Annotated in this window: 40 protein-coding genes and 1 tRNA gene (1 of these 41 running past the window's edge); 14 read left to right on the forward strand and 27 right to left on the reverse strand. The window is 64.8% G+C overall.

Annotation, left to right across the window (positions count from 1 at the left end; translation table 11 throughout):
• Nucleotides 1-103 precede the first annotated feature (103 nt).
• Nucleotides 104-1,375, forward strand: a complete 1,272-nt coding sequence (gene purD / locus BBIA_RS02445; RefSeq protein WP_033492372.1) for a phosphoribosylamine--glycine ligase — start codon at nt 104-106, stop codon at nt 1,373-1,375.
• A gap of 354 nt (nt 1,376-1,729) precedes the next feature.
• Here the strand turns inward: purD and BBIA_RS02450 are convergent, their stop codons facing one another.
• Nucleotides 1,730-3,925, reverse strand: coding sequence for an LTA synthase family protein (locus BBIA_RS02450; protein WP_081891871.1), 2,196 nt, complete (start codon nt 3,923-3,925; stop codon nt 1,730-1,732).
• Nucleotides 3,926-4,158: 233 nt separating this feature from the next.
• On the opposite strand from BBIA_RS02450, the gene BBIA_RS02455 reads away from it, so the two are divergent.
• From BBIA_RS02455 to BBIA_RS02465, 3 genes are all read left to right on the forward strand, one after another.
• Entirely contained in the window at nt 4,159-5,553 is a 1,395-nt protein-coding gene (locus tag BBIA_RS02455; protein ID WP_193786490.1) for an alpha/beta hydrolase, read from the forward strand.
• The gene (locus BBIA_RS02460; RefSeq protein ID WP_081891873.1) at nt 5,550-8,330 is read left to right on the forward strand and encodes a bifunctional lysylphosphatidylglycerol flippase/synthetase MprF; all 2,781 of its coding nucleotides are present in this window, start codon (nt 5,550-5,552) and stop codon (nt 8,328-8,330) included. The genes BBIA_RS02455 and BBIA_RS02460 overlap by 4 nt, the downstream gene beginning before the upstream one ends.
• A gap of 491 nt (nt 8,331-8,821) precedes the next feature.
• Entirely contained in the window at nt 8,822-10,867 is a 2,046-nt protein-coding gene (locus tag BBIA_RS02465) for a 1-deoxy-D-xylulose-5-phosphate synthase (RefSeq protein ID WP_033492371.1), read from the forward strand.
• A gap of 14 nt (nt 10,868-10,881) precedes the next feature.
• Here the strand turns inward: BBIA_RS02465 and BBIA_RS02470 are convergent, their stop codons facing one another.
• The 3 genes from BBIA_RS02470 to BBIA_RS02480 form a co-directional block, all read right to left on the reverse strand.
• The gene (locus tag BBIA_RS02470) at nt 10,882-12,429 is read right to left on the reverse strand and encodes an ABC transporter permease (RefSeq protein ID WP_033492370.1); all 1,548 of its coding nucleotides are present in this window, start codon (nt 12,427-12,429) and stop codon (nt 10,882-10,884) included.
• A gap of 94 nt (nt 12,430-12,523) precedes the next feature.
• Entirely contained in the window at nt 12,524-13,969 is a 1,446-nt protein-coding gene (locus tag BBIA_RS02475; RefSeq protein ID WP_051923675.1) for a COG1361 family protein, read from the reverse strand.
• Between the two features lie 203 nt (nt 13,970-14,172).
• On the reverse strand, nt 14,173-14,853 hold the full coding sequence (locus BBIA_RS02480; protein WP_152600481.1) for an ABC transporter ATP-binding protein: 681 nt from the start codon (nt 14,851-14,853) through the stop codon (nt 14,173-14,175).
• Between the two features lie 355 nt (nt 14,854-15,208).
• On the opposite strand from BBIA_RS02480, the gene BBIA_RS13655 reads away from it, so the two are divergent.
• Nucleotides 15,209-15,889, forward strand: a complete 681-nt coding sequence (locus tag BBIA_RS13655; RefSeq protein WP_081891875.1) for a virulence RhuM family protein — start codon at nt 15,209-15,211, stop codon at nt 15,887-15,889.
• Here BBIA_RS13655 and BBIA_RS02490 read toward each other — a convergent pair.
• Nucleotides 15,884-15,960: transfer RNA gene (locus BBIA_RS02490), tRNA-Arg, on the reverse strand. The two genes, BBIA_RS13655 and BBIA_RS02490, sit on opposite strands and share 6 nt — an antisense overlap.
• Before the next feature lie 128 nt (nt 15,961-16,088).
• Nucleotides 16,089-17,057 carry a ketopantoate reductase family protein gene (locus BBIA_RS02495; protein ID WP_033492367.1) on the reverse strand — a complete coding sequence of 323 codons (969 nt, stop codon included), beginning with the start codon at nt 17,055-17,057 and terminating at the stop codon, nt 16,089-16,091.
• Nucleotides 17,058-17,189: 132 nt separating this feature from the next.
• Between BBIA_RS02495 and BBIA_RS02500 the strand changes: the two genes are divergently transcribed.
• Nucleotides 17,190-18,632, forward strand: a complete 1,443-nt coding sequence (locus tag BBIA_RS02500; RefSeq protein WP_033492366.1) for an aldehyde dehydrogenase family protein — start codon at nt 17,190-17,192, stop codon at nt 18,630-18,632.
• Here the strand turns inward: BBIA_RS02500 and BBIA_RS02505 are convergent.
• Together BBIA_RS02505 and BBIA_RS02510 are read right to left on the reverse strand one after the other, a co-directional pair.
• Entirely contained in the window at nt 18,619-19,815 is a 1,197-nt protein-coding gene (locus BBIA_RS02505) for an SLC13 family permease (protein ID WP_033492364.1), read from the reverse strand. The genes BBIA_RS02500 and BBIA_RS02505 overlap by 14 nt on opposite strands.
• A gap of 163 nt (nt 19,816-19,978) precedes the next feature.
• Nucleotides 19,979-22,225, reverse strand: coding sequence for an alpha-L-arabinofuranosidase C-terminal domain-containing protein (locus BBIA_RS02510; protein ID WP_081891877.1), 2,247 nt, complete (start codon nt 22,223-22,225; stop codon nt 19,979-19,981).
• 334 nt (nt 22,226-22,559) lie between these two features.
• Here BBIA_RS02510 and BBIA_RS02515 point away from each other — a divergent pair, with 334 nt between their 5' ends.
• A complete protein-coding gene (locus BBIA_RS02515; protein ID WP_033492362.1) occupies nt 22,560-23,429 on the forward strand; it encodes a MurR/RpiR family transcriptional regulator in 870 nt (289 codons plus the stop codon).
• Between the two features lie 295 nt (nt 23,430-23,724).
• Here the strand turns inward: BBIA_RS02515 and BBIA_RS02520 are convergent, their stop codons facing one another.
• From BBIA_RS02520 to BBIA_RS02540, 5 genes are all read right to left on the reverse strand, one after another.
• Nucleotides 23,725-24,672: a glutamate cyclase domain-containing protein gene (locus tag BBIA_RS02520; RefSeq protein ID WP_051923676.1), complete on the reverse strand. Its 948-nt coding sequence runs from the start codon at nt 24,670-24,672 to the stop codon at nt 23,725-23,727.
• Between the two features lie 166 nt (nt 24,673-24,838).
• Nucleotides 24,839-26,746, reverse strand: coding sequence for an acetyl/propionyl/methylcrotonyl-CoA carboxylase subunit alpha (locus tag BBIA_RS02525; protein WP_193786491.1), 1,908 nt, complete (start codon nt 26,744-26,746; stop codon nt 24,839-24,841).
• Nucleotides 26,743-28,701, reverse strand: coding sequence for a carboxyltransferase domain-containing protein (locus BBIA_RS02530; protein ID WP_051923677.1), 1,959 nt, complete (start codon nt 28,699-28,701; stop codon nt 26,743-26,745). Before BBIA_RS02530 ends, BBIA_RS02525 begins: the two co-directional genes overlap by 4 nt.
• A gap of 42 nt (nt 28,702-28,743) precedes the next feature.
• Nucleotides 28,744-29,502 (reverse strand): LamB/YcsF family protein, encoded by a 759-nt coding sequence (locus BBIA_RS02535; protein WP_033492358.1) that lies wholly within the window; start codon nt 29,500-29,502, stop codon nt 28,744-28,746.
• A 274-nt stretch (nt 29,503-29,776) separates the two neighbouring features.
• On the reverse strand, nt 29,777-30,589 hold the full coding sequence (locus BBIA_RS02540; protein WP_033492356.1) for a putative hydro-lyase: 813 nt from the start codon (nt 30,587-30,589) through the stop codon (nt 29,777-29,779).
• A 290-nt stretch (nt 30,590-30,879) separates the two neighbouring features.
• On the opposite strand from BBIA_RS02540, the gene BBIA_RS02545 reads away from it, so the two are divergent.
• The 3 genes from BBIA_RS02545 to BBIA_RS02555 all read left to right on the forward strand — a co-directional run bounded on the left by BBIA_RS02545 (nt 30,880) and on the right by BBIA_RS02555 (nt 34,519).
• Nucleotides 30,880-31,839, forward strand: a complete 960-nt coding sequence (locus BBIA_RS02545) for an aminodeoxychorismate lyase (RefSeq protein WP_033492355.1) — start codon at nt 30,880-30,882, stop codon at nt 31,837-31,839.
• 159 nt (nt 31,840-31,998) lie between these two features.
• A complete protein-coding gene (locus tag BBIA_RS02550; RefSeq protein WP_160268202.1) occupies nt 31,999-33,738 on the forward strand; it encodes a serine hydrolase domain-containing protein in 1,740 nt (579 codons plus the stop codon).
• 73 nt (nt 33,739-33,811) lie between these two features.
• Nucleotides 33,812-34,519 carry a type 1 glutamine amidotransferase gene (locus BBIA_RS02555; protein ID WP_033492353.1) on the forward strand — a complete coding sequence of 236 codons (708 nt, stop codon included), beginning with the start codon at nt 33,812-33,814 and terminating at the stop codon, nt 34,517-34,519.
• Between the two features lie 50 nt (nt 34,520-34,569).
• Here the strand turns inward: BBIA_RS02555 and BBIA_RS02560 are convergent, their stop codons facing one another.
• The 12 genes from BBIA_RS02560 to BBIA_RS02615 all read right to left on the reverse strand — a co-directional run bounded on the left by BBIA_RS02560 (nt 34,570) and on the right by BBIA_RS02615 (nt 48,631).
• Nucleotides 34,570-35,436: a serine hydrolase gene (locus tag BBIA_RS02560; RefSeq protein ID WP_052119614.1), complete on the reverse strand. Its 867-nt coding sequence runs from the start codon at nt 35,434-35,436 to the stop codon at nt 34,570-34,572.
• Between the two features lie 56 nt (nt 35,437-35,492).
• Nucleotides 35,493-36,953, reverse strand: coding sequence for a serine hydrolase domain-containing protein (locus tag BBIA_RS02565; protein ID WP_051923679.1), 1,461 nt, complete (start codon nt 36,951-36,953; stop codon nt 35,493-35,495).
• A 199-nt stretch (nt 36,954-37,152) separates the two neighbouring features.
• Nucleotides 37,153-38,013 (reverse strand): ABC transporter ATP-binding protein, encoded by an 861-nt coding sequence (locus BBIA_RS02570; protein ID WP_051923680.1) that lies wholly within the window; start codon nt 38,011-38,013, stop codon nt 37,153-37,155.
• Entirely contained in the window at nt 38,013-38,891 is an 879-nt protein-coding gene (locus BBIA_RS02575) for an ABC transporter ATP-binding protein (protein WP_202962020.1), read from the reverse strand. The genes BBIA_RS02570 and BBIA_RS02575 overlap by 1 nt, the downstream gene beginning before the upstream one ends.
• Before the next feature lies 1 nt (nt 38,892).
• Nucleotides 38,893-39,837: an ABC transporter permease gene (locus BBIA_RS02580; RefSeq protein ID WP_202962021.1), complete on the reverse strand. Its 945-nt coding sequence runs from the start codon at nt 39,835-39,837 to the stop codon at nt 38,893-38,895.
• Nucleotides 39,834-40,943 (reverse strand): ABC transporter permease, encoded by a 1,110-nt coding sequence (locus tag BBIA_RS02585; protein ID WP_051923681.1) that lies wholly within the window; start codon nt 40,941-40,943, stop codon nt 39,834-39,836. The genes BBIA_RS02580 and BBIA_RS02585 overlap by 4 nt, the downstream gene beginning before the upstream one ends.
• 415 nt (nt 40,944-41,358) lie before the next feature.
• A complete protein-coding gene (locus BBIA_RS02590) occupies nt 41,359-42,990 on the reverse strand; it encodes an ABC transporter substrate-binding protein (RefSeq protein WP_051923682.1) in 1,632 nt (543 codons plus the stop codon).
• 182 nt (nt 42,991-43,172) lie between these two features.
• Nucleotides 43,173-44,804 carry an ABC transporter substrate-binding protein gene (locus BBIA_RS02595; protein ID WP_051923683.1) on the reverse strand — a complete coding sequence of 544 codons (1,632 nt, stop codon included), beginning with the start codon at nt 44,802-44,804 and terminating at the stop codon, nt 43,173-43,175.
• A gap of 186 nt (nt 44,805-44,990) precedes the next feature.
• Nucleotides 44,991-45,731: a serine hydrolase gene (locus tag BBIA_RS02600; RefSeq protein ID WP_206538630.1), complete on the reverse strand. Its 741-nt coding sequence runs from the start codon at nt 45,729-45,731 to the stop codon at nt 44,991-44,993.
• A gap of 223 nt (nt 45,732-45,954) precedes the next feature.
• Entirely contained in the window at nt 45,955-46,143 is a 189-nt protein-coding gene (locus BBIA_RS02605; RefSeq protein ID WP_033492351.1) for a hypothetical protein, read from the reverse strand.
• 176 nt (nt 46,144-46,319) lie between these two features.
• On the reverse strand, nt 46,320-47,363 hold the full coding sequence (locus BBIA_RS02610) for a dipeptidase (protein ID WP_033492349.1): 1,044 nt from the start codon (nt 47,361-47,363) through the stop codon (nt 46,320-46,322).
• 143 nt (nt 47,364-47,506) lie between these two features.
• Nucleotides 47,507-48,631, reverse strand: coding sequence for a DmpA family aminopeptidase (locus BBIA_RS02615; protein ID WP_033492347.1), 1,125 nt, complete (start codon nt 48,629-48,631; stop codon nt 47,507-47,509).
• Between the two features lie 367 nt (nt 48,632-48,998).
• On the opposite strand from BBIA_RS02615, the gene BBIA_RS02620 reads away from it, so the two are divergent.
• From BBIA_RS02620 to phnX, 4 genes are all read left to right on the forward strand, one after another.
• Nucleotides 48,999-49,808, forward strand: coding sequence for an ABC transporter ATP-binding protein (locus BBIA_RS02620; protein WP_033492345.1), 810 nt, complete (start codon nt 48,999-49,001; stop codon nt 49,806-49,808).
• A 1-nt stretch (nt 49,809) separates the two neighbouring features.
• The gene (locus BBIA_RS14635) at nt 49,810-52,692 is read left to right on the forward strand and encodes an extracellular solute-binding protein (RefSeq protein WP_202962022.1); all 2,883 of its coding nucleotides are present in this window, start codon (nt 49,810-49,812) and stop codon (nt 52,690-52,692) included.
• 462 nt (nt 52,693-53,154) lie between these two features.
• A complete protein-coding gene (gene phnW / locus BBIA_RS02630) occupies nt 53,155-54,363 on the forward strand; it encodes a 2-aminoethylphosphonate--pyruvate transaminase (RefSeq protein ID WP_081891881.1) in 1,209 nt (402 codons plus the stop codon).
• 238 nt (nt 54,364-54,601) lie between these two features.
• A complete protein-coding gene (phnX, locus tag BBIA_RS02635; RefSeq protein ID WP_033492343.1) occupies nt 54,602-55,384 on the forward strand; it encodes a phosphonoacetaldehyde hydrolase in 783 nt (260 codons plus the stop codon).
• 325 nt (nt 55,385-55,709) lie between these two features.
• Here phnX and BBIA_RS02640 read toward each other — a convergent pair whose 3' ends face one another.
• Nucleotides 55,710-56,780 carry an isoaspartyl peptidase/L-asparaginase family protein gene (locus BBIA_RS02640; protein ID WP_033492341.1) on the reverse strand — a complete coding sequence of 357 codons (1,071 nt, stop codon included), beginning with the start codon at nt 56,778-56,780 and terminating at the stop codon, nt 55,710-55,712.
• 208 nt (nt 56,781-56,988) lie between these two features.
• Nucleotides 56,989-57,671, reverse strand: the 3' portion of a protein-coding gene (locus tag BBIA_RS02645; protein WP_051923693.1) for an aminotransferase-like domain-containing protein. The gene runs 1,090 nt beyond the window's last position; only the last 683 of its 1,773 coding nucleotides appear in the window; its start codon lies off the right edge, out of view; it ends in the stop codon at nt 56,989-56,991.

The following is a 57,671-nucleotide window of genomic DNA, read 5'->3' on the forward strand; positions in this document are numbered from 1 at the left end:
CCCCTCAGTCAGCCTACGGCTGACAGCTCCCCTGACAAGGGGAGCTTGGATATATGGAGATACGGGGAGCCCAGTATGTGTGAAGTTTGAAAGGACAGTAACAATGGGACAGAAGGTTCTGGTCATCGGTTCCGGCGCCCGCGAGCATGCGATCGCGTCCGCGCTGCTGCGCGGCGGTTCCGTTAGCGAAGTCGCCGTGGCCCCCGGCAATCCGGGCATGGCGCTCGACGAGGGCATCCGCGTCGTCTCGCTCGGCTCCTCCAATCAGGCCGCGCTCATCGACTTCGTGAAGGACAACGGCTACGACTGGGTGTTCGTCGGCCCGGAGGTCCCGCTTATCGAGGGCATCGTCGACGCGTTCGCCAAGGCCGGCATCAAGGCGTTCGGCCCGTCCAAGGCCGCCGCGCAGATCGAAGGCTCCAAGGACTTCGCCAAGCGGCTCATGGCCCGCCACAACATCCCGACCGCCAAGTACGAGACGTTCGACGAGCTCGAACCGGCCGTCGCGTACGTGCGCGAGCACGGCGCGCCGATCGTCGTCAAGGCCGACGGTCTGGCCGCCGGCAAGGGCGTGACCGTCGCGATGGACGTCGAGACCGCAATCAAGGCTCTCGACGACATCTTCGTCGACCACCGTTTCGGCAACGCGGGCGCGAAGGTCGTCATCGAGGACTTCCTCGAGGGTCAGGAGTTCTCGCTCATGAGCTTCGTGAACGGCACCGAGTTCTGGCCGATGCCGATCTCGCAGGATCACAAGCGCGCGTACGACAACGACGAGGGCCCGAACACGGGCGGCATGGGCGCGTACAGCCCGGTCCCGCAGATCCCGCAGTCCGTGGTCGACACCGCGATCGAGACGATCGTGCGTCCGACCGTCGAGGCGATGGCCGCCGAAGGCACGCCGTTCACCGGCATCCTGTATGCGGGCCTGATCGCCACCGCCGACGGTCCGAAGGTCATCGAGTTCAACGCGCGCTTCGGCGACCCGGAAACCGAGGTCGTGCTGCCGCGCCTCACGTCCGATCTGGGCGCGGGCATCAACGCGATTCTCAACGGCGAAACCCCGACGTTCGAGTGGAAGCAGGACGGTGCGACGCTCGGCGTGGTGCTCGCCTCCAAGGGCTATCCGACGCACGTGATCAAGGGCGCCCCGATTCCCGAGATCACCGTCGACGCCGACTCGCACGTCTACTATGCGGGCGTTGCCTCCGACGCGACCCACGGCCTCGTCGCCAACTCCGGCCGCGTGCTGTTCGTCGAAACCTCCGCCGAGTCCATCAAGGCCGCGCAGGACAAGGTCTACGCGATCCTCGACAACCTCGACACCACGGGCATGTTCTACCGCCACGACATCGGCGCCAAAGCGCTGCAGTAATGGCGTCTGACGATGTATGAAGAGAGGCTCCCCACTTTGGGGAGCCTCTCTTCATATCGCCTTAGTATCGGAATCACGCTGTGCGCGATGCTGTGCCAGTTGGCGGCGCTAACGCGCCACGACGCTCCCCCAGTCAGCCTGCGGCTGACAGCCCCCTCAGCCGAGGGGGCCGAGGCTGCCGCCAGCTACAAAGGATTTCCGAATTATAAACCTCAGTAATCAGAATCGCTTTGGAGGCCTTGCAGGCCCCCCTCGGCTGAGGGGGGCTCCCGGCGTAGCCGGGTGGGGGAGCGTCTGCGGCCGAAGGCCGCTAAACAACACGGCATCGCGCGCAGCACGATTCCGTTACGCCCGCTATGGCAGATCCATGAAGCCGGAGTCCTTGAGGTAGTTCTTGCCGGCGGTGATGTCGTACTGGATGAGCTTGTAGTCGGCGAGCAGCTGCTTCGTTTCGTCGTCGAAGTCGCTTTCCGCCATCGGGTTGCCGTCGGAGTCCAGATAGATGTTCTGGCCTTCCGGAATGCGGTCCCAGCCCTGGATCGTGTTCACCACGGGCGGCTCCATCGCGGAGATCTTCTCGTGCATTTCGGTCAGGAACGCAAGGTACGGCGACACCTTCGCGTCCATGTGCTCGGCCGCCTGCGCAACGAAGAAGTTCGGCGACGAATACGCCGAATTGTCGATCTTCTCCCCCTGCGACGAGCCGGACGCCTTGTTCGACCAGATGAAGTAGTCGGTCAGGTGCAGCGCGAGCGAATTGTTCGTGTCCGCGCTGGCCGTCTCGTAGATGCCGGGCAGGTGATCGCCGTAGAAGACGACCGTGACCGGCTTGTCGAGCTTGTCGAGTTCCTCAAGGAACGCCGCAGTCGCCTCATCGGTCAGGCTTGCACCCTTCTGGTACGTTTCGATCGACTTCGTCTCGTCCTTTTCGAGCGGCTGCGACGGGTCGGTCGATTCGGCGGTGAAGTCGTTGTCCTTGTACCAGTCGTTGTACGGCATGTGGTTCTGCATCGTGATGATCTGGATGAACTGGTTGTCGTCCGTCTTCGCGATCTCCTCGAGCGCGCTCTTGTACGTCGCCTCGTCGGACACGTACGGCGATTCGTCGATCTTGTCCTGGTATTTGATGATGTCGTTGCCTTCGCCGTCGCCGGTGAGCGTGTAGAAGTGCGAGAAGCCGAACTTCACGTAGTTCGTGGCGCGCGAGTACATGGACGACTCGTACGGGTGGAACGCCTCGGAGAACTTGGCCGCACCCCACATCTGGTTGATGGTCGGCACCCAGTGTTCGCTCGGCACGAGCTGCTGGTACGGGCTGGACAGCGACGAGTCGAAGTTGGCCATGCTCATGCCGGTCAGGCCCATGTATTCAAGGTTCGCGGTGCCGCCGCCGTAGCCGGACGAGAGCATCAGGCCGGACGTGGTGCCACTCTTGATCTTGCGGATGTTCGGCATGGAGTCCTTGTTGACCTTGAGTCCGGGCACGCGCGACGGGTCGGAGAACGATTCGCTGAGCACGTAGATGACGGTCGAGTCGGTCATGTTCGCGGAGCGCGACTCGTTGATCGTCGTCGCTTCCTTCGCGTACTTGGCGGCGAGTTTCTTCATCGTCGCTTCGCTGTAGTCCGAGGGCTTTTCCATAATGCGCGGGTTGAGCTGGCGCGTGAACGAGACAAGCGGGCCGTTGCGCTGCGCGTCGTATACGGAATCCCACATGCTCGGCTTGTCGCCCATCACCGTGGCGAACGTTTTCGCCCACGATCCGACGGTGCTCACCTGCATCGAATACAGCGTGAAGAACATGCCAGGCAACAGGATCAGCAGCAGTCGCACGGTCACGTTCATACCGACGTTGTCGAAGCGCAGCAGACGGCCGGAGCGTCCGTCCATGCGGTACAGCAGGAAGCAGACGATCAGCACGCCGACGAACACGGCGCACGCGCCGATGATCGTCCAGTGCGCCCCCGGCGGCATGAAGCTCAGCAGGTTGCTTTTGTCGGCCTTGAGGAAGTTCAGGTCGCTCGGCAGCACGGCCTCGTAGCGGATCTGCACCTTGAAATGCTCGATCACGGCCACGATGATCGCGGCCGCCAGGAACACCGGCGTGGCGATCCAGAACCGGTTGGTGAGCATGAGCAGGATCAGGTAGATCAGGCCGAGCAGAAGCACGTTGAGGACGAGCACGAAGTTGCCGTCCGTCCACATTTTCGTCACGAATCCCCAGCCGACGGTTGGGCTGGACAGTTTGACGCGCGTGCTTTTCAGTGACACGCCCCACTGCAGCGTGGCCACGGCCGCGAGGTCGAACAGGATAAAGAGGAACGCGTACAGCCAGCCGGGGAACGGCCTGCCGCTGAATCGTTTGAACCAGCGCCGGCCGCGGCGTTCGTCCGTGTCCTCCTTGCGCGCGATGTCAAGGATCTCGATGTCGTCGTCGGCCGCCGTCGCGTTCGCTGACGTCGCGCCGACAGTACCGGCCACCGACGCAGCGTGCGGAGCCTGCGCGGCCTGCGACGCGGACTGTGATCGGGCCGTGTCCCGAGTCGTCATATCATGTGTTGTCTCTTCGCTCATAACCTGCACTTCACGTTTGGTTCACTGGGCATAATGGTCACCATTGTCCGCGTCGTTCCTGACAACGGCCGCACCTCGCCCCATATATTCACGATTGCTTCTCGCTTGCCACCATACCGGATTGAGCTGGGAGGGAAATCATTCCCGCGGCGGATGCACCCCGCCGAATACGGCTCCTATGATGCCGCGTTTGGTAGCGATAAGGGAGGATGCTCATGCAAGTGTGGTCGTCGTGGCTGCAGTCGCTGATGCGCGTGCGCATCGTGTCCGGACCATTTCATGACGGCGTGCTGCTGGTCGCCGCGGCTGGATTGCTGATATTGGCGGCGTGGCAGCTGGCGTGCTTCGATCGCGTGCGTCTGCTGTGGCAGCTGTTGGCCGGCGTTGCGACCGGAGCGGCCGGATTGCTGGCCGCGTGGCTGATTTCCGACGTGATCATGGTGTTCGGCGTATCGCTCGGCTGGGCGGTGATCGGCTGGGCCGCGGCAGGATTCGCCGCATTGGGGTTCGTGATCGCGACGGCCGTGCAGGCTCGCGCGTTGCGCCGCGTCATCGCGATCGTCATGATTCCGGTCATGCTGGTCGCCGCGGCCGTGCAGGTCGACACGGTGTTCGGCGAATATCAGACGATCGGATCGCTGGTCGGCTGGTCGCCGTACCAATCCGTCAGTCAGGCCGGCATCGCCCGTCCGACGATGACGGTCGATCAGTGGAAGCGGCGTGCGGCCGACGGCGACTTGCCGAACATGCCGTCGACGGGCCGTCTGTTCTCCGAACGCATCGCCAACACGGCGTCCAGGTTCCGTGCGCGTCCGGCCATGGTCTGGCTGCCGCCGGCGGCGCTGAGCGACACGCCGCCGAAACTGCCGGTGCTCATCCTGCTCGCCGGGCAGCCGGGCAGCCCGGGCCGCGCCATGCAGGCCAGCGGCATCACCGCGCTGCTCAACGACTATGCCGCGGCGCACGACGGCCTCGCGCCGATCGTCGTCTCGCCCGACCAGAACGGCGGCGACACGATCAACAGCCTGTGCGCGGACACGGCAAAGTTCGGCAAGGCGGAAACCTACCTGACCAAAGACGTGCCGAACTGGATCGCCGCGCATCTGCCGGCCGACGACGCGGGCGCAAAGTGGGCCATCTCAGGCTTCTCGCAGGGCGGCACCTGCTCGACGCAGCTTGCGCCGCGCCACGCCGACCTGTTCGGCACGATGATCGCGGTGGACGGCGAGATCGCGCCCACGTCCGGCAGCGTGGACAACATGGTCGCCTCGTATTTCGGCGGCGACCGGAAAGCCTACGAGGCGCAGGTGCCGGTGAACGCGCTCGCCGCACACGCACCGTCTGACCAGGCGGCCGTATTGGCGGCCGGTGAGAACGACACCGTGTCCGTAGACAACGTGAAGACGATCGGCGCCGCCGCGCGCAAGGCCGGCTGGGATGTGACCGAACTGGAGGCGCCTGGCACCGGGCACGACTGGCATGCGGTGCACGCCGTGCTGGAGGCCGCGCTGCCTTGGTGGTGCGCGCGCGTCGGCCTGGGCAGCTCCAGCACAACGACGAATAAGACGTGGAAGGATTACGACAAATTGGAGGTGCTGCAATGAGCGTTGCGAACAACGCCGCAGAGGGTAAGACAAACAACGCCGCAGAAAGTGCCACGACAGCAGACTCGCCAAGTGCCGCAACGCACGGCAACGGCGACGGCCACGGCACACGCAACACCACAGTCGTACGGTCCGCTGCGGCCGGCCATCAAGGCGGCAACGGACACAAACCCGCACGTCGCAACGCGTCATCGCCCGCCGCCCAGGCATGGGCGCCGCTGGCAAACGACGTGCGCGGCTGGATCGGCGCACATCCGTTCGCGGTGGGATTCGTCGCCGCATTCGTCGTGCTGAACGTCGCGGCGTGGATCGGCGCGGCGCTCGCCGGGCAATCGTTCCCGCTGCGCGGCTTGGGCACGTCGCTGGACGAGTTCAGCCTGCCGAAGCTGATCGTCTCCCTGTTCCTCGCCCGCGGCGTGCTGCAGCTGGTCATGGACGCGGTGCTGCTGCTGGTCATGGTCTCGACCGCCGAACCGCTGCTTGGCCGCGGCCGTCTGTCCGTGATCGGCGTCGCGTCGACGCTGATCGGCACGGTCGTCGGCCTGTTCCTGTGTGCGGGGCTCGCCGCGCTGCTACAGGGCACCGCGATCGTCGGCCGCGTCCGGTTCACGCTCAGCCCGCTCACGCTGGGCGTCGGCGCGCTCATTGCGGCGAGCGCGTTCAGCCGTCCGTTGTGGCGGCGTCGCATCCGGCTGATCGGCTATGCGGCGATCGCGGCCGGACTGCTGTTCCGCGGCAATCCGGGCGACTACTGCCTGCTCGTCGCCGCGCTCACCGGACATGTACTCGGCGACCTGCTGGCCCGCCGTGCGGCCAGGACCACGGTCGGAAGCGCGTCCGCCCGCGCCGCGCAGCATCATGCCGATCCGCTGCACTGGCAGATGGGCACGTCGTTCGAAGCGCGGCGCATGTTCGCCGCGGCCGCGCTGATTCTGGCGCTCGGCCCGATGCTGACGATCACGTCGCCCACGCATGTCGGCCCGCTGAGTTCGCTCGGCCTGATGCTCAGCCCGGTCGATCCGGACGACGCGAAGCTGGCCGCCTGCCTGTCGGGTGCGTCGCACGCCGACTGCTTCTTCCAGTTTGATCTGCTGCGCACGTCGATGCCGGGCGCGATCGCGCGTTCGCTGCTGCCGACCGCGGTGATGGCGATCATGGCGTGGGGCCTGTATCGTGGCCGTCGTCTGGCCGCGTGGGCGACGGCGGCGTATTCCGCGTTCGTCGCACTGCTGGCCGTGGCCTATTACTTTGTGGTGCCGCTCGCGTTCGCCGGGGACGGATTCCGTACTTTGGTGTGGCATGGCGCGGTGGTCGCGTGCGCGGCGAACGCGCTGCTGCCCGCGCTGTTCGCCGTGGCGACGGTCGTGTCGCTCGGCCATTTTCCTATCCGCACCGACGTTCGGCTGATGCGTCGCGGCTGCGCGGCGATCGTTGCGTCGTTCGTGGCGTGCGCGGCCATATATCTCGGGTTTGGCCTGCTGCGTCCGCATGATTTCCGTCCGGCCGCCACGATCGGCGATCTGATGGCCGAGCTGCCGGGCCGGTTCATTCCGATCGGCTTCCTGAGCCGCACGAAACTGCGGTTCATGCCGTTGACGCCGGTCGCGTCGGCCGTCTATCAGGGCGTGGGACTCGTGTTCTGGCTGGTGGTATTGGTCGTGTGCGTACGGTGGATGCGCGACATTCTCGTGACGGACGATCATGCGCGCGCCGACGCCGGCCGTCTGGTCGAACGCGACGGCGAGTCGATGAGCTTCATGACCACGTGGGAGGGCAACCGGTACTGGACGTCGCCGACCGGCCGTTCGGCGGTGGCGTATCGGGTGATCGGCGGCATCGCGCTCACCTGCACCGGACCGTTCGGCGATCGCGGCGAATGGATGACCGACCTGCGCGAGTTCGCGCGGTTCTGCGCCGCGCACTCGTGGTCGCCCGCGTTCTACGCGGTGCATCGTGCGCAACGCGACGCGCTTGTGGCGAGCGGCTGGTATGCGCTGGAGGTCGGCGGCGAAATGGTCGTCGATCCGCGCACGTGGAAGACCACCGGCAAGAAATGGCAGGACATCCGCACGGCGATCAACAAGGCGAAGCGCGACGGCATCACCGACGTGCTCACCACGTTCGCCAACGCGGACGCGGACGTGCGCGAACAGATTGAGGAGATTTCCGAACAGTGGGCCGGCGAGAAGGCCCTGCCGGAAATGAAGTTCACGCTCGGCGGCGTGGAGGAGCTGCGCGACCCGCGTGTGCGCATCCTGTACGCGGTCGACGCGGACGGGCTCGTGCTCGGCGTGACCAGCTGGCTGCCGACGTGGCGCGACGCGCGTATCGTCGGCTGGACGCTTGATTTCATGCGGCATCGCACCGACTCGCCGAACGGCATCATGGAGTTCCTGATCGCGCGCATGGCCGAACGGCTGCGCGACGAGGGGCTTGCCGACCCGGCCTCGGCGGCCGAGTTCATGAGCCTGTCGGCCGCGCCGCTGGCCGGCATGAACCCCGACCGGGACAACGTCGACGCCGACGGGCGCGCCGACACCGGCACGGCGATGCTCCAGCATGCGCTGCAGATCGTGGCCGACTGGATGGAGCCGGCGTATGGCTTCCACTCGCTGTTCAACTTCAAGCGCAAGTTCCAGCCGAGCGAGGAGCCCGTGTACGTGTGTTATCCGGATCCGGCCGTTCTGCCGCAGCTGGGTCTCGCGGTCATGCGCGCCTACGTGCCGTCCGTCAGCGCCAAGCAGGCCCTCGCCATGCTGCGCACGCTCCAGCGGTAGTCAGTCGGCACATTCGTGGGCATATCCGGTACGGCAACCGTGGTCGTGGGCATAGACGGTACAGTAAGAGCGGAATTTCAGCTCTTGGTGTACCGTCTATGCCCACATGCAGCCAAATGAACGGTCTATGCCCACAGTTTGACTGCCGAAATGACCCGCCTATGCCCACACACGGGTTGTCGCAGTTTGTCCAACACTCAAAACACCAGTTCATCCCATATCAAATGACCCGCCTATGCCCACACCGCCTCCCGACGACGCTTCGCAACGGACCAGATACGTCCGGACATGATGGTTGTCACCACGTCATGACCTGCGCCGACACCGAGCACGGTACCGCGTATTACGGAGATGTTGGGCGTATTCGGCGGGGTCGGCGATCGTGCGGGCGTGGCATACGTTAGGATGGCGCTTTTGGGACGGCGTTCGGCGCGCGTGACATGCGTGATGTGCGCAGCTGCGGGCGCCGAAGAGGGAAAGGACGTAACGGTATGGGCGAAGGCATGTTGAGCGCGATTCATGGTCCGGCCGACGTCCACGACCTGCCCGCCGATCAACTGCCCGAACTGTGCGCGGAAATCCGCCGCACGCTCGTCGACTACGGTCACGTGCACGGCGGCCACATCGGTTCGAATCTCGGCATGGTGGAGGCCACGGTGGCCCTGCACCGCGTGTTCGACTCGCCGCGTGACCGAATCGTCTTCGACGTGTCGCACCAAAGCTACGTGCACAAGATGCTCACCGGACGCGCCGCCGCGTACCTCGACCCCGAACATCACGACGTGACCGGGTTCACCAATCCTGACGAATCGGAGCACGACCAGTTCGTGCTCGGTCACACCGGCACGTCGATCTCGCTGGCGTGCGGACTGGCGAAAACGCGCGACATGCGCGGCGGGCACGAAAACGTGATCGCGGTGATCGGCGACGGTTCGCTCAGCTCGGCCATCGCGTTCGAGGGGCTCAACAACGCGTCCGAACAGGGCGGCAATCTCATCATCGTCTTCAACGACAACGAAATGTCGATCGCCGAGGATCACGGCGGCATGTACGGCCCGCTCGCCCGCCTGCGCGCGTCCGGTGGCACGGCCGAACCCAACATTTTCCACGCGTTCGGACTCGACTATCGCTATGTCGAGGACGGCAACGACGTGCTCGCGCTGGTGAGCGCGTTCGAATCCGTGCGCGGCATCGACCATCCGATCGTCGTGCACATCCACACGCGCAAGGGTCTCGGTCTGCCGGTCGAGGACGCGGCGGCGAATATCGCGACGGCGGAGATCGCCGCGGGCGCGACCGACGGCGGCGATACCGGCACGATCATGTCCGCGTCTTCCTGCGCGGCATCCGAAGAAACCATTGCCGCAATCAGCACGACCGGCGCCGACACAACCGGCGCGACTTGCGCAACCGACCCGGGTACCGCCGACGACGGCGACGCGACGGTGATCGCGGAAGACCTGGCGATCACCGAGGGCCGCTGCGAGGCGAACCACTGGCAGAATCCGGACAGCGCGGCCGGTAAGCCGCTCGGCGCGCGCAAGCATTACGGGCAGCTGGCGATGGCCGCGCTCGAACGGCGCTTCGCCAGCGAACCTGGACTCGTGGTCATCTCCCCCGCCACCCCCGGCTCGAACGGCATCACGCGCGCGTTCCGCGAGCGGGCCGGCAGGCATTACGTCGACACCGGCATCACCGAGGAGCATGCGGTCGCGTTCGCGTCCGGCATTGCGCGCGCGGGCGGGCGACCAGTACTGGCCACGTCGGCCACGTTCTTCCAGCGCACGTTCGACCAGCTGCAGCAGGAGCTTGCGCTCAACCACACGCCGGCCACGCTGCTCGACTTCGGCGGCGGCCTGTCCGGCGCGGACAACACGCATTCCGGCGCGTTCGACATCGTCATGTTCGGCAACATTCCGGGACTGACCTGCCTTGCGCCCACGTCCGGACGCGCGTTTCTCGACATGCTCGCATGGTCGACGAGCGTGGCAAACGACGGTCCGGTCGTGATCCGCGTGCCCGGCGACGCGATTCTAGGCGCGGAGCGTGCCGGCGAGATCGTCGACATGACCGATCATTCCACGGCATCCGACATCACCGACACGCAAGATTGCCCGTGGAACCGCTACCGCATTACGCACGCCGGCTCGCAGGTGGCGATTCTCGCGCTCGGCAACGAGTATCCGTTGGGATTGCGCGTTATCGAGACGCTTGCGGGACGCAACGACGGCGATCATGCCGGCATCGACGCGACGCTCGTCGATCCGCAGCAGTTCTCCGCGATCGATGCGGACACGCTCCGCGCGCTGGCCGAAGATCACCGGATCGTCGTCACGCTCGAGGACGGCCAGCTTGAGGGCGGCTGGGGTGAAAAGATCACCGCATGGTATGCGAATGCGGGTCTCCCCCACCCCGTGCGCGTACTCAACTTTGGCGGCACGAAGGAATTCACCGACCGAGTCCCCCTCGCTGATCTCAACGAACGCTACGGCTTGACCGTCGAGCAAGTCACGGCCGCAATCCGTAGCCTGCTCTAGCTGCCGGTCACCGCCTACTGCTGGTTTTTGATGGCGTCGAGGGCGGGGATCTTGACGGCCTTGTTGGCGGGCTGGAAGCCGGAGACGAGGCCGATCGCGGTGGAGAAAAGGATCGCGAAGACGAACAGCCACCACGGGATCACCGACAGGCGCGTCACGTTCTCGCCGCCCACAATCGCATGCCATATGTTCTCGCCGCTGACGCCTCCCATATATACCAGATTGATGCCGATCGATATGACCGCGCTCAACAGGCAGCCGATCACGCCGCCGAGCAGACCGATGAAACCCGCCTCGCCGAGGAACATGATGCGGATGTCACGCACGTAGCAGCCGAGCGCCTTCATGATGCCGATTTCGCGCGTGCGCTCGGTCACAGACATGACCATCGTGTTGGTGATGCCGATGGCCGCGACCAGGAGCGACACCGCGCCGATGCCGCCGAGCGCCATCTGGATGCCACGCGACTGCTCCTCCATCTGCTTGCGGATCTCCTCGTACGACGACGTGGAGAAGCCCATGTCCTTGATCTGCTGTTCGACGTCGCTCACCTGCGTGATGTCGGAAACCTTGACGAGCGCCTGCTCGTACGTGGTGGTTTTCGCCGCGGACTTGTCGGCTTTGGCGATCATGTCCTTGAGCTGGCTGATGTCCATGAGCACGCCCGACGAGGTGGCGGAGCCCTTGTTGTAGTCCTCCTTGAGCACGCCGGTGGCGCGCAGCTTGAACGTGTTGCCGGAGCCGTTCGCGCCGGTCGAACCCGTGCCGGAACCCGAGGAACCGGTACCGGTGCCACTCACATCGGTTGCCCCCGACATGCCGCCCATGCCCATCGTCATCCCGCCGCCGGAGCCGCTGCCGGACGAGTCGTCGCTCGTTTGGATGGTCAGCTTGATCTCCGTGTTCATCGGGTTGAAGAACGGCTTGGATTCCTCGCCGAGCTGGTCGGCGGGCACCTGCGAGCAGTTGCCGGTCGAGTCGCACGTCCAGTACGTGCCGTCGCCCGCGTCCTGCGGCTGGTAGCGCATGTTGGAGCCTTCGGGCCGGAACTTGTCGTAGAACTGGTAGGCGAGGTACTGTCCGGCGAGGATTTCCCCGCTTTTGGTCGGGGCCGCGCCGTCGGTGAGCTTGTAGCCCATGTTCTCGAGCTGCGACATGTCGATGGCCTGCACGTCGCCGTACGTGGCGACGTACCGCCCGTTGTCGGCGGTCATGGTGACCGTGTAGTTGAGCGACATCTGCGCGGTTGCACCCTCGACGCCGGGGATCTGCTTGAACGATTCGATGGCCTTGTCGTCGAGCTTGTTATCCGTCTGGCCGCCGCCGGTCGAATCCGACGCGCCGAAGCCGTCGTAGTTGCCCTGTTTGTACACGTTGATGATGGTCAGGTCGCCCATCTGCTTGAGCGACTGTTCGTTCATCTCGTTGATGCCGGAGCCGATCGACACCATGGTGACGATCGAGCAGCAGCCGACGATCACGCCGAGCACGGTCAGGATCGTGCGCGACTTGCGTCGGAACAGGTTCTGACTGCACAGGTGCAGGATGTCCGTGAATCTCATGTTGGTCCTTACGACTTACGCAATGGCGTACGGCAATGACGTCGGTGGAGTCGATAGCGTACGCGTTGATGTGCGGAATGGCCGACGCGACGATTTACGCGCGAGCGTTTGCGCCGGTCGTACCGGACTGTTCGGGCGCGGCGGGAGCGATCACCTGCGTCGCGTCGTTCGCACTGCCGGCCGTGCCGGACGCAGCACCGTCAGCCGAATCGCCGTCCGCGCTCCAGTCGTCCCACTCGTCGTCGATGCTGGCCTGATTCGCCTTGGCCTTGCGCTTCTTGCGCACGATGACGATAGTCGCCACGAGCGCGGCCGCGACGGCGAGCGCGCCGACGATCCACGCCCACATCGGCACGCCCTGCTGCTGCGTGGTGTCGTCGGGCACGACCATGCCGTCGTCGGTCGGGTCCGACGGCGCCGCGTCGGTAGCGCTGATGGTGATCGGGAATTCCTTCTTCTGCGTCTTGCCGTCGGAGTCCTCGTAGGTGACGCGTAGCGTGGCGTTGATGTCGCCGGCCTGCGTGGGCGTGAACGCGAAGCCGATGGAACCGTTCGCACCGGACGCGACGTTGCCCACATACTGCGTGGCGTTGGTGGCCTGGATGCCTTCGCCTTCGATGCTGGCCTCGACGTTGGCGATGTCGCCCTTGCCCTTGTTCACGTAGTTGAGCGTGACGGTGGTCTCCGAGCCGACGGTGGCGCCATCCGGCGGGACTGGGTTGGTCAGTTCGAAGCGGTCGGGCTGGGAGACGGGCACGGAGATTTTGATGTCGGAATTGTTGGAGCTGCGCACGTTAGCATCCACGTATTCGTATTTGAAGCTGACGGTGACGCCCTGCGCGCCGGACGTGGCGCTCGGCAGGACCTGCATGGGCAGGCTTTGTGTCATCGCGTAACCTGCGCCGAGCTTGTCGAAGTAGAACGTGTTGGTGCCGCCGGCGATTGCGAAGCTTTCGCCGCCGTCCACGGTGACGACGAGGTTGTCGATCGCGACCTTGCCCATGTTCTGGAACGTGAAGGAGAGGTTAAAGTCGCTGCCGACCGACACGGTTTTCGCGCTGCCGTAGTCGAAGTTGGTGATGATGATGTTCGGCACGGGTCCGGCGACGGGGGTCGTGTCGTTGCCGGACGTGCCGCCGTTCGTGGTGCCGTCGCTGCCCGTACCGGCCGAACCGTTGCCTCCGTTCGCGGTGCCGTCCGACGAGCCGCCGTCGACGGCCGAGTTCGTCGTCGTGCCGTTCGAGGTCTTGCCGTCGGCTACGGCGTTGCTCACCGTGCCGTCCGTACCGTTCGCGGTCGTGCCGGTCGCGACCGCGGACCGGGTCGTACCAGTCGCGGACTTACCGAACTTACCGTCGGCCGCATCTGTCGTACCGCCGTTCTTACCGGCGGTCACGCCCGCGGCGTTCGTCACGCCGTCGGCCGGGGCCTCCGCCGTGGCGAACGCAGCCGGCGTCGCACAGGCGAGCAGCATCGCCGGCGTCGCCAGCAGGGCCGTGGCCGCGGCGATCATGCTCTTCTTCTCTCGGTTCTTCATCATTTCCCTTCCTGTATGTGGGATCAAGTCCATATGTATTCCCAGTTTTCAGTTATTCGTCGTTCCGATCGGGCAACCCATTCTGGTCATCTCAATCAAGCGCAACCACTCTTCCTGTCATTTCCAAGCGCAACCACTCTTCCTGTCATTTCGACCGAGCGCAGCGAGCGGAGAAATCTTTCAGAACCCGACATACCACCCCATCCTCAATGCGTCAGCTTGTCGCCGACGATCCGCCCGTCGAGCAGCGTGACGATGCGGTCCGCGTACTGCGCCATGTTGTCGTCGTGCGTGACGAGCACGATCGTCTGGTCCAGTTCGCGCGCGAATCCGACGATCATCTCCATCACGTCGACTTTCGTACGCGAATCGAGGTTGCCTGTCGGCTCGTCGGCGAACACGACCTGCGGTTTGGCGACGAACGCGCGCGCTATGCCGACGCGCTGCTGCTGGCCGCCGGACATCTGCGTCGGATAGTGCGTCATGCGCTTGCCGAGGCCGACGCGTTTGAGGATGCCGCGCGCGATCGCCTCGCGTTTCGCCTTCGGCACGCCACGGAACATGAGCGGCATGGCCACGTTTTCGATCGCGTTGAGATTCGGCAGCAGATTGTACGACTGGAACACGAAGCCGAGATGGCGCTGGCGGAAGGCCGCGAGCTCGCGTTCGTCGAGATCGGACACGACCACGCCGCCGATGCGCACGCCGCCACGCGTCGGCTTCTCCATGCCAGCGAGCTGGTTGAGCAGCGTCGATTTGCCTGAACCGGATTCGCCGTAGATACAGCAGATCTGGCCTTTCGGAATAGTGAGATTGATGCGTTCGAGCGCGACGACCGTTTCATCGACGACCGGATACTCCTTGCGCAAGTTTTTCACTTCGATCATCGGACGAGCGGATTTGGCCGGACGGACCGGGTCGACGGAGCCAATCGACCGGGTCAAACCGACCGGCCGGCCCGCGCGCGAGACTGGTTCCCCCTTGATTATCGCCATTGACAACATCCCTTCTTGATCGTACCGACTCAAGTCTACGGCCTTCACTCCTCCGACACAGTCTGCGCCATCATACCAATGGTAACAATCCACCCCAAGGATGATTCGCCGCCAAACCAAACGACAACGGTCCGACCGATGTCGTTGCAATCGTTCCCGTTTGTAAAGATCCTCGTTCGGCCGCGTGTCGTCTGCGGCCCGTCCGATACGCTGATTGCTCTGTTGTTTTTTTCGAAACTTGGGGGCAATGATGACAGTCAAGGACATCGAACTGTATCGGTCGGACGACGGGTCCGTCCAATTGGAAGTCAGCGTGAACGGGGACACCGTGTGGCTGACACTCAATCAGATGGCTGAGCTATTCAACCGCGACAAATCGACCATATCAAGACACATCAGGAACATTTTCGCGGAAGGGGAGTTGAACCGAGATGAAGCAGTTGTTGCCAAAAATGCAACAACTGCCACGGATGGTAAAACATACCAAGTTGACTACTACAACCTCGACGTCATCATCTCTGTCGGTTACCGGGTCAAGTCCCAGCGCGGCATGCAATTCCGCCGCTGGGCAACGAACGTGCTCCGCCAATACCTGATGAACGGCTACGCGGCCAACGAACGACGGCTGGAGCAGCTGGGGAAGGTCGTCAGCATCCTCGCCCGCAGCAACGACCAGCTGGCCGCGGGCATCGCGGACGTCGTGTCCCGATACCTGCCGGGATTGGACATGCTCCGCGACTACGACGCGCATGAACTGGCTCCCGCCCCCAAGGCGAAACCAGCGTGGGAGATCACGATCGATAACGGTTTCTCACATTGGAGGAACACCGAGAGACTGTGCCCATGCTCGCTCATGTTGTCTCAGACAACCAGCGGAAGGATGAGCGAAGCCCTTGGAATCATTCGATTCCAAGGGCTTTTATGGTGACCCCGGCCGGGCTCGAACCGGCGACCCTGAGATTAGAAGTCACATGCTCTATCCAGCTGAGCTACGGGGCCAAACGAAGGGACAGTATACCAGCATGCCGGTACGCGGCTCACCCGTCCGTCCCGTTCGCCGGCGACCCGTAATCTCAGGGTCGCCGGTTCTCGTTATCGCCTATCGATTCCCCATCGACGTCGTACGATCACTTGGCGTCGGCCTGATGATGGTACTGGAACGCGAGCTCCGCGAGGTGCACGCCGTGGGTGAGGAACTCGTGCGTGCGGCACACGTAGTCGTTTTCGCGGCCGATCTTGGCGATGTAGCCGTTGATGTAGTCGACTTCGGTCTTGCGGCCGCGGCTCATGTCCTGATACATCGACGGATAGTGCAAGGGGTTTCCGGTACGGCTGACGTAATCGACCGACTCGAGCTCCTCGGCGCGCGTGTTGATGAGCCTGATGCCGGCGCGCTCGCACGCGTCGTACGCCTCGTTGATGAGCTGCATGGCCATGTCGCGGGCGCCCGGGTAGCTGATGAACTGGCCCATGGTGATCTGGTACATGGTGCACAGGGTGTTCACCACGGAGTTGAACACGATCTTGGCCATGCACATGCCCTTGAAGTCGTCGGAGATCTCCGGGTTGAGGTTTGCCTTCTGGAAGTCCGCGAAGATCGCCTTCTCGATGTCGGTGACCTTGTTGGTCATGGCGCACATGTGCATGGTGCCGGCGCCGGACTTGCCGATGAAGTCCACGTCGCCCGGGCCGTTGAGCACGGTCGCGACGAGTGCGGTGCCGCCGTAGATGCGGTCCTCGCTGAAGTACTGGGCGATCTTCTCGAAGTGGCCCCAGCCGTTCATCGCGCTGAACGCGACCTGATGGTCCTTGAACAGGTGGGCGCAGCGCTTGAGCATCTCCTCGAGCTGCATCTGCTTCATGAAGATGATCCACACATCCGGATCGCCGTCGTATTCCTCCGGCGTGTACAGGTTGATCGGGATGAGACGGCGGTTCTCGTGGTCGCGGCTCACGTACACGCCGCCCTGCTCGCGGATCTTGTCGATGTGCGGCTGCCACGTGTCGATGAAGTCGACGTGGGCGTCCGTGTGCTCCTGCAGCAGAATGCCGTAGCGCAGGCCCATCGCACCCGCGCCGATAACCGTATAGCGCATGATAATCCTTCCGGTCTTCTTGTCTTTTCTTTCTTCTGACGCACGCGTGCGACAGTATGCAATTGCGATATTCCGCGATTTTTCGCGTCACACCATAGCACCGGATGGCAACATTGCTGGTATAACGGGGGCATGAGCGATTCCGATGATTCCAACAATCCCGCCGAGATGCAGCGAACGGTTGCACGGTTGCATGAGACGTTCCGCAGCGGGCTGACGCGACCGCTGCGCTGGCGGCGAGCGCAGTTGGACGCGATGGAGCGGATGCTGCGCGATCACGGCGTGCGTTTGGCCGAGGCCGTGCATGAGGATTTCGGCAAGCCCGTGGCGGAAACGATGCTCATGGAAATCAAGCTGGTGCTTGACGAAATACAATTCGTGCGGCCGCGACTGTCCCGTTGGGCGGCGCGTCGACCGCAGCCGATGCCGTGGCTGTTGTGGCCGGCGCGCAGTTGGACAGTGGCCGAGCCGAAGGGCGTGGTGCTGGTGATATCGCCGTGGAATTATCCGGTGCTGCTCTCGCTTGAACCGATGGTGGATGCGATCGCGGCAGGAAACTGCGTGTGTTTGAAGCCGTCGGAGCTCTCCCCCGCCACCAGTCGGCTGCTGGCGCGGCTGGTTCCCCGGTATCTGGATGCGCGCGCGTTTGCGGTGGTTGAAGGCGGCGCTGCCGAGACCGGCGCGCTGTTGGAGCAGCCGTTCGACCATATTTTCTATACGGGCGGCGGCCGGGTCGGCCGGATCGTGATGGAGGCTGCGGCGAAACGGCTGACGCCGGTCACATTGGAACTCGGCGGCAAGTCACCGGTGTTCGTCGACGGCACGGACGATCTGGACGTGGCTGCGCGGCGCATCGCGTGGGGCCGGTTCGTCAACGCCGGGCAGACGTGCGTCGCGCCCGACTATGTGCTCACGACTCCTGACATCGCCGACGATCTGGCCCGGCGCATCGCCCGCGCCGCGCGGTTCATGTTCGGCGACAGCGCGTCCGCGCCGCAGTCGTCCAGCTACGCGCGCATCATCAGCGATCGCCATTACGATCGGCTGATGGCGCTGCTGCCGCATCCCGACGTGCCGTCGTCCGCGGCGCACGTGGTCTGCGGCGGATTCGGCGATCGCGCGCAACGGTATATTGCGCCGACCGTGCTCACGCACGTGTCCGCGGACGCGCCGGTGATGCGGGAGGAGATTTTCGGGCCGATCCTGCCGGTGCTGGAGATCGCGGACGCGGCGTCGGCGGTCGCATTTATCAACGCGCGGCCGAAACCGTTGGCATGCTACGTGTTCTCGCGGCGGGCTGCCACGCGCCGACTGTTCGAACGGGAGACCAGTTCGGGCGCGCTTGGCTTCGACCTGCCGCTCGGCCATCTCTTGTCCAATCGGCTGCCGTTCGGCGGCGTGGGCGCGTCCGGCATGGGCTCATATCACGGCCATGCGGGCTTCCTCGAATTCAGCCACGTCAAAGCCGTGACCGCCAAACCGACCTTCCCGGACACGCTCTCCCTCGTCTATCCGCCCTACACCAGACGCACTCGAACCCTTATCTCGACACTGACCCGACTCACGGCTCGATGACCCAGGAGAGCCCCACGAGCACGATGAGGAACAGCACGTTCACCGCGGAATACACGGCCAGATAGCGGCCCTTCTGGTGCGGGTACTTGCGCACCACGTTCTTGTAGCCGATGAGCGAGGCCATGGACGCGATGAGCGTGCCCATGCCGCCGAGATTCGTGCCGATGATGAGCGGCCGCCACTGGTCGGTGAAGCCGGACAGGAGCAGCGTGGTCGGCACGTTGCTGATGAGCTGGCTGGAGCCGACCGCAACCTCAAGCGGGCGGATGTTCACCAGCGACGCGGCCAGTTCGTAGAATTCCGGCACGCGTTTCATGTTGCCGATGAAGATGAAAAACATGGTGAACGTGAGCGGCAGGCCCCAATCCACGTTCTTAAACACCTTGCGGTCACACACCAGGAACGCGGCGAACACGATCGCGCACATGAGCCACAGCGGAATAAAATCGCTCACCGCGAGCAGACAGACGACGAACAGCAGCGTGTACACGATCGTGCGCCAGCCGCCGTAGCCCGCGCCGTAACCGGTGATGCGGATCTCGTCCGGCCGGTGGCCGGCGCTGGATGGGGCGAGCACGCCCTGTTCGATGCCGGCGCCGTCCAGCGAACGGAACTCCGACACCGGTTTGCCACCGAACACGAACCACGAAATCACCACGAGCATCACCGCCGCCGTGACCGAATACGGCGCCATGATGCCGATCATCTCCAACGCGGGCATGCCGGTGAGCGCCTTCAGATACAGGTTGTGCGCGTTGCCGATCGGAGTGAGCATGCTGCCCACGTTCGCGCCGATCGTCATGAGCGTGCCGACCAGCACCGCGTGCTCCTCCATGTCGGCCATGATGAGCACGGAAATCGCGAACGGGATGAACGTGACGAGCGCCACGTCGTTGGTGATAAGCATCGCCGAAAAATACGTGAGCGCGATCAGCGTGATCACCAGCCCGCGCGCGGTGCCGACGTGGTGCAGCAGCCGCGAGCCGATGATGCGGAACACGCCGATCCGCTGGAAGCCGCACACCACGAGCATGAGGCAGACCAGCTGGCTGATCGTGCTCATATGCACGTAGTCCTTGTAGTCGGCGTCGGGCGGGACGATGAAGCAGGATATGAGCGCCAGTATGGAGGCTACGATCAGAATCGTTTCGCTTTTGAGCAGCTCGATGGCCCAGCGCCTCATTGTTCCTCCGAAGTTCACCGTGCGTTAACGTTCAGTGATTGTAGTGGGACAACGAGCCAAAGTACGTAGCTTCGGCGTGCTGTTTTCCGACCGATTCCAACGAAAACAGCCCCTCAGCCTTACGGCTGCCTACCCTCCCGTTCCGACGTTTCACTCGTTTCGATTACGCGAGCCGCACGAGCGTGACGCTGTAGGACGGCAGGGCGAGCGCGATGCTGCCAGCGCCATCCGGCGGGAGCATGGATTCGCGGATCGTGCGCGTCAAGCAGTCGCGCGGTCCGCCCTCAAACTCGAGTTCGTTGCGCGCATCCGGATCGCCGGACAGGGTTTCGACGCGCAGCGTGCGCGGCGAGCCGGCCGCATGGTCACGCCGCAAGAGCCCGCGCGGCCCGTACGACACGTTGAGCGTCACGCCGACGCGCTCGCCGCCCGTGTTGACGAGCTTGACGAACCTCAGCGCGCCCTCGTCGCCGGTCGCGGACACGTACAGGCCGTCCGGCGTTTCGCCGTCAAGCCGGCATTCGTACGCGAGCGCGCCCACGTTCGCGGAAAACAGCCGTTCCGCCTCGTAGTTGACGCTGGGACCGACCTGCGCGGGGTTGAATTCGATAAGGTTCTGTTCCCAGCCGTGCCCGGTGACGTGCGAGAGTAGCGGCGCATATGACGTCATTTTCACGATGTCGCTGTTACGTTCGCAACCGGTGAGGAACGCGGCTTCGGCGAGCGCGGACCGCCAGGTGCTTGCGTGATCGTGGTCCTGCGGTTGGGCGGCGAAGTAGCCGTTGGCCGAGTATTCGCCGAAGTACACGCCGGTGCCGTCGCGGCGGTAGTCGTCGAATCGACTGGCCTGCGCGATGAACCAGTCGGGCGAGTGGTAGGAGTGTTCGTCGACGAGGATACGTGTGGCGGGCAGCAGGTCGGCGTCGTTTGCGTCGATTTCGCGCGCGACGCCGGGCACGTTGCCGGCGGCGACGGCGTGCGCGTGGTCCCATGCGCGTTTCATGGGCAGGCGGAACGGGAAGAGGCCGGCGCTCATCACGCACAGCATGTTGGGGTCCTTTTCGTGGATGGCGCGTGCGATCGCGTCGAATTTGGCCACGTAGTCGGCGCCGAAGTTTTCGTTGCCGATGCCGATCATGTCGAGTCCGAACGGTTCGGGGTGGCCCATGTCGCGCCGGACGGCGGCCCAGTCGCTGGTGTCGGGGTTGCCGTTGGCGAAGTCGATCAAGTCGAGATAGTCCTGCACGACGACGCTGCGGAACCAGTCGCCGTTGGTGTCGACGTGCTTGGGGTCGCGGTAGGGCGACTGGCAGGTGATGCCAGCAAACAGTGTGGGCAGCGGCTTGGCGTGCAGGTCCTCGCACAGGCAGAAGTATTCGTAGAAGCCGATCTGGTAGCTTTGCGAGTAGCTGGAGCCGTCGGGCGATTTGAACGCCCACATGTTGTATTGCTGGCGGCGGGCGGTGGGCGCGCCGACCGTGTCCTTCCACCGGTATTCGTTGCCGGGGGTGACTCCTTCGACGATGCAGCCGCCGGGGAAGCGCACGAACGCGGGTTGCAGTGCGGCGATTGTTTCGACGAGGTCGCGGCGCAGCTTGCCGAACCGCCATTTCGGGTCGTTCCTGCCCCAATAGTCGGCGTCCATGAGCGAGACGGCGTCGATGTCGAAGGTCGCGGCGGACGGTTCCGTCGCATGTGTCGTGGTCGTCCCGCTCTCCGCGTCTAGCATCTGCGCCGCGTACGGCGCACCCGGCCGGTCCGCAAGCTGCACGTCGACATGCAGCTTGCCGTATCCGTCGCGCAAGCCGGCCAACGTATGCTGCACGAACACCCAGCCGTCGCGCAACGGTTCGCCGGCGAAGCGGTCCACGTCGAAGCGCACGTCATCGGTCAGCAGCTCGTCATCGTCGTCCAATACAACGACGCGCAGCGACACCATGCCGCTCACCGGCCGCACGCATGCGGAGAATTCGTACGCGTGCCCGGATCGCACGGCCATGGCGCACACGTTCGCATGATCGCCGCCGCCGTTGTATCCGAGATTGTCGATCGTGCCGACGATGCCAGGCTCGACCGTGACGCGCACGTACCGGCTGTTGGCGTGGATCGGCGGTGCGGGACAGTCGGTGTCGATCTGCTGGCCGTGATCGCCGCGCGTGCGCGTGCCGCAGCTGACCGCGTCGAGCCGGCGGAAACGCCAGAACCGCAGCGGATCGGCCTGTGTCATCCAGCGTTCGGCGCCTTTCAATCGCAGCGACGAATGGGACAAATACACGCCGTCGAAACTGTAGTTGTTCACCATGTTCGCGTTCAGGCCGCCGTCCGCGCCGTGGTTGATGTCCTCGAAAAACACGCCGTACAGCCGATCGCTCACCGCATGCGTCGGCGCGCCCACCGTAATCGTCACCATGCGTTCCATTATCGCGCGGTGGGCGCGAACAGGCCATATACGACCCGGCCGAAAACGTCGGGTTCGAGGCGCGGGGGCGGCGAACGCGGCGCGCGCAATCGGAAAACCGGTTCGGCATCCTCCGGACTCCCCCGACATCCGGCACAGCGGCAGCATTCGTCGTCGGAACCGGCAAGTGGTGTCGCAAAGCCCCAAGCCCTTCCCCCGAGCCAATCCGGCAAGTGTTCAATTCGTGTTCACTTTGGAGACAACTTTTATCCCGCGAACATAAGCCCGCTTCGGATAGGCTGTCAATCGAATAGTGAGCAAGGCATCAGACGATAAGGGAGACGGCATGCAGACCTCGGTCGGTATTCGCGAGCGCATCGGGCATGTGTATCCGTCGCTGCGACCCGCCGAACGGGCGGTGGCACAGTTCGTCCGCGACCATCTCGACGAGGCCGCGAACCTGACGGTCGGCCAGCTCGCGCAGGCTGCGCGGGTGAGCCAGCCCACGGTGATCAGGTTTTCGCGCAAGCTCGGGTTTGGCGGCTACCGCGAACTGCGCTACGTACTGCGGCATCCGGAGGCGGAACGGCGCGTCACGTTCGATCCGCTCGAAGGATTCGATCTGAACCCTTGGGACGACGTGGATTCGGTGCCAGCCAAGGCGGTGAACAGCGCGAAAACGCTGTTGGACGATTTGGCCGCGTCGCTGGATCGCAACGCGTATCGCAAGGCTGTGTCGCTGATTGCGGGCGCGTCCCTGATCGACGTCTACGGCGTTGAGAATTCGCTGGTGCCGGCCACTGACCTGTTCACGAAGCTCAGTTATCTCGGCCTGACGTGCAGGCTGAACACTGACGCCTATTTGCAGCAGATCGGTGCCGGGCATCTCGATTCGACGAGCGTGGCGGTCGCCTTCTCCTATTCGGGTTCTTCTTCGGACACGGTCAAGGCGCTGCGTCTGGCGAAATCGCAGGGCGCGCACACGATCGCGGTCACGAACGCGTCCGGCTCGCCGTTGGCCAGTTGGGCCGACGTGTGCCTGTATTCGGGCCGTAGCGAACATACGATCTACGGCAATGCGATTTTCTCGCGCGTCGCGCACACCGCGCTCGTCGACATGCTGTACATGGGCGTGATCCTGAGCGATTACGGCCGATTCTCGACCGCGCTCGACCGTTCCGGCAAAATCGTCGCCGACCGCGAATACCACGAGTGACGCGCAGTTCGCGCTGGATCGCGGTATCGCACTGCGTACGTGCCGTGCTGCTTGCGGCACTATTGTGCCGCAGACGCTCCCCCACCCGGCTTTGCCGGGAGCCCCCTCAGCCGGGGGCCTGCAAGGCGTGTTATAACCGATGACTTCATAACCGGAGTAACGATCACGATGCTGGCGGAGCCTCGGCTCCCTCGGCTGAGGGAGCTGGCACGGCGTAGCCGTGACTGAGGGAGCGTCGCGGCGCGCATGCGCCGCCGACAACACAGTATCGGCCGCACGAAAGTGCGGACGATTCTTAGCGAGCGAGTTGGGAGATGGCGTTGATCTGGGCGTAGTACTGGCGTTCAGACAGGCCATCGACGGTGGGGATGTTGAGCAGTTTGACACCGTCGAGACCACCGGCCGCGGTGATGTTGGCGATGACGCTCCGATGCCACTGGTCGTCGAGCATGGCGGACACCTGCTTGCAGCCCATGGCGTACAGCGAGCAGACGAACGCGTGGCCGCCCCAGTTGGAACAGCCGGCCACGATAAGCTCCTCGGTGGGCACGGTGCAGGCGATGTCTTCGCCGTGGTCGACGATGTCCTCGATCGCGTACTCCTGAATGTGGCCCATGCCGATTTCGTTGCCGCCGTCGCCGATGCCGACCGTGTGCAGGCCGAGCGAGGCGAGCCGGCTGAGCGGCGCGGTCCATTCCTGGATGTTGATGCCGCGCATGTTGCGCGGATAGCCGTCGCGAGACGGCCCGACGCGTTCGATGAAGATCACCGTGTCGATGTGCTCGCGTTCGACCAGTTTGCGCGTCTCGCTGAGCCAGTCGTCGAACGCGTCGCCTTTAGGCGCGATGAGCACGCGATCGTCCGGCAGCACGTTCTTGGCTGCGCCGCGGATCACCGGTTCGCACCATGCGTCGCTGACCATCCACGCGTCGCCGCCGATCGCGCGGATCGCCGCGCACATTTCGACCGCGCCGACCGGCCCGTCGGATTCGGCGGCCGGATGTTCGGCCTTCGGAATGAAGAATCCAGTGACGACGAGCGCCTTGCGCGCCTTACCGGTGGCGAAGCGGCGCGCGGCGCGGAACAGGTCGCCGCGCGCGAAGGTCATGAGCGTTTCGCTGCCGCGACCCACGTCTTCGGCCGCCTTGCGCTGGATGCCCGCCACCTTCGGATAGACGAGCCAGCTGGACAGTGCGCCCGACTGCTGTGAGGTTGCGTTGGCCTCCGTCTTGGTTGCCGTCATGATGTTCCCCTTTCCTGATGGTCCGTCGATGTCCTTGGCTTCTTGACTCGATCCACAGCCTGTTGTACGACCCAAAATGACCATCAATGAGTCCGCCATGTGAATTTTTGGTTCGGTGCGGTCGTTGCCGCCGACATTGCGGCCACCGACCGCACCTGAGTCCGTTTTATGCGGGATCGACCGTGCCGATAGGTTGGCCGTAGCGTACGGCATCACCGATGGTGGCGGTCGTGTGCAGCGTGCCGGCGTGCGGCGCGGCGATCTGCGTTTCCATCTTCATCGCCTCGACCACGGCGACCGGATCGCCTTCGGCCACGGTCGCGCCGTCGTCGGCCAGCCATCGCACGAATGTGCCAGTGATCGTCGACGTGATGGCGTTCGGGTCGGGCGCGGACGCGTCGTCGCCGGACATGCCGTCGGCGGCACCGTCGGTCGTACTGGACGCCGTGCCGTTGCCGGCCGCGGTAATCGCGAACGACGCGGGCAGGCCGAGCCGCACGCGACGTCCGTCAAGTTCGATCCACATGCGCCGCATGGGCGCGTCGGCGGCGCGATCGTATGCAACGTCACGATTGCCGGATGCGACGGATTCGCCGGACAGGCCGGACGAACCGGACGGATCAGGCAGACCGAACGGCCCGTCGACCAGCGTGGCCGGATTGACGCGCGGCAGGAACGTCTCCTCGATCCAGCGCGTGTACACGCCGAGATGGTCGGCGGACGCGAAGTCGGGGTCGGCGAGCACGGCCTTGTCGAACGGGACGACGGTGGGCACGCCCTCGATCTTCAGTTCGGCGAGCGCGCGGCGGGCGCGGCGGATGCACGCCTCGCGCGTGGGCGCGTACACGACGAGCTTGGCGAGCATGGAGTCGAACTGGTCGGGGATGTCCGAGCCGGCGGCGACGCCCGTGTCGAAGCGGATGCCGGGGCCGCTGGGCGCGCGCAGAACGCCGATATGGCCGGGGAACGGCACGAATCCGCGGGACGGATCCTCCGCGTTGATGCGGAATTCGATCGCGTGGCCGTGCGATTGCGGGCCGGTCGCCGCGCTTCCGCCGTCGGTTTCGACAGATTCGGCGGTTCCGGCACACCCGGCACGTCCAGCGAGCCCAGCGATGGATTCCCCTTCCGCGATGCGCAGCTGTTCGGCGACCAGGTCGATGCCGGTGGTCAGTTCGGTGACCGGATGCTCGACCTGAATGCGCGTGTTGACTTCCATGAACGACATGGTGCCGTCCTCGGCGACGAGGAATTCGACCGTGCCGGCGCTCACGTAGCCGGCCTTGCGGCAGATCGCGACCGCGGTCTGCTTGAGATGGTCGGTGATGGCGGCCGGCAGGAACGGAGCGGGCGCCTCCTCGATGAGCTTCTGGTTGCGCCGCTGCAGCGAGCAGTCGCGCGTGCCGACGGCGACGACGTTGCCGTGCGTGTCGGCGAGGATCTGCACTTCGACGTGGCGCGGCCGGTCGAGGAAGCGTTCGAGGAAGCAGTCGCCGTTGCCGAACGCGACTTCAGCCTCGTGCGTGGCGGACAGGAACGCCTCTTCGACGTCTTCGAGCCGGCGCACGACCTTGAGGCCGCGTCCGCCGCCGCCGTGCACGGCTTTGATGGCGAGCGGCAGGCCGTGTTCGCGTGCGAACCGGACGACTTCCTTCGGGTCGTACACGGGCGCGACGGTGCCGGGGGCCATGGGCGCGCCGACTTCGGCGGCGATGTGCCGGGCCGCGACCTTGTCGCCGAGCGTGCGGATCGTGTCGGGGTTCGGGCCGATCCACGTCAGTCCCGCGTCGATGACGGCCTGCGCGAAGTCCGCGTTTTCCGACAGGAACCCGTAGCCGGGGTGCACGGCGTCGGCGTGCGCGCGTTTGGCCGCGTCAACGATCTTGTCGATGTCGAGGTAGGTTTGGGCCGGCGTAGCGCCTTCCAGCGGGTACGCTTCGTCGGCGAGCTGCACGAACAGCGCGTTCGCGTCGGCGTCGGCGTAGACGGCGATGGCCGTGCGCCCGGTGTCGTGGCAGGCGTGAATGATGCGGACCGCGATTTCGCCGCGGTTGGCGATGAGGATTCGGTTCAGCATGATGATTCCTTGCCGTGATTGTTGATATGGAAGCGGACGCGCGCGCCGGGCGGGAGTTGGCCGGCGAGCGCGAGCGCCGATTTGGTGAGCACCGCGATGACCGGGTAGCCGCCGGTGACGGGTTGGTCGCGCAGGAACAGGACGGGCTGACCGTTGGACGGGATTTCGATCGCGCCGGGGATCATGCCTTCGCTGGCGAGTTCGCGCGCATCGCGGCGTTCGAGCGCGCGCCCGCCGTGCAGGCGCAGGCCGACGCGGTTCGATTGCGGCGTGACAGTCCATTCCTGATCGAGGAAGTCGGTGATGCCCTGTGCGGTGAACCAGTCGTCGCGCGGGCCGAGCGTCACGTCGAGCGTGGTGGTCGTGCCGGTCGCGGGCAGATCGGACGGCCACGGCTGCGGCTGGCCGACAGTGGGCACAGGGGACGATACGGCTCCGAGGCAGGCAGGCTGTTCTCTCCCCCAGTCGGCTCCGCCGACAGCCCGTCCTGCAACTTTGGACGGGCTCCGCCCGCAACTTGTTGGCTCGCCTGTCGGCTCGCACATTGCCTGCAAACAACTCTGTTGTTTGTCTAACGGCAATGTCCCGTCAGAGGGGGCTTGAGGGACGTTTGTCGCGGTCGCCACAACGGCAAGCGGCGTGTTGGGCTTGAGCGCGGCCGGGCCGAGTCCGGAGAGGGTGTCAGCGGAGGCGCTGCCGAGGACGCGGGGCGCGTCGAAGCCGCCCTGCACGGCGATGTAGTTGCGGAAGCCCTGTTCCGGGAAGCTGAGTTCGAGCCGTTCGCCGGGTTGCATCAGGAACGCTTCCTGCCGTGCGATATGCGTGATGCCGTGCGTGCCGTCGACGGTGACGTCGGCGGGTGCGCCGGTGACGGCGAGTACGAGCGTGCGGTGCGCGGTCAGGCGCAGTCCGCCGCCGGCCGTTTCGATCGCCGGCGTGCCGGCGGGGTTGCCGACGAGCGCGTTCGCCAGATGGAACGTGCCGGGATCGGCCGCACCGGAACCGGTCACGCCCATCGTGGCCGCGCGCCGGCCGTCGTCTTCGAATGCGGCGAACATGCCCGGATCGTCGATCGTCAGGTCGGCGGCCGGAACCGCAGACTCCGACGCATCATTTCCCGCATGGTTCGAATCCGTCACAGCCACGGCCAATCGGCCATGATCCCGCACCGACTCAGCCCCCGCATCATGTGTTTCACGAGACGTTTCACATTGCGACGCATCGGCCGCGACCGTGTCGTCGCAAACCGTATCGACGGAACCGTTTGCCGTGACTTGTGCGCGCACGGGCTCGAAGCGCACGGTGTCGCCGGGTTGGATAAGGGCGGGCGGATTGCGGCGATCGTCCCACATGGGCACATCGGTCGTGCCGATGAGCTGCCAACCGCCGGAACTGGGCCGCGGATACACGCCGCTGAACGTGCCAGCGAGGCCGACCGCGCCGGCCGGCACGGCGAGACGCGGATTCTTGCGCCGCGGCACGTCGAAGATCGGGTCGCCGCCGGTCAGGTACGTGAATCCGGGCGCGAATCCGCCGAACGCGGCCGTCCACGCGTGGCCGGAGTGCCGGGCGACGATCTCTTGCGAGCTCAAGCCAAGCAGGTCGGCGACCGCGTCCAGATCCTCGCCATCGTATGCAACCGGCACGGTCACCGTTTTCGCACGGTGTTCTACATGCCCGTTCACGTCCAATCCGCGCAACGTTTCGGCCAGTTCGTCTCGGTCCGTGAACAGCGGGTCGAAGCGGACCAGCACGGTCCGCGCGGCCGGCACCACTTCGGTCACGCCGGCGAACGGATCGTCCGCTCCCCCATCAACCAAGTCTCCGGCAGGCACGGTCCCGGCAGGCACAGTCTCGGTCTCGGCTGCCGCACGCCGCGTCTCAATCGCAGCATACAGGGACATGGCCGCGTCCAAACCGTCAAGTTCGACCAGTAGCGCGGCCCGTCCCATCGGCAGAAATCGCATCATCGTCACTCTGCAGTCACTCCGCACTCACTTCGCGAACGCCCGCACGTCGAATCCGTCGGCGTCGAGCCGAGCGCGGATCGCACGGGCCATCGCGACGGCGCTCGGACTGTCGCCGTGCACGCACACCGAATCGGCGGCGACCGGAATCACACTGCCATCGATCGCAACTACTTCGCCGGCCGACGCCATGCGAGAGACGCGCGCGGCGACCGCGTCCACGTCGCTGATCACCGCGCCGGGCTGCGTGCGCGGCACAAGCGTGCCGTCGGGCATGTACGCGCGGTCGGCGAACGCCTCGCGGAACACGCGCAGTCCGGCCGCGGCGGCGATCTCGCCGACCACGGAACCGGGCAGGGTGAGCAGGCCGAGCGACGGATCGATCGCCGTGATCGCGTCGACGACGGCCTGCGCCTGGCGTTCGTCGTGCACGATGCGGTTGTACAGCGCGCCGTGCGGCTTGACGTACGAAACGTGCGTGTCGACGCTGGCGGCGAGCCCTTCGAGCGCGGCAAGCTGGTACATGACGTCGGCCTTGAGATCGGCCGGCTGCTCGTCGACGAAGCGGCGGCCGAAGCCGGCCAGATCGTGGTAGGCGACGTGCGCGCCGACGCACACGCCGTTTTCAGCCGCGTTTGCGAGCGTTTTCAGGATGCCGGCCGGGTCGCCAGCATGGAATCCGCAGGCAACGTTCGCACTGGAGACCACGTCGAGCAGGGCGTGGTCGTCGCCGAGCGTCCACCGGCCGTAGCTTTCGCCCATGTCGCTGTTCAGATCGATGCGCATCGTTGGTTCGTCCTTTCGTTCCGGTCGCATGAACCGTTGTTTCACGTGTTGTTTCGCACTATTATTCCGGTGCCCTCGCAATGACCTCCGGTCATGGTTTCAAGGCAATGGGTTCAACTACCCCTCAGTCAGCTTCGCTGACAGCTCATCCTGCGATTATGGACGGGACTTACGTCCCGCGCTGTGCTGGCTCGACTGTCGTCTCGCATGTTGCCTGCAAACGGCTCCGCCGTTTGCCCCACGGCAACATCCTGGCAAGGGGAGCCGAGAAAACTCACACCATGTACGTGCGGTCGGGCACATCGCTGATGAACATGTGACCGGGCGCGTGCGTGATCGCGAACGTCGGCTTGGAGGCCATGACCGCGGCCTGCGGGGTGACGCCACACGCCCAGAACACCGGCACGTCGCCCTCCTCGAGCACCGGCGCGTCGCCGTAGTCGGGGTGCATGACGTCCGTGATGCCGATGGATTCGGGCGAGCCGACGCACACCGGCGCGCCGTGCACGCTCGGATAGCGGGCCGAAATCTGCACCGCGTCGGCCACCTGATCCGGCTGCACGCCGCGCATCGAGACGACCATGTTCGCGCTGAACCGTCCGGCCGGGCGGCACTTGATCGACGTGTCGTACATCGGCACATTGCGACCGGCGAGAATGTGGCGGACGGGAATGCCGGCCTCCATGAGCGGGAATTCGAACGTGAAACTGCAGCCGATCAGGAACGTGACCAGATCGTCGTGCTTCGCCCAGACATCGGTGATGTCCGGCAGCGTGTCAACCAGCTTGCCGTTCTCCCACACGCGATACAGCGGAATGTCGGTGCGCACGTCCGAACCTGCGGCGATGGACGGGAACGGGGAACCGGCGTCGAGCACGTCGAGAATCGGGCACGGCTTCGGGTTGCGCTGCGCGAACAGCAGGAAATCGTACGCGTACTCGCGCGGCAGCGAGATCATGTTCGCCTGCGCGTAGCCCTTCGCCACGCCGCACGTCGGGCGCACCACACCCGCGCGGAACGCCTCGCGCGCGGCCGCGGGCGTCGTGTTTTCGTCCAATGCGTCCGTTTCCTCATCCAGCGACATCATCCGTCCCCTCTCTGCGCGCGCCGTCGCCGCACGAACGGCGCCAGCGCATCATCGCACGCTCATCATCAATGCACACGCCACGCTAGGCACCGCAGATTAAACCTCTATTACGCCCCCACGCGCTCCGTGTTAACACAGCGGCAACGCGACGGCGCAATCTGGCCGGCGCTCCATTGTGTCGGGTAGGTTACCGCCAGATATCGGGCTTTTCGCGCGGGCATAACACGCGGGGACTAGGTTGGAGAACCGTTGACCGTTACAGGGATGACAGTTACAGGAAAGGGAGCGTCATGACTGGAATCGTGTTGGGAATCGGCAATTCGTCGCTGCTGTTCGCACCCAAGGGCACCGCGTTCGACCCGAGCGAGACGATCGAGCTCGTCGACCCGGAGGCGCCGCACGTGTCCGTGTTCGACCTGAGCGTGCTGCGCGGCGACGGCATCTTCGAGGCGACGACCGTGTGGAAGGGCTTCCCCGTCTCGCTCGAAAACCATCTGCGCCGCCTCGTCACGTCCGCGGCCATGACCGACCTGCCCGAACCGAACGTGGACGCGTTCACCGCGGCCGTGCAGAAGGTCATCGACGCGTACGACGACCCGGAACCCGGCCCGATGCTGCGCATCCTCGTCTCGCGCGGCTTCGACCCGACCACCGGCGTGGGCGCGAACAAGAGCCACCTGCCGAGCGTGTGGATCTTCCTTGACGGTAAGGGCCTGCTGCACGAGCTGACCCCGCTGACCATGATCTCCCTGTCGCGCGGCTACGCGTCGGACGTGACCGCGAAGGCGCCGTGGCTGCTCAACGGCGCGAAGACGCTCAGCTACGCGATCAGCCAGTCGGAGCACCGCCTGTGCGGCCGCCGCGGCATCGGCGATTCGATCCAGTACACCACCGACGGGTTCACGCTCGAATGCCCGAACTCGTCGATCGTGGCGCAGTACGGTGACACGTTCGTCACCCCCGACCCGCGTATCGGCATCCTCAACGGCACGTCGCAGCGCGAAATGTTCGCGTGGGCGCTGCAGGAGGGCAAGAAGACCGAATACAAGAAGCTGCCGTTGGCCGAACTGCGCGAGGCCGACGCGCTGTTCATGACGCACGGCGGCTGGGTGATTCCGGTGCGCGAGCTCGACGGCAAGGCGTACGAGGTGGACATGCCGATGGTCGAGGCCGTCAACGACGCGATGCACACCGGCCGCACGCGCGAGCTGGCGCTGACGATCGGCCCGTCCGGCGACTACGAGTTCTAAGCGCCTGCCGATCGTTAACGCGAAAGGTCCTGACTACCCCTCAGTCACTACGTGACAGCTCCCCTAGCAAGGGGAGCCAAGAAAAAAGAGATGCAACGGACCGACAAAGTCCGACAGAATGATAGGCAAAGTCTGCCCGACACTGATTGGAGCATCATTGTGACAACATCCCGACAGCGCGTTTCCGAGCATGCATACGTTCCCGACGCGGCGACCGTCGCTGAAATCGATCGCATCTTCCATGCGCTCGTCACCGAACGCAAGGCACCGGCCTACGCGTACGGCATCTTCGACCGGAACGGGCTGATCCTGTCTGGCCACGGCGGCACGGCCACGCGCATCGACCGGCCGGACGAGTCGCTGGAGCTGGACGAGCACACGCGCTTCCGCATCGCGTCCATGTCGAAGAGCTTCGCGGCCGCGGCCGTCATGCAGCTCGCCTGGCAGGGCAAGGTCGACCTGCACGCGCCCGCCGCGGACATCGTGCCGCAGCTGGCAAACGTCGTGCCGTGGGACCGCGACTCGTTCCCGATCACCGTGCACGACCTGCTCGCGATGAGCTGCGGGCTCGCGACCGACGACGCGTGGGCCGACCGGCAGGAGTCGATCAGCCGCGCGGAACTGCAAACGTTGCTGTCGCAGCGGCTCAAGTCGATCTACTCGCCCGGCGAACGGTACGAGTATTCGAACATCGGCTATGCGGCGATCGGCGAGGTGATCCGCAACGCGAGCGGCATGGACGTGCCCGATTACGTGCGCACGCATCTGCTCGAACCGCTCGGATTGACGGAAACGACGTACGACTGGCGCGATGTGCCGGCCGACCGGCTGTGCCGCGGCTATCACCTCGATCCGGACAGTGATGCGAGCGGCGATGCGTCCGCCGCCGCGTGGGTGCCGGAAACGTTTGCGGATCCGGGCGCGTTCAGCGTGATCGGCGGCGTGATCAGTTCCGTGCACGACGTGGCCGCGTGGGACGCGTGGCTGGCGCGCGGGTTCGAGCCGTCCGACGTCGGTTCCGGCGATGGCGCGCCCGAAGCCGACGCGCTCGGCGACGAAGTGCTGCCGCGGCGATACCGCAGGCTCATGCAGATGCCGCACACGCCGATGCCGCCCGTGCTGCGTTCCGGCTCGTCGCGCGGCTGGCTGACGCGGCGCGACTTCAACGAGATCGAAGCGTACGGCTACGGGTTGATCGTCAAGCACGACGAGCGCTTCGGCGACATCGCCTATCATTCGGGCGGCTATCCGGGCTACGGCTCGAACATGCGCTGGCATTTGGATTCCGGGCTCGGCGTGGTGGTGCTCTCGAACGGACGCTATGCGACGCCGAGCGTGCTCGCGATCCGCGCGCTGTCGCTGCTGCTCGGGGAGGCGTCGCGGGCCGGCTCCGGTTCGGCTGGCATCGTGGCCGGATGGAGCTTCCCGCTGTGGGCCGAAACACGGGCCGCGCAGCGTCAGGTGAACGCGATGCTGGCCGGACTGGGCCGGACAGGCGACGTTCCGTCATCATCGCCGGATGCGGCGGCTTGCGAGCGTGCGATCGCGTCGCTCGCGGACATGCTCGCCATGAACGTGACGCTGGACTGGACGTACGCCGAACGCGGCGCGCAACTGGCGAAACTGCTGTCCGTGACCGGACTGCCGGTCGGCGGCGCGGATGCTGCCGTCGACGCGGCCGGAACCGTCGGTGACAGCGTGACTGTTTCCGACGAGCACGCCGACTCGCCGGCGCAACTGTCGTGGACCGTCGCGTGCGCGCATCATCCGCTGCGCTGCACGATCCAGCTCAATTCGCTGGAACAGCCGCAGGTGCAGACGCTCGAATTCGCGCGGGCCGACGCGACGCGCACCGACGACATCGTCACCGTCACGCCGCCGACGCGCATCCTGAACTGAGACGCACAAGCTGACACGCGCGATCTGACACGCATAAGCCAACACGCGCACTGCGCAACGAAAGGACAACATCATGCCGACCGCACTGGTCATCGGACATTCCAAAAAGGCGAGCCTGCGAAGGCTCGGACCGTGGTTCAACGGGCAAGGGCTCGACTACGAGGTGAAATTCGGCGGCGACGGGCTGCCGGATTCGCTTGACAGCTACGCGGCGCTCGTCGTGCTGGGCGGCGCTCCCCTGCCGTACGAGGACGAGAAGTTCCCGTGGCTGCCGGCCACGCGCGCGCTGGCTCGCGAGGCGCTCGAAAAGCATGTTCCGATGCTCGGCATCTGCCTGGGCGGTCAGCTTCTTGCATACGTTGGAGGCGGCACGGTGGAGCATCGCAAGCTCCAGCCGGAGCACGGCATCACGCCGATTACGCTGGACGCGGCGGCGGCCGACGATCCGCTGTTTTCGGTGCTGCCGGCCACGTTCCCGATGACGGAGAACCATGTGGACCACATCACGTCGCTGCCGGACGAGGCGGTGCTGCTCGCCCACTCCGACCGTTCCCCCGTGCAGGGGTTCCGGCTCGGCCCGAACGCGTGGGGTCTGCAGTTCCATCCGGAGATTTCCGCGGCGAACATCGCCGAATGGGACGATGATGACATTCGCGACGTGGAGGCGGACGATTTCTCGTGGGCCGAAGTGCTGGACCGCGATTCGCGCTACGACGCGGAAAACACGCGTCTGTCCGAACTGTTCGCCCGCCGCTTCGCCGACATCGTTCTCGGCCGCTGACGGGTGATGGGTGACGGACGGCCGGTCCGCGTCGGCCCGGCCGTCCCCCGCTACCGCTCGATGTACTGCCGCATGGACTCGCCGATGCGGCGCATGTCGGTGAGAACGTCGTCGCGCAGGCGGCCGTAGCGGGCCTTGTCCCAGTTGGCGAGAATCGCGTAGGCGACGGTGCGGCCGCTGGGCGCGTGGCGGGCGATGCCCACGTCGCAGCGCACGTCGGACTCGGTGCCGGTTTTGTGCCGGATCTGGAACGGGTCGCCGGCCTCCCAGTGGGCGAGCGGATCCACGTTGAACGCGCCGGACGCCATCGACGTGTCGGTGTCGGCGCCGAGCCAGCGTTCGATCTGCGCGGACGCGGCCGGCGAGACGAGCGTGCCGGCGTTGAGCCGCATCATGTAGTCGCACAGTTCGCGCGCGCATCCGCACGACATGTCGTCCGGCCCGTTGGGGCGCAGTTCCATGCGCACGTAGTCAAGCAGCGCGGAATGCTCGAATCCCTGCGATTTGGCGAACGCTTGCACATGCTCGAGCCCGACGCGTTCGACGAGCAGGTTCGTGGCGTAGTTGTCGGAGAACGCGCCGATGAGGAAGCCGAGATCGTGCACGGTGAGCGTTTTCTGGTCGAGCAGGTAGAGGATGCCCGAGTCTTCGCAGAAGTCGTCGGGCGACATGCGGTCGCGGTCAATGACCTCGTGCAGGCCAAGCTCTCCAGCCTCGATCGCACGCATGACCTCCATGAGCAGGAACAGTTTGCCGATACTCGCGGTTTTGAGCACGCGGTCGGGCGTGCGCTCGTACAGCAGCTCCCCGCTCGCGGCGTCGCGGACCATCACCGACCAGTCGACGCGCGGGTCGAGGCCGGCGGGCCATGCCGCATTCGCATCAGGCGTGCGCAACGTGCGCTCTGATTCGTTCATTTCCATATCGTCCAGTCCCGTTCTCGTCTCGTGCTTCCGTCCCGCTTTCGTCCGGCTCACGCGACCTTGGGCGTGACGCGATGCCCGGACGCCACGTACCGCCGGCCGTCGGAAGCGCGCACGAACGCGATTTCCGTAGGCGTGCGCTGGTCGGGGCGCTGCACCGCATAGTATCCCTGTTCGGTCGCGTGCAGCGGCAGCGTGAGTTCGACGCCGTACGGCCCGTCGTCCGGGTCGGGCGCGAAGATGCCAAGCACGCCGGTCGGTCCGCCTTCGCGGTATTCCTGATGCTCCTCGTGCCGTTCGTATACGCCGACGATGGTCGCGATCTCGTCCGCGGTGAGCCGGCGGTCGGACAACGTGACCGACGGCGGCGCAGCAATGCCGGCGCGGTTTGCAAGCTCGCGCGCGATGTGCGAGGCCATTTGCGTGCCAGCGTCCGCGTTAGTGAGCGTGGCGACGACGATGCGCCGGTTCGGGAAGACGACGATGTTCGCGCGCTGGCCTTCGGTGGCGCCGCCGTGGCCGAACGCGGGCTCGTCGCCCCAGTTCGGCAGCTGCCAGCCGAGCGCCCAGCCAACGTTTTCAATGCCCTGCTCCCGCAAACTCACCTGCTCGCGAGCCATCAGCTCGGCTGAGCGCGCGGACAGCACACGTTTGCCGTTCGGCGCGACGCCGCCGTTCAGGAACAGCGTCGCGAAGCCGAGCAGGTCGCCGATCGACGCGGACACCTGGCCACATGGGCCGCTGCTGCGCGGCAATTGCCACGTGTCGGTCGGTTCGACGGGCGCAGGGAACACCTGTTGGTCGTTCGCTACGGCCCGATAGTGGCCGAGCGCGCTCGAATAGCGCAGCACGTCCTCCGGCAGCGTCCAAACATGGTCGAAACCGCACGGTTCGGCAATGTACTTGCGCAGCGCGGCGTCCCACGTCATGCCGTGCAACACCTCGACCACGCGGCCGAGCACCACGAACGCGCCGTTCGAATAGCTCAGCGGGCCGCCGAGCGGAGTACGCGCCGGGAACTTACCGATGTAATCGACATATTTGGCAACGCAGTCGTCGCCGCGGCCAAGCGTCGAGGGGAACGCGTCGCCTTCGATACCGTTGGTGTGGCACATGAGATGGCGGATCGTGCAGCCGTACGTGATTTCCGGCGAGTTGATGATGCGGAAGTCCGGCAGCACGTCCTTGACGCGCGTGTCGAGGCTGAGTTGGCCTTCGTCGACGAGTTGCATGGCAAGCACGGTCGTCCAGATCTTGCTGATCGAGCCGATCTGAAACAGCGTGTCGCGCTGCACCGGATAGCCGGTCGTCTTGTTGACGATGCCGGACCAGACCGTGTCGGCCGCGAGCCTGCAGCCGGCTGGATCATTCGCCGCGACGATGCCGCCGGCCGGCGCGACGACGCCGACCTGCGCGCCTGGCACGCCGTAGTCGGCGATCGCCCGGTCGAGCAGCTCCTGCAGTTCGTCGTGGCCGATCAGCGATGTTTCCTTGTATTCCAGTCCGCTCATGTGTTCCGTTCCGCTGGTTTTTCGTGCTGTTTCCGTGCGATGCCTCGTTTTGCATCCTGCCCGCAAGGGCCATCCTGTGCCCGGCGTGTCCTGCCGTCCTTGATGCGACGGGTATGACTACCCCTCAGTCACTGCGTGACAGCTCCCCTGACAAGGGGAGCCAAGAACAAGGAAGCAGCCGTGTAAACCCGATGCAGCACTAGTTTTCGCCGTGGTACGCGGGCAGATGGCCGAGTCCGTCTGGCACGGGGATCGCGTCGAGCAGGTTCTTCGTGTACTCCTCGCGCGGATGGTTCCAGATTTCCTCGGTCGGCCCAGTTTCGACGACCTGTCCCTTGTTCATGACGACGATGCGCGTGGCGATGAGCCGCACGATCGACAGGTCGTGGCTGATGAACAGCAAGGAAGCGTCGGAACGGGCGGCCGCCTTCTTCATCAGAATGGCCGTCTTGGCCTGCAGGGAGGCGTCGAGCGAGGCGATCGGCTCGTCGCCGATGAGCAGGGTCGGCGTGGTGGCCATGGCGCGCGCGATGGCGATGCGCTGACGCTGGCCGCCGGAGAACTGGTGCGGCAGCTTGTCCGCGTCGGAGGCGTCGAGTTCCACGGAGGCGAGCAGCTCCTCCACGCTCGGCACCGGCACGGGGCTGATGGCGCGCGCCTCTTCGATCTGCGAGCGCACGGTGCGCCGTGGGTTGAGCGAGGCGTACGGGTTTTGGAACACCATTTGGATGCGGCGCAGTTCCATCGGACGGCTGCGGAACTTGAGCGGCGTGATCGGAGTGTCGTCGTAGACGGCGGTGCCGGCCACGGGTTCGACAAGGCCGCAGATCACCTTGGCGAGCGTGGATTTGCCGCAGCCGGATTCGCCAACGAGTCCCACGACTTCGCCGGGCGCCACGTCGAGGTCGACGCCGCGCACGGCGTGCACGGTGCGCCCGCCCATCGTGTAGTCAACGACGATGTCACGCAGGTGCAGTCCGGAGCGAATGTCGGCCGCGGTGCGGAAGTCGAGCGGCTTGACGTTCTTGTCCTTGTCTCGGTCTATCACGGATCCTCCCATCACAGGTCCTCCTCGGCCGAAGCCATGGTCTTGCCCTCCGCCTCGAGCCGCTGCTCGATGCGCGTGGGCAGCGAGTTGATCAGGTCGATCGTGTACGGGTGCTTCGGATGGTTGATGATGTCGTAGCGCGGGCCGACTTCGACGATTTTGCCGCTGCGCATGACGGCGATCGTGTCGGCGAGCGCGCTCATGACGCCCAGATCGTGGGTGACGAGCACGATGGTGAGTCCCAGCTGCTCGTTGAGGTCCTTGAGCAGGTGCAGGATGCCGGCCTGCACGGTCACGTCGAGCGCAGTGGTCGGCTCGTCGGCGATGAGCACGCGCGAGTCGCAGCTCAGTGCGGTGGCGATGGCGATGCGCTGCAGCTGGCCGCCGGAGAACTGGTGCGGGAAGCGGTCGAGCGCGTTTTCCGGGTCGGGGACCTGCACGAGCTTGAGCAGTTCGATGGCACGCTTGCGGGCCTGCTTGCGGTTGAGGTGCAGGTGGTAGCGCATGCCGTCGGTGAGCTGGCGTTCGATCGAGAGCATGGGGTGCATGCTGGAGGTCGGGTCCTGGAAGACCATGGAGATGCGCCGGCCGCGGTACGTGTTGCGTTCGTGTTCCTTCATGCCGAGCAGTTCGGTTTTGCCGTCGTAGAGGATCGATCCGGTGATTTTGGCGCCTTCGGGCGGCAGGCCGAGCACGGTCATGCTGGTGAGCGACTTGCCAGAGCCGGATTCGCCGGCCAGACCGTTGATCTTGCCGGGGGCGATGTCGAGGTCGACGTGGTCGAGCAGCCGCCGGCCGTACAGGTCCATGGTGAGCCCGCGCACGGTGATGCCGACGGGCTTGCCCTGGTTCTTGAACAGTTCGCTTTCCTGAGCGCTCATGTCCGACATGTCAGCGTCCCTCCTGATTGCCTGAAATGTAGCTGCGGTCGAACCAGTCGCGCACCGCGTCGCCGACGAAGTTCTCCGCGATGACCACGGTGAAGATGGCGAGGCCGGGGAAGAACGCGAGCCACCATGAGGTCATGCGGGTCACGCCTTCGGAGACCATCTGGCCCCATTCGGGCATCGGCGGGGTGGCGCCGAGGCCGAGGAACGACAGGCCGGACAGGGTGAGCAGGCAGTCGCCGAGGTCGACGAACATGAGCACGAAGATGTGCGGCAGGATGTTCGGCAGGATGTCCTTGAACAGCGAGGCGAACGAGCTGCGGCCGAGCAGGCGGCCGACGATCACGAATTCGCTGTTGCGCAGGCCGAGCACGAGCGAGCGCACGAGTCGCGCGTAGGTCGGCCAGCTGACGAGCACGACGGCGATGATCGCGTTCTGGATGCTCGGGCCGAGGGCGGCGGAGATGACCATGGCGAGAATCGTGGACGGGAAGGCGAACACGAGGTCGGTGACGCGCATGAACGCCTCGTCGATCCAGCCGCCGAAGTAGCCGGCCATGGCGCCGATCAGACTGCCAATCACGGACGAGAAGATCACGAGCACGATCGACGACGGGATGGACACGCGCGACGCGGCGATCACGCGGGAGAAGATGTCGCGGCCGAGCGTGTCGGTGCCGAACCAGTAGTCGCCGCTGGGCGCGGACAGTCGCGTGCCGAGCTGGTCGAGCGGGTCGTGCGGTTCGAGCAGCGGCGCGAAGATGATGACGAGCACCCACAGCGCGAGCACGATAAGGCCGATGATGGCCAGCGGGGTGCGCAGCGCGGCTGGCACGCTGAAGCGGCGCTTGGTCATTTTGCGCACGACCTTGTCGGGAACGTCGCCTTTGGGCGAGGTTGCGACGGGCTGCTTGCCGCGCGCGGTTGCGGTGATGGTGTTCTCGCTCATTGGATCCTCACCCTCTGGTCGACGAAGCCGGTGATGATGTCGACGATGAAGTTCACGAAGATGTATACGACGCCGATGATGATGCCGACGCCCATGATGCCCTGCAGGTCGAGGGCCATGGTGGCCTTGAACGCGTACTGGCCGAGGCCGTTCCACGCGAAGATCGACTCGGTGAGCACGGAACCGGTGATGAGGCCGGCGAACAGCAGGCCCATGCGGTTGAGGATCGGCACGGCGGCGCCGCGCAGGATGTATCCGAACACGACCTTGTGCGAGGGCAGGCCCTTGGCCTTGGCGGCCAGCACGTAGTCCTGGTTCATGGATTCGAGCACGGCGGAGCGTACGAAGCGCATGAGGCTGCTCAGATTGGCGGTGGCGAGCACGAGCGCGGGCAGGCACAGGTGCCATACGGCGTTGCCGAACGTGGCCCAGTCGCCGGCGATGATCGAGTCGACCGTGTACATGCCGGTGACGGTGGGCGGCGGCGAGATGCGCGAGTCGAGGCGGCCGGATCCGGGGAACAGGCCGAGCTCGTAGAAGAGGAAGTAGTAGCACATCGCGCCCAGCCAGAACGTCGGGATGGACACGCCGCCGAGCGAGAGCACGCGGATGAGCTGGTCGGCGAAGTGGCGGTGGTGCAGGGCCGCGTACAGGCCGAGCAGCACGCCGAAGAGGATCGTGAAGATGAACACGAAGCCGCCGAGTTCGAGCGTGGCGGGGAACACGCGCTTGAGGTCGTCGGTCACGGGCTGCTTGGTAAGGAACGATTCGCCGAGGTCGCCGTGCACGAGGCGGACAAGATACAGCCAGTACTGTTCGTACAGCGGCTTGTCGAGGCCGAGCTTGGCTTCCATGCGGGCCACGGCCTCGGGATCGTTGGCTTCCTGCTCGCCGAGGATCGAGTTGACCGGGTTCGCCGGCACCAGATTGGTCAGGATGAACGTGATGAGCGTGACGCCGAACACCAGGAACAGGCTGATCAGGAATCGTTTGAAAATGTACCATGCCAGTGGATGATGCACTCTCATCCACGCTGCCGGGCCAGTGTTGCCCGTTTTGCGCGGCTTTGCCTTATGAGGCTTCGCCGCGACCGTATCTGCTGTCATATGCCTCTCCCAGTTACCTGTTATTCATTGGACGTCAATGTAGGAACGCCATATTTCAAGCCAACATGTCCGTCCACATACAGAGACGCATCATCCCGTCCTTCACATCCCGTGATGCGCCGTGCCGCGCTCACACCGTTGAAAATACCGTTCGCACCCACGCCACGTCAGACAGACGCAACGAATCAGCCTTGCCGAAGACCGGGTGTGGGCATAAGCGGATCATTTTCCTCACCGAAAACCGGTGCGAAAATCAAAACCGCGTTGTACGTGGGTGGAATCGGATCATTTGCCCCGATGACTGTGGGCATATCCGGTTCATATACGGGAGCGTGGGCATAGACGGTATGTATAGCGCCGTTTTGCACCGTTATATGTACCGTCTATGCCCACGCTCGGGGACAACGGGCGATGGTCAGTGCAGGGCCGTGACGTCGAAGGTGTTCAGGGTGTCGTAGTAGGCGCCCTTGAGACCGTTGCGTACCGCGATCACGCCGGCATCGTTAACGATCGGGATGATCGGGCTGTTTTCGTTCATGGCCTTTTGCAGGTCCTGCCACGTCTTGCCGCGGGCCTCGTCGCCGGATGCTTCCTGGGCGGCCTTGGCGTACGGGGCGACCTTCTCCGCACTGTCGGAGGCGACCGCGTCGCCGGTCTTCGAGGCGGCCACGCCGTCGGCGGTCAGCCAACCGAAACGCTGGGCCATGGTGCCGTCGGGCGCGAACACGAAGTAGTCGGACGGATCCGGGTAGTCAGCGCCCCACATGCTCAGACCGGACTGGGACTTGCCGGAACGTTCGGCGTCAAGACGGGCGGTACCGGCCTTACCGTCAAGCTTGACATTCACGCCGATGGCCTTCATATCGGATTGGAACAGCTGCGCGACCTGCGAGGCCGAATCACTGTCGGACGCGTAGGAGAACTTGATCTCGCTGCCGTCGTATCCGGACTTGGCCAGGTATTCCTTGGCCTTCGCCACGTCGTACTTGTTCTCGTCGGAGGAGGTCAGTGCGCCGAGGAACGCGCTGGGCACCACGCCGTAGGCCTGCTTGGAGCCGACGCCGTAGACCGCGGCGTACTTCTCATAGTTGAGCGCGTGGCGCACGGCCTTCCAGAAGTTGGGGTCGGACGCCTTCTTGCCGTATGTCGGGTTCGCGTTGAAATACAGGAAGCGGGTGTTGCCGGACGTGCCGGTGAGCATCTGCCCGTCGTTCTTGCCAAGCTTGGCCGCTTCGTCCACGTCCACGCTCAGCGCCACATCGGCGGTGCCGGCCTTGATGTTGGTCAGCTCGGTGGTGGGCGCCACGTTGACGAATTTCACCGCGTCATACGCGGGCTTGCTTCCAGCGAACTTGTCATTGCGCTTCAAAGTGATCTGCGAGTCCATGGCGACGGAATCCAGCTGGTAGGGGCCGGAGCCGGCGGAATGCTGGTTCAAATACTTCTCAGCACCATCCTTCTCGTCCGTCGTACCGCCGTTGGCTTCAACGACGCTCTTCTCGACGATGCCGAGGTTCACACTCGGCAGAATGTACGGGATGGCCGGGTTCGGGGTCTCGCTGGTCAGGGTCAGGCTCTTGTCGTCCTTCTTCGCCACCGTCACACCGTCAAGATAGAAGGACGGATTGCCCTTGATGCCCTGCACGCGCTGATACGAAAAGACAATGTCGTCGACCGTGACCTTCTTGCCATCAGCGAAGTAATGATCGCCGTTCAGCGTCAGAGTGACCACCTTGTTGTCGGAGGAAATCTCGTACGTGCACACGTCGGGCTGCGGCTTAGTCAGATCGTTGTTCTTGAATTGCAGCGCGGTTTCGTACGTGGCCTTCAGGATGGACGCCGTCGTGGTTTCGAAGCTGCGAGCCGGATCGATCGTGATCACGTTCAGCTGGTTGTCCACCACGAGCGTGCCGCTGTTCGACGCGGCGTTCCCGGCGGCCGCCTTCGACCCTTCGGCCGCGCCGCACGCCCCCAATGCCAGAGTCAGCGACACCGCGGCACAGCATGCCACGATCATTTTTCCGATACGCAGTCCATGATTCATCATGCGCTTCTCCTTGCCTTCATGCTTCGGACGCCGCAATATCGCCGTCCGACACACGGTATTAAAGAGCCGCCATGTTACGCGTCATGACGCCCCCGTTACCTCGATGACACATACGCCGCAACGGAAAAAGGGAACGCCCGATCGGGCGTTCCCTTGCTAGAGAGCATCTGAATCAGATGACATCACTTCAGCACGGTGTAGTCGATGCCGTTGAGCATGTCGTACTTGGCGCCGATGCCCGGGCGGGACACGACGTTCGCGCCCTGCACGACGAGCGGCACGTACGGGCTGCCCTGGTTCATGGCCTCCTGCAGATCCTGCCAGGTCTTGGAGCGCTCCTCCTCGCCGCTGGCGTTGCGGGCCGCTTCGACCAGCGAGCTGATCTTGTCGGCAGATTCGGAACCGTTCCAACCGTTGGACGTCTTGGCGCCTTCGGTGGTGTACCAGCCGGCACGCTTGGCGATGTTCTCGTCGGGGGCGAACACGAAGTAGTCGGACGGATCCGGATAGTCGGCGCCCCACGTGCTCAGGCCGGACTGGAACTTGCCGGAGCGGAAGGTGTCGAGGCGGGTGGTAGTCGGCTGGCCGACGAGCTTGATGTTCACGCCGAGGTCCTTCATGTCGGACTGGAACAGCTGGGCGATCTGCGTGGCGGTGTCATCGTCGGAGGAGTACAGGAACTGCACCTCCTCGTTGTTGTAGCCGGACTTCTTGAGCAGGGCCTTGGCGGCGTCCAGATCGTACTTGTTGTCGTCGGAGCTCTTCAACGCGCCGAGGAACTGGTTAGGCACCACGCCGTACGCCTGCTCGGAGCCCTCGCCGTAAATGGAGACGTACTTGTCGTAGTGGACGGCCTTACGCACGGCGTTGACGAAGTCCACGTTGGAGACGGCCTTGCCGTACTGCTTGTCGGCGTTGAACCACAGGAACGTGGTGGAGCCGGACGGGCCCGCGGACACGTCGGCCTCGTCCTTGGTCAGCTTGGCGGCCTCGTCGGAGTTGATGTCCATGGCGATGTCGGTGGTGCCGGCCTTGATGTTGGTCAGCTCGGTCGCACTGTCGACGTTGTTGATGATGATCTTGTCGTACTTCGGCTTGTCGCCGGCGAACTTGTCGTTGCGCTTGAGCGTCACCTTGGAGTCCATAGCGACGGTGTCGAACTGGTAGGGGCCGGAACCGGCGGAATGCTGGTTGAGGTACTTCTCGGCGCCGTCCTTCTCGTCGGTGGTGCCGCCGTTGGCCTCGACCACGCTCTTCTCGACGATGCCGAGGTTCACGCTCGGCAGAATGTACGGAATGGCCGGGTTCGGGGTTTCGCTGGTCAACGTCAGGCTCTTGTCGTCCTTCTTGGCGACGGTCACACCGTCAAGGTAGAACGACGGATTGCCCTTGATCCCCTGCACGCGCTGGTACGAGTAGACGATGTCGTCGACGGTGACCTTCTTGCCGTCGGCGAAGTAATGATCGCCGTTCAGCGTCAGGGTCACGACCTTGTTGTCGGGGGAAATCTCGTACGTGCAGATTTCGGGCTGCGGCTTGGACATGTCGTTGTCCACGTACTTGAGCGCGGACTGATAGGTGGCGCGCAGGATCGACACGGTGGCCGTCTCGAAGCTGCGGGCCGGATCCATGGTGATCAAGTCGAAATCGCTGTCGACGACCAGCGAGCCGCTGTCCCCGGAAGCGGACTTGGCCGCGTTCTTCGATCCCTCGGCTCCGCCGCACGCCGCCAGCGACACCGCCATCGCACCGGCGGCAACGGCCGCTACAGCCGCTTTCGCCACGTTCGCAAACGACCAACGTTTCGTGTTCATGGTCTTCCTCCTTGCTCTTCCCCTCGCCCGGGATTCTCGGACATCACGGGAGCGACGGTTCTCGTCCCGTTCATACCGAGGAATTGAAGACCTCTTGTGTTAACGGCATATGCCGTATCCGGTTCCGCTACGTTACGCTGCGAAATACGTCGGCAACAATCCCGTTCGCGACCGGCGCCCGCAACCTCACAGCACGGCCGACGTGACGGCGCGAATCGCTTCGTGCGCTTGGGATTCCCCGTATCCGCCGGTGCAGACCGACAGAATGCGCAGCGACGCCGAATCGGGGGCGCCGACGAACGCCACATCGTGATTGATGCCGTCCACCCATCCGGATTTTGAACCCCACGGGGTGCCGGCAGGCAGGATCGGGCCGATGACCGCATACTGTTGCCGGGACAACGCGCCCCGAAACAGCAGGGTGCTTTCGCGGCTGAGATGGTCGCCGCGGACGATCTGCAGCATCAGACTGCTCAGATCGTCGGTGGTGACCTCGTTGCGTATTCCGGTCGCCTTCGCCGCGGCCACGTCGCCGATCATGCGGTCGACGTGCATGTCGCGCAGCCGGCACAGCGCGCAGGTCGCCGCAAGCGCGTCATAGCCGGTCATCGCAATGAGCATGTTTGTCGCCTCGTTGCAGGAGCGGTCGATCATGATCTCGAACAGGTCCCGGACCGTGATCGGCTCGCCTTCCGCGGGAAACCCGGGGTCGACGTCGTCCGGGTCGAAACCGAACGTGCCGCCGACCGCCGATTCGTACACATGCGTGGCCGGCCTCACATCGTCCAGCCGGATCGCGCCGGCATCAACCAAGCGCAGTACGGCCAGGCCGACCACCAGCTTCATCGTCGACGCGGCGTAGTAGCGGCGGTCGCCGTGATACGACCGCAGCACGTTCCCTTCCGCGTCTCGCAGGGTGAAACTCATGCGTACCGGTTCCTGCATCACGTTCTCCTCCTCATCTTGTGCGCGGCGTACCGACGAATCCAAACGGCCGTCGCCCAACCGTTTCCGGCAAAAAGCAAAGGGCAAAAAGGGTACGACAAAGCCGTCCCGTGCCATGGCGGGCGCGGGACGGCTGTCGAAAAATGCTCATGCCCGCGGCCGGCGGAACACCGACGCGACCGGCCAGAGCCAACTGCTATTCGGCCTACTCGGCCTTGGCCTCATCGTCGGAGGAATCGCCAGCGGTCTTACCGCCCTGCTCCTTGAGCGCGGCGAGCGCGTCGTCCAGACGCTTGAGATCAGCATGGGCCTCATCCACATGCTTCTCGTATTCGCGCCAGTCCTTCTCGCTGATGACGATGACCGGGCCGTCCGACTTCGTGCGATGATCCATTGTGTACTCCTGTCAAATCTTCGCCTAGGACGATGCTAACCGGAACGGCGGCGAAACGCCGCATAGGCGTGTCGGGCGCGTCCATGATGCGGACCGCGTCCCGCGGCCTCGCGACCACCGGGCCGCGGCGGATCCCGCCGGCTCAGGGAACGCCGGGATCCGCCGCGGCTTGCGTTTCACTCCCCCGCGGCCATGAACGCCTTGTACGTCGCGTCGTTGGCTTCAAGCACGCGCAATGCGTTCTTCCAGCCGAGCTTGTTGAGGTCCTCCTCGCTCCAGCCGCGCGAGCGCAGCTCGTCGAACAGGTTCTGGTAACAACCGACGTCCTCCATGCCGGTGGGCATGGTGCCGGTGCCGTCGTAGTCGCCGCCGACGCCGATGTGGTCCACGCCCATCACGTCGCGCGCCGCCTCCACGTGGTCGGCCACGTCCTTGACGCTCACGGCCGGGCGCGGACCCTGCTCGCCGGCGGCGATCCACTCGTGCACGGCCGCGGACACGAATCCGGGCACGGCGGTGATCATCTGCACGCCGCCGTTGTCGGCGAGCTTGCGCTGCACGTCCTCGGGCACGTTGCGCGGGTGCGGGTTGACCGAGTAGCAGGACGAATGGCTGAACATGACCGGGAACTGCGAGGCGTCGAGCGCGTCGCGCATGGTGTCGGCGGAGACGTGCGACAGGTCAACGATCATGCCGATGCGGTTCATTTCGCGCACGATCTCGCGGCCGCGGTCGTTCAGGCCGTTCCACTTGTGCTCGCCGACGGCCGCGTCGGCGAATTCGTTCGTATTGTTCCAGGTGAGCGTCATGTAGCGCACGCCGAGTCGCGCATATTCGCGCAGCACGGCGAGATTGTTGGCGATCTGATGGCCGCCTTCGATGCCGATGAGCGAGGCGATGCGGCCCTCGGCCTGCGCGGCGCGCACGTCGTCGGCGGTGGTGGCGAGCTTGAACGCTTCCGGGTAGCGCGCGCACATGCGGTGCACGAAGTCGATCTGTTCGAGCGTGGCGACCACCGCGTCGCCGCCCGCGTAGTCGCTGTGCACGTACGCGGACCAGTACTGCGCGAGATAACCGCCGCGGCGCAGCTTCGGAATGTCGGTGTGCAGCGTCTGCGGCAGTTCCTGGTCGATGCCTTCGACGCTGTAGCCACGGTTTTCGCGCGCCTCCCACGGCAGGTCGTTGTGGCCGTCGAACACGGGGATGATGGGGTTGGTCATGATGGTTGCTCCTTTTTGTTGAACGTTCGTATTATGCGGCTGTATGATGGCCGCCGACGGGATGCGGGCCGCATGGCGGGCCGTCGGACGGGCATGCGGCATGCGGCGCTGGCCCGCGCCGGTTCAGCGTCGCCGGTTCGGCGTCATAGATTCAGCGCGATGCCGGCGCGTGCGGCCGCGTCGCGCAGCGACCACGTGGTGCGCCCGTCGCGTCCGACGACGCTGCCCGCATGCGCGAGCGAGCTGACGATCGCCTCCTCGCTGGCTGCGGCGACGGCGCGGAAGCAGTCGTCCATCGCGTTGTCGCTGAGTCGCGGGGCCGCGTCGATCATCGGCAGCGTTTCGCCGGCGTGCGTCTCCCCGGCCCAGTGCGGGATGCGTGCGGCCGTGCTGAACGCGACGACGATTTCGCCGCTGCCGTTGCCAATGTAGCCGCCGCATCGCGTGATGCCGACGGTGACGCGCTTGGCCATGCGCCTGAGCTGTCGCGAGTCGGCCGGCAGGTCGGTGGCGATCACGGCGACGATGCTGCCCTTGTCGCGATCGTTCGCACGATCGTCGGTATGATCGCCGGCGCGTTCGGCCTGCGCACGCTCAGCCGCGGCCAGTTCGCGCCCGACCGGGCGTCCGTCGACGCGCAAACAGTCGCGCGAACCGAAATTCGTCAGTACCAGCACGCCGATCGTATAGTCGCGCCCGTCAAGCGTGAGCACGCGCGACGACGAGCCGATACCGCCCTTCAGCCCGAAGCAGGTCATGCCGGCGCCCGCGCCGACATCGCCCTCGTCGAACGCGTCCGCGGCCGCGTCGATCGCGTCCAGACCGTGCTGCGGCGTGACGGCGAGCGCGCGGATCGTGTTGATCGGACCGTCGTTGCATTCCATGACGACCGGATTGACCGTGCCGGTGCTCACGCCGATCTCCGCGTGACGGTCGAGCGAATAGCGTACGAGCGCATCAAAACAGGCCCCGCACGAGAGCGTATTGGTCATCAGGATCGGCGTTTCGAGACTGCCCAACTCGTCCACCTGCACGAGTCCCATCGACTTGCCGAAACCGTTGGACACGTACGCGGCGGCGGGCAGCTTGCTGGCGAAACAGTCGCCGGGCGGCACGATCGCGGTCACGCCGGTGTGCAGCGGGCCGAGCGGCGAATCGCCGTCAAGCGTCACATGGCCGACGCGCACGCCCGGCACGTCGGTGATGAGGTTACGCGGCCCCTTCGCGCACGCGCATAGTTCCCCGTTCAGGTCAACGTTCAATCCCATGCTCGCCATTGTGCGCGCGTCATGTTGCCCGGTTTGTTACGTCGCCAAACCACGGACGGACGCGGACGGACGAGACCGGTCTCGCCGGCGAAAACAACAAAACTACGCGTCCGGCGAGTAGCTTTACTCGCTGTTCACCATACTTTCGTCGAGCTTTCTCCGGCGACGGCCGCCGCAGACCAAAAACGGCAGCACCATGGAATAGTGCCCAGACGCATGGTCGGGAACGGGCCGAAACGACGCCGCGGTTCCCGGCCACGACTGAACCGCATGCTTCACAACTGAATACCGAACTCATCGCGTCGGCGGATGGTTGGGCCGGCGAGGCAACGGCCGCCCGAAGGCGGCTCACGGAAGGTAGCGCAATATGCTCGAACTCAAGAACATCACCAAGTCGTTCGGGGACACGCACGTCCTCAACGGCATCAGCCTCACGCTGGACAACGGGCAAATCATGTCGATCCTCGGCCCGTCCGGCGGCGGCAAGACCACGCTGCTCAACATCATCCTCGGCATCACCGATCCGACCAGCGGCCAGATCATCTACAACGGCGAAGATCTGACGCAGGTGCCGATGGAGAAGCGCGGCTTCAACATCGTGTTCCAGGACTACGCACTATTCCCGAACCTGACCGCGTACGAGAACATCACGTACGGCCTGCGCAACAACCCGGGCATCTCCTCCGAAAAGGAAATCAAGGAGCTCATTTCGCTGCTCGGCCTCGAGGAGCATCTCAACAAGCGCATCGACGAGCTGTCGGGCGGCCAGAAGCAGCGCGTCGCGCTCGCCCGCACGCTCGTGATGAAGCCGAAGCTGCTGCTGCTCGACGAACCGCTGTCCGCGTTGGACGGCGTGATCAAGGAGTCGATCAAGGCGAAGATCAAGCAGATCGTCGAGCAGTACAAGCTCACGACGATCATGGTCACGCACGACCCGGAGGAAGCCTGCACGATGAGCGACAAGGTGCTCATCATCAACCACGGCAAGATCGCGCAGTACGACACGCCGGAAAACATCATCGAGCATCCGGCAAGCGACTTCGTGAAGAAGTTCATCCTGCACCAGCTCGAAGTCAAGCGCAACAACATCTACACGCTGTTCAACGAGGGCGACGCGCATGCCGCCGATCGTCAGCCGGTCGCCGCCACGCAGACCGTTGCCGCGCAGGAGGCCTGACATGTCCGCCGAATCGATCCAGGCGGCCAACCAGCTGCCCAACATTCGCCCCGAAATCGTTAACTACGAACGCCGTCCGAAAGCGCCGAAGCAGACCGAATTGTGGACGCTGCTGATCATCGTGGCCGTCGCGTTCGCCGCGTTCCTCGTCGTGCCGATGGCGCTCGTCATCATCAAGTCGTTCACCACGGCGAACGGCAGCGCGACGCTCTCCAACTACGCGGCCGTGCTATCCCGGCCCGAATTCTCGCAGTCGATCACCAACTCGCTCGCCGTGTCGGCCACGTCCGCGCTCGTCGCCGTGCTGCTCGCGTTCCTGCTCGCGTACACGATCAACTGCACCAACGTGCCGGCTGGATTCAAGCGCGCAGTCGGCCTGCTCGCGCAGCTGCCGATGCTGCTGCCGACCATCACGTACGGCTTCGCGATCATCTACTCGTTCGGCAAGCAGGGCCTGATTACTCGACTGCTCGGCGGCCATCAGCTGTTCGACATCTACGGGTTCAACGGTCTGCTGCTCGGCTACGTGATCTACACGCTGCCGACCTGCTTCCTGCTCATCAACAACAGCTTCCAGTTCGTCGACAAGAAATTCATCATCGTCTCGCACATCATGGGCGACAAGCCGCTCACCACATTCCTCAACACGGTGCTGCGCCCGCTCATCGGCACGATGGCCGTCGCGTTCATCCAGTCGTTCTTCCTCGCGTTCACCGACTACGGCATTCCGACGTCGGTCGGCGGCGAATACGACGTGCTCGCAATGACCCTGTTCAACCAGATGCTCGGCTCCATCCCGAACTTCAACCGCGGCGCCGTGATCGCCGTGTTCATGCTCATCCCGTCGATCATCTCGATCATTCTGATGACCGTGCTCGAACGCTTCGCGATCCGCTACAAGCAGATCAGCCAGGTCGACCTGCCGAAGGGGCCACGCCGCGACTGGGCGTGCGGCATCGCGTCCGTGATCGTACTGCTCTGCACGCTCTCGGTGTTCGCCGTGATCCTGCTCATCCCGTTCGTTGCGGAATGGCCGTTCAACACAAGCTTCACGTTCGCGCACATCGCGAACATGTTCACCGATTCCGAACTCACACAGGTGTTCACCAACTCGCTGTACGTGGCCGTGATGACCGCGATCGTCGGCTGCCTGTTCGCGTACGCGGCCGGCTTGGTCACCTCACGCTCCAAGCTGCCGAACTGGGCCAAGCGTTCCGTCGACGCGATCTCAGCGATCATCAACACCGTGCCTGGCATGGTGCTCGGCATCGCGTTCCTGTTCGCGTTCTCCGGCTCCGCCCTGCAGAACACGTTCTGGATCCTGATCGTCGCGAACATCATCCACTATTTCGCCACCCCGTACCAGATGATCAAGGACTCGCTGTCCAAGATGAACGCCGGCTGGGAGACGACCGCCAAGCTCATGGGCGACTCGTGGATCAAGACGATCGTGCGCGTGGTCACGCCGAACGCGCTGCCCACTATCCTGCAGGTGTTCGGATACTACTTCGTCAACGCGATGGTCACTATCTCCGCGGTCGTGTTTCTGACCGGCGCGCGCACGCAGGTCATCACCACGAAGATCTCCGCGCTGCAGCACATCGCCAAGTTCGACGACGTGTTCGTGCTCTCGCTGCTCATCCTCGTCACCAACCTCGTCGTCAAGGGCGTGATCGCGTTCGCCACGCGCGACCGTTCCGCCGAACGCGCTCGCGCCGCGGCCCGCGTCACCGTGCGCACGCCGCAGGTCGCTGCCGCTCGCTCCACCGTCGCGGCCGATACGAAGCTGACCGCCGCCGTGCAAGCCGCCGAGAACGGTACGCCGGACTTCCCGCTGCCGACCAGCGGCAACCGCCGCGCCCGCAACGCGTTCACCGCGGGACTGTCCGCGATCCTCGCCGTACTGCTCGTCGGATTCGGCTTCGGCGCGACGTCCACCGCCTCCGCCAACGGGCAGGTCGTGATCTACACGAACGCCGACGACGAAGCCGTGGTCGCCTTCCAGCACGCGCTGGACGACAACGGGTTCAAGGACCAGTACATCATCCAGTCGTTCGGCACGTCGGAGCTCGGCGGCAAGATGCTCGCCGAAGGCAAGGCGCTCGAGGCGGACATGCTCACCATGAGCTCCTACTACGTCGATTCGGCGCAGGAACGCAACCACATGTTCGCGCCGCTCACCGACGTGAAATCGCAGCTGCTCGGCACGTCCGAGAACTCGAAGGCGCCGAACTACCGCCGTCCGACCACCGCGCAGGAGGGCGCGATCATCGTCAACACGAAGGCGCTCGAAGCCGCCGGCGTGGACGCACCCAAGAGCTTCAAGGACCTTGCCGATCCGAAGTACAAGGGGCTCATCTCCGTGCCCGACATGGAAGGCTCGTCGACCGGCTGGCTCATGATCCAGGCCATCGCGGACGCATACGGCACCGGCGAGGAGGGCAAGGCCATTCTGACGGCGATATACCGCAACGCCGGCCCGCACCTCGAACAATCCGGTTCGGGTCCTTTGAAGGCCGTGCGTTCGGGCGAGGTGGCGATCGGCTTCGGTCTGCGCCATCAGGCCGTCGCAGACAAGAAGAAGGGCCTGCCGATCGACTACGTCGACCCCGAGGAAGGCAACTACTCGCTGACCGAATCGGTCGCCGTGCTCGACAAAGGCCGCGCAACGAACCCGAAGGCGCAGAAGATGGCCGCGGTCATCATCGACAAGGGCCGCAAGGAACTGCTCGAAACGTATCCGACGCCGCTGTACGTGGGCGAAAAGGCCCCGGCCAACGCGTCCAAGCGTTCCAAGACGTTCCCCCAGCCCCTGACCGTCGACCTGCTCCAGCAGCATCAGGACTTCTCGTCCGAATGCAAGCGCATCGCCCAGGGCAAGTGAGTCATCTCCGCCGATAAGTTCCAGCAACACCGTTGCGTAAGTGCCCCTACCGGGGTGGGTGGGGAGCGGCATGTGTCGTTCGACACGCTCCGGGCCGCTCGGCCAAGTCATACGGTCGTACAACACATGCCGCTCCCCACCCCTACGTTTTCGCTCAATGTTACGTAAGCGCGACATCGCGACGCAGCGTAGGACTGGGGTACGGGATGCGTTGTCAGACCGTAAAGACTCGGCCAGAGCGGCCCGGAGCGTGTCGGATAACGCATCCCGTACCCCAGTCCGGTAGGGCCGCCCGCGTAACAACATCACGCAACAGCACAAATCGCCAATCGTAAACGGCAATCAAACAAACCAACAGAACTACAGACAACACGCCGACGGCAATCATCAGACTACGTAGAAGATGTCATCAACTACGCGAATGACTACAGTCAGCAAACGGAAACACGAAAGGAACACATCATGGCAAACGAATACAAGCTGCTCACCCCCGGCCCGCTGACCACGACGCGCACCGTCAAGGAGGAAATGCTCTTCGACCACTGCACGTGGGACGAGGACTATCAGCAGATCACGCAGAAGATCCGCCGCCAGCTGCTCGAACTCGCGCACTGCGATCCGGCCGACTACACCGCCGTGCTCATGCAGGGCTCCGGCACGTTCGGCGTCGAAAGCGTGCTGACCTCCGTGATCGGCAAGGACGAGAAGGTCCTGCTGTGCACCAACGGCGCGTACGGCGACCGTCAGGTCAAGATCTGCGAGCACGCGGGTATCAACTACGTCCAGTACGCCGAACCGTACGACCGCATCCCGGACGCCGGCAAGGTCGAGGAGTACCTGCGCAACGACCCGTCCATCACGCACGTGTCCATGATCCACTCCGAAACCACGTCCGGCCTGCTCAACGACATCGCCGCCGTCGCGACCGTCGCCAAGGCGCACGGCTGCACGTTCATGGTCGACGCGATGAGCTCGTTCGGCGGCGTGGACATCCCGGTCGCAGGCTGGGGCATCGACTTCCTCGTCTCCTCCGCCAACAAGTGCATCCAGGGCGTGCCCGGCTTCAGCTTCATCATCTGCAACAAGGCGAAGCTCGAAGCGTCCAAGGGCAAGGCGCGCAGCCTCTCGCTCGACCTGTGGGACCAGTGGAACACGCTCGAGAAGGCCAACGGCAAGTGGCGCTACACGTCGCCGACTCACGTGGTGCTCGCGTTCTCCAAGGCGCTGGACGAAATGTTCGCCGAAGGCGGCATTCCGGCGCGCTCCGGCCGCTACGCGCTCAACAACCGCCTGCTCATCGCGCGCATGAAGGCGCTGGGCTTCCGCACGTTCCTCGCCGAGCATCAGGGCCCGATCATCACCACGTTCCTGTACCCGGAAGGCACCAAGTTCGACTTCCACGACATGTACGAGTTCATCAAGGAGCGCGGCTACGCGATCTACCCGGGCAAGCTCACCACCGAGGAGACGTTCCGTCTGGGCAACATCGGCGAGATCTACACCGACGACATCGAAAAGGTGACCGAGCTGCTGGCCCTGTACATGGGCGAGCGCGGCCTGCTGTCCGCCGCCACCGGCTCCGATTCCGTGCCGGCCGCGATCGCCGCCATGGATGCCGCGGGCGAGCCGATCAAGGCCGCCGCTCCGGCCGGCGTGAAGCTCGTTGCCTGAGTTTCTTCTCTCACCATTCGAAATGTGATCGGGTACGGCGGGAGGGGCGGCATGCGCCGTCCGACACGCTCAAGGCCGCTCGGCCTCGCTCCGGCGTGTGCTCGCAGAGCTTAGCACACGCCTGCGCTGCTTATGGTCGGACGGCGCATGCCGCCCCTCCCGCCTAGGAAACCATCGCATATTCGCATCGACATCAAACGACCAATAGTTTTTTGGGGATAAGGACTACGGATTTATTATGACCAACCGTTTTGAAGCCGTGATTTTTGATTGGGCCGGCACCACCGTGGATTATGGGTGCTTCGCGCCGGTGCGCGCGTTCCAGGAGGCGTTCAAGGAATTTGGCGTGACGCCGACCATGGAGGAGACGCGCAAACCGATGGGCATGCTCAAGCATGACCACATCAACACGATGCTGCACATGGACCGCATCGCTCGCGCGTGGGAGGACGAGCACGGCGCGGCCCCGACCGACGCGGACGTGGATGCCGTGTACGCGCATTTCGAACCGAAGCTGCTGAGCATCCTCAACGGCTTCGCGGATCCGAAGCCGGGCGTGGTGGACGCGGTGGCCGAGCTGCGCGCGGCCGGTATCAAGATTGGTTCCACCACCGGCTACACGGACAAGATGATGGAGATTGTCGTGCCGCAGGCCGCCGCGAACGGCTATGCGCCGGACTGCTGGTTCAGCCCGGATTCCACGAACGGCTTCGGTCGCCCTTATCCGTACATGGTGTTCCGCAACCTTGAGACGCTGGGCGTGACCGATGTGCGCCGCGCCGCCAAGGTGGGCGACACGCTTTCCGACATCCGCGAGGGCAAGAACGCCGGCGTGTTCACGATCGGCGTGACCGAGGGCAGCTCCCAGATGGCGCTGAGCGAGGACGAGTTCGACTCGCTTTCCCCCGCCGACCAGGCCGCGGCCCGCTCCGCCGCCCGTGACGCGTTCGTCGCCGCCGGCGCCGACGCCGTCATCGACACGATGGCGGAGCTGCCTGCCCTGCTCGCAGCGATCGCCTGAACGTTCACCACTTTTCCCGAAACTCGCTGTCCGACGGCCGCATTCGCCCGACAGACAGCGGGTTTTCGCGATCTGTGAGGCAGTTTTAACTATTTACATCTGTCTATTTACGATCTGTGAGGCAAACGCCATGCAGTATGCCGCCGTCAACGCCTCAAAATCCACCGTAATAAGAGGGTTGAGACGTCTTTTCTCGACGTCAGTTGCCTCACAGATCGCAGATAGACCCATGCACGAGCGAAAAACTGCCTCACAGATTGCGATTTGAACGCAAATCACGAATGGCACATGGACGGATCGGCATCAACTCCACCTCGTCACGTGTTCAGCCATTGACCCGCTTGCCGGCGGCGCTGCGGTAGCCGAAGTTCATCATTTCGCTGTTGTAGGCCACCGCACCGCGGCCGGTGGCGGGCAATACGATCATGCCGCCGTCGCCGTGATGCGAGGCGACCTCCGCGAGCGTGGCCACAGCCGCGTCGTGCACAGACTCGCCGGCGAACCGCACGCGGTCCGACACCTGATGGGCCGCAACCGCCTTGATGAACGCCTCGCCGATGCCGGTGCAGGAGACGGCCACGGTCCGCTGGTCAGCGAACGTGCCGCATCCGGGCAGCGGAGAGTCGCCCACGCGGCCGTGCATCTGGTTCGTGATGCCGCCCGTGGATGTGCCGGCCGCGATCCGGCCGGCCGCATCGCGTGCCACCGCGCCAATCGTGCCGTGCTTTTCGTCGCCGATCATTCCGCCGCCAACGACTGGACGGCAAGCGGCTCCAACCGCATCCGAAGCCCCGCCGTTATGATGTGCGCCAGGCACGTCTGCATCATCGTGGATGGCGTTGCCATTGATTTCGCCATGCTTCGCCCACGCATCGCCGCCAGCCTGTGCTTCGGCCAGCGAGCGCTTCCGCGCTTCGGTGACGAAATACTCGGCAGGCCGCGTTTCCACGCCCCATGCGGCGATTTCCTCGTCGGTCGGGTCCGCAAACAGCACATGCTTGGTCTGATCCTTGACTGCTTTCGCCGCGTCGATCGGGTTTTTCACCGTACTCACGCCCGCAACCGCTCCCACCGATCCGTCGCCGTCCATCAGGCAGGCGTCCATGCGCGCAAGCCCGTCGCTGGTGAGCGCCGCCCCGCGCCCGGCGTTGAATTCTGGCGCGTCTTCCATCACATGAATGGCGACGATCACCGCGTCTTCGGCCGAGCCGCCAGCTTCCAGCACCGCGTACCCGGCGTCTAGGGCGCGTGTCAGATCGGCCTTCACCTGTGCGGACCGTTCCGGCGTGTGGTGTTTGCCGCGGTCTCCCGCCCCCGCGTGGATGATCAGCGTGATGCCGTCTTCGCTGCCTGCCGATTCGACGGTGGCCAGCGCCGCGGTTCCTTGATTCGTCATGATTCTTCGTCTCCTTGCAATCTCAATGGTTCCGGGCGATCCCGGTAACCCCGACAATACCGTTGTAGTCCCATTCCCCATGCGATCGCCGCCGACGGTTCGGCAAGCATCCTGCCGCCGGGCATCCCGGCCGCACGAGTCGACGCTGTTCCGTCCGATACCGCCGATCGCCGACACGACACCGCCCGCCACGTTCCAGCAAACGACATCACACTCCGGCCGCGAACTTTTCCGCGGTTGCGCAAATCACTTGCACACCGCATTCGATATCGTCCGCATTCGGCCGCACGAAGTTGAGCCGGATGTGCGCGTCGTCGGTTTCGTCCACGTCGAACACGCCGCCGGGCATGAACGTGACCCCGCGCGCACGGCAGGCGGCGAGCAGGTCGAGCGCGCGCACGCCGTCCGGCAGCGTGACCCAAATGTAGTATCCGCCTTCGGGCGCGGTCCATCGCATGCCGTCCGGCGCGTACCGTTTCAGCGCACGCACCGCCGCGTCCCGCCGCGCGCGGTATGCCGCGGTCAGATTGCGAACATGCGCGGCGATCCGCCCTTCGCGCAGCAATTCCAGGCAAATGCGCTGCGACGACGTGCTCGTGTGCTGGTCGACCATGCGTCGCAATGCGGCCAGCCGCGCGATCACGTGCGGGTCGGCGACGAGCCAGCCGGTGCGCAGTCCGGACGTCACGGTTTTCGAGAACGTCGACAGGTAGATCACGTAGCCGGAGTTTTCCATGCCGGCGAGCGGCACGGGCCGTTCGCCCGCTCCCCCGTACCAGAGTTCCCCGTATGCGTCGTCTTCGACGATTAGGCACTGGTATCGCCGAGCCGCGTCGACGAGTTCGCGCCGCCGCGAGGCCGGCAGCGTGGTGCCGGTGGGGTTTTGGAACG

Origin of the sequence: Bifidobacterium biavatii DSM 23969, from assembly GCF_000741165.1 — a bacterium.
Lineage (GTDB): Bacteria > Actinomycetota > Actinomycetes > Actinomycetales > Bifidobacteriaceae > Bifidobacterium > Bifidobacterium biavatii.

Excerpts from the sequence above, each read along its gene's own strand:
- purD (WP_033492372.1), top strand. The coding sequence starts at position 104 with ATGGGACAGAAGGTTCTGGTCATCGGTTCCGGCGCCCGCGAGCATGCG.
- BBIA_RS02450 (WP_081891871.1), bottom strand. The coding sequence starts at position 3,925 with ATGACGACTCGGGACACGGCCCGATCACAGTCCGCGTCGCAGGCCGCG.
- BBIA_RS02455 (WP_193786490.1), top strand. The coding sequence starts at position 4,159 with ATGCTCATGCAAGTGTGGTCGTCGTGGCTGCAGTCGCTGATGCGCGTG.
- BBIA_RS02460 (WP_081891873.1), top strand. The coding sequence starts at position 5,550 with ATGAGCGTTGCGAACAACGCCGCAGAGGGTAAGACAAACAACGCCGCA.
- BBIA_RS02465 (WP_033492371.1), top strand. The coding sequence starts at position 8,822 with ATGGGCGAAGGCATGTTGAGCGCGATTCATGGTCCGGCCGACGTCCAC.
- BBIA_RS02470 (WP_033492370.1), bottom strand. The coding sequence starts at position 12,429 with ATGAGATTCACGGACATCCTGCACCTGTGCAGTCAGAACCTGTTCCGA.
- BBIA_RS02475 (WP_051923675.1), bottom strand. The coding sequence starts at position 13,969 with ATGATGAAGAACCGAGAGAAGAAGAGCATGATCGCCGCGGCCACGGCC.
- BBIA_RS02480 (WP_152600481.1), bottom strand. The coding sequence starts at position 14,853 with ATGATCGAAGTGAAAAACTTGCGCAAGGAGTATCCGGTCGTCGATGAA.
- BBIA_RS13655 (WP_081891875.1), top strand. The coding sequence starts at position 15,209 with ATGATGACAGTCAAGGACATCGAACTGTATCGGTCGGACGACGGGTCC.
- BBIA_RS02495 (WP_033492367.1), bottom strand. The coding sequence starts at position 17,057 with ATGCGCTATACGGTTATCGGCGCGGGTGCGATGGGCCTGCGCTACGGC.
- BBIA_RS02500 (WP_033492366.1), top strand. The coding sequence starts at position 17,190 with ATGAGCGATTCCGATGATTCCAACAATCCCGCCGAGATGCAGCGAACG.
- BBIA_RS02505 (WP_033492364.1), bottom strand. The coding sequence starts at position 19,815 with ATGAGGCGCTGGGCCATCGAGCTGCTCAAAAGCGAAACGATTCTGATC.
- BBIA_RS02510 (WP_081891877.1), bottom strand. The coding sequence starts at position 22,225 with ATGGTGACGATTACGGTGGGCGCGCCGACGCATGCGGTGAGCGATCGG.
- BBIA_RS02515 (WP_033492362.1), top strand. The coding sequence starts at position 22,560 with ATGCAGACCTCGGTCGGTATTCGCGAGCGCATCGGGCATGTGTATCCG.
- BBIA_RS02520 (WP_051923676.1), bottom strand. The coding sequence starts at position 24,672 with ATGACGGCAACCAAGACGGAGGCCAACGCAACCTCACAGCAGTCGGGC.
- BBIA_RS02530 (WP_051923677.1), bottom strand. The coding sequence starts at position 28,701 with ATGGGACGGGCCGCGCTACTGGTCGAACTTGACGGTTTGGACGCGGCC.
- BBIA_RS02535 (WP_033492358.1), bottom strand. The coding sequence starts at position 29,502 with ATGCGCATCGATCTGAACAGCGACATGGGCGAAAGCTACGGCCGGTGG.
- BBIA_RS02540 (WP_033492356.1), bottom strand. The coding sequence starts at position 30,589 with ATGATGTCGCTGGATGAGGAAACGGACGCATTGGACGAAAACACGACG.
- BBIA_RS02545 (WP_033492355.1), top strand. The coding sequence starts at position 30,880 with ATGACTGGAATCGTGTTGGGAATCGGCAATTCGTCGCTGCTGTTCGCA.
- BBIA_RS02555 (WP_033492353.1), top strand. The coding sequence starts at position 33,812 with ATGCCGACCGCACTGGTCATCGGACATTCCAAAAAGGCGAGCCTGCGA.
- BBIA_RS02560 (WP_052119614.1), bottom strand. The coding sequence starts at position 35,436 with ATGAACGAATCAGAGCGCACGTTGCGCACGCCTGATGCGAATGCGGCA.
- BBIA_RS02565 (WP_051923679.1), bottom strand. The coding sequence starts at position 36,953 with ATGAGCGGACTGGAATACAAGGAAACATCGCTGATCGGCCACGACGAA.
- BBIA_RS02570 (WP_051923680.1), bottom strand. The coding sequence starts at position 38,013 with ATGGGAGGATCCGTGATAGACCGAGACAAGGACAAGAACGTCAAGCCG.
- BBIA_RS02575 (WP_202962020.1), bottom strand. The coding sequence starts at position 38,891 with ATGTCGGACATGAGCGCTCAGGAAAGCGAACTGTTCAAGAACCAGGGC.
- BBIA_RS02580 (WP_202962021.1), bottom strand. The coding sequence starts at position 39,837 with ATGAGCGAGAACACCATCACCGCAACCGCGCGCGGCAAGCAGCCCGTC.
- BBIA_RS02585 (WP_051923681.1), bottom strand. The coding sequence starts at position 40,943 with ATGACAGCAGATACGGTCGCGGCGAAGCCTCATAAGGCAAAGCCGCGC.
- BBIA_RS02590 (WP_051923682.1), bottom strand. The coding sequence starts at position 42,990 with ATGATGAATCATGGACTGCGTATCGGAAAAATGATCGTGGCATGCTGT.
- BBIA_RS02595 (WP_051923683.1), bottom strand. The coding sequence starts at position 44,804 with ATGAACACGAAACGTTGGTCGTTTGCGAACGTGGCGAAAGCGGCTGTA.
- BBIA_RS02600 (WP_206538630.1), bottom strand. The coding sequence starts at position 45,731 with ATGAGTTTCACCCTGCGAGACGCGGAAGGGAACGTGCTGCGGTCGTAT.
- BBIA_RS02605 (WP_033492351.1), bottom strand. The coding sequence starts at position 46,143 with ATGGATCATCGCACGAAGTCGGACGGCCCGGTCATCGTCATCAGCGAG.
- BBIA_RS02610 (WP_033492349.1), bottom strand. The coding sequence starts at position 47,363 with ATGACCAACCCCATCATCCCCGTGTTCGACGGCCACAACGACCTGCCG.
- BBIA_RS02615 (WP_033492347.1), bottom strand. The coding sequence starts at position 48,631 with ATGGGATTGAACGTTGACCTGAACGGGGAACTATGCGCGTGCGCGAAG.
- BBIA_RS02620 (WP_033492345.1), top strand. The coding sequence starts at position 48,999 with ATGCTCGAACTCAAGAACATCACCAAGTCGTTCGGGGACACGCACGTC.
- BBIA_RS14635 (WP_202962022.1), top strand. The coding sequence starts at position 49,810 with ATGTCCGCCGAATCGATCCAGGCGGCCAACCAGCTGCCCAACATTCGC.
- phnW (WP_081891881.1), top strand. The coding sequence starts at position 53,155 with ATGGCAAACGAATACAAGCTGCTCACCCCCGGCCCGCTGACCACGACG.
- phnX (WP_033492343.1), top strand. The coding sequence starts at position 54,602 with ATGACCAACCGTTTTGAAGCCGTGATTTTTGATTGGGCCGGCACCACC.
- BBIA_RS02640 (WP_033492341.1), bottom strand. The coding sequence starts at position 56,780 with ATGACGAATCAAGGAACCGCGGCGCTGGCCACCGTCGAATCGGCAGGC.